We start from the raw sequence: 56,306 nt of genomic DNA on the forward strand, positions 1-56,306 counted from the left end.
GCAGGGCTCTGAGGGTAGAATTAGTCATGGCGTATCACCTCTGTTGATTGAGATTCTTCGCGGGAATCAATCAGCAGGATACGCCACCTCTTCTATCCCTCCGTACACCAGAAATGACCATAACTCCCGCTCGGCGCTGTTCTGCTGTAAGGTGTCCGAGTACAAACGATGGCCCTCGTACACCTCGCGTATGGTTATCACGGGGAGTGTATGTCGTCGGTGAGGTAGCGGTTGCACCTGCGTCGCCATCGTAAAACCGCGAAGCCAGCAATGGCAGGCAGACCACCGGCAACATCTTGTGCGCCACTCCCAGCGTCTTCATCGCGCTCCCTGACGTGGTCAATGATAAGCCCGCGTGTCGATAATAGAATCAGACACCTGTCTCATGGTTGCGGATGAGGGACAAGGGCCGGCTTTTTTGCCATAATGCCGCCTCATTTCACGCCGACCGAGATACCATGACCGACGCTGTTCACACCCTCAAGGGCCGTTTTCGTGGCTTTTACCCCGTCGTCATCGATGTTGAAACCGCCGGGTTCAATGCCAGAACCGACGCCTTGCTGGAAATCGCCGCCTATACCCTCAAGATGGATGAGGATGGCTGGCTTCTGCCCGACCAGATCTTTCATTTTCACGTCGAGCCATTCGAAGGCGCCAACCTGGAGAAGGCGGCGCTGGAGTTCACCGGCATAGATCCTTTCAATCCACTACGCGGTGCCGTCAGCGAGAGAGAAGCGCTGACCGAGATTTTCAAGGGCATTCGCAAGGGGATGAAGGAGCACGACTGTGGCCGCGCCATCATAGTGGCCCACAACGCCACCTTCGATCACGGCTTCGTGATGGCCGCCGCCGAGCGCGCCGGCCTCAAGCGCAATCCGTTCCACCCGTTTGCCACTTTCGATACCGCCGCCCTCTCCGGTCTGGCACTGGGACAAACCGTACTGGCCAAAGCGTGTCAGAGCGCCCGCATCCCATTTGACAATAAAGAGGCGCACTCCGCCCTGTATGACACAGAACGCACCACCGAGCTGTTCTGTCACATCGTCAACCGCTGGAAGAGCCTGGGTGGCTGGCCACCGGCCCATCCGGATGATGCCCCCGCCGACGACGACGCGAGCGAATAACCGGCACGAGCAATAAGCAAGAAGGCTGCCCTGGCAGCCTTCTTCTATTGGGTTGGCGAGATCAATCTGGTTTGACCAGAATAGCGAAATCAGGGCCATACAAAGCCGTTTTTCACCCCCACACCCACCTTGGCCCCCCGGGTCAGCCAGGAATGCTGCCAATAGGCATTTTGCCTGATTTTTTACTCGACATTTGTCACATTTTTCGCAAACTAACGGCCTTTCACATGACAGACAGCTACACAATCCATAAGGAAATCAAATGAATCCTGTTGTTATCGCGGTTGCGCTGATGCTGGTGCTCAGCCTGCTGCGGATCAATGTGGTGGTCTCCCTCTCCATCGGCGCCATCGTCGGCGGCCTGATCGGTGGACTCTCACTGCAGGAGACCCTCAGCACCTTTACCGGTGGTCTGGGTGGCGGCGCCGAAATCGCCCTCTCCTATGCCATGCTGGGGGCCTTTGCGGTCGCCATCTCCCGCTCAGGGATCACCGACCTGCTGGCCCGCAAGGTGATCAGCCAGTTGGGCAAGGATGCCAGCAGCTCTCGCATCCTCTGGGTCAAGAGCCTGCTGCTCACCTCAGTGTTGGCGGTCTCCATCTCCTCCCAGAACCTGATCCCGGTCCACATCGCCTTCATTCCTATTCTGATCCCGCCGCTGCTGCACGTCATGGCCCAGATGCAGATCGACCGCCGTCAGGTGGCCTGCGTCATCACCTTCGGCCTGACTGCGACCTATATGCTGTTGCCGGTCGGTTTTGGCGGCATCTTCCTCAATAACATCCTGGCCAAGAACCTGATCGACAACGGCGTGCCGGTCGAGCACGGCCAGCTGCCACTGGCGATGGCCATTCCGGTACTGGGCATGTTCATCGGTCTCTTGATCGCTGTCTTCATCAGCTACCGCAAGCCACGCCAGTATGACATGGGCAAGATCCTGGCCGCCGAACCCGAATCCGTCGAGCTCAACCTCAACCACATCTGGGTGGCCCTGCTGGCCATCGGCGTGGCCCTGGGGCTGCAGTTGATGACCAACAGCATAGTGCTGGGGGCGCTGGCCGGTTTTGTCATCTTCACCTGCGGAGGGGTCATCAAGTTTCGCGAGAGTCAGGACGCCTTCACCCAAGGCGTGCGCATGATGTCCCTCATCGGCTTCATCATGATTTCGGCCGCCGGCTTCGCCGCCGTGATGAAGGCGACCCACGGGGTGGAGAGCCTGGTGCAGTCCGTCTCCGCGGTGATCGGGGATCAAAAGGGCCTCGCCGCCTTCCTGATGCTGCTGGTTGGCCTCTTGATCACCATAGGAATAGGCTCCTCTTTCTCCACCGTGCCCATCATAGCCACCATCTATGTGCCGCTGTGCATCCACCTCGGCTTCTCGCCCATGGCCATCATAGCCCTGGTCGGTACGGCCGGCGCACTGGGGGATGCGGGCTCCCCCGCCTCCGACTCGACGCTCGGCCCCACCTCCGGCCTCAACGCCGACGGCCAGCACGACCATATCTGGGACAGCGTGGTGCCCACCTTCATCCACTACAACATCCCGCTCATCCTCTTCGGCTGGATTGCCGCCATGGTGCTCTGAGCCACCGGACAAGATAGATGCAGACACGCAAAAGGCGACCTCAGGGTCGCCTTTTTGTTGTCCATCATGTGCGACCCGTCCTCCAGCCTGGGATTGACGCGGGTATCCTGCTGGCAGGCGCTAGCTTGGATCGGGATAATAATCATATGCCCTGGCCTGGGTGTCACAGCCGTCAGCTGCTTGCCCCAACACTGGCGTTACAGACTGGAGGACAGAGGCAGAGGCAGAGGCAGAGGCAGAGGCAGAGGCAGAGGCAATATGCTGGCTCTCCCTGGCGAACACCATCCCGGCCGCTTGAACGGGGCCAGTCCCCCTGGCCAGCCACATGACAGGCAACAAAAAGGCCGCTCGATGAGCGGCCTTTTTATCAAGACTATCAGGACTTAGCTGTCGCGGCGCTTGTTGCCACCGAACTTGCGATCCTTGTTGAAGCCACCTTCACGGCGCTCCCCGCTCTTGTTGAACGGGCGGTCACCGCTGGGGCGACGGTCCTTGTTGAAGGGACGATCGCTACGCGGAGGACGGGGGGCGGTGTTGCTGCCAGCCGGCACTTCGGTATAGCGGGTGATCATCAGCGGACGCTGACAAACACGGGCTTTCTTGATCACTTCCAGTACATCAGCGGTCATGCCTTTCGGCAGATCGACGGTGGAGAAGTCATCGGCGATGTCGATGTTACCGATGAAACGGCTCTCGATGTTCGCTTCGTTGGCGATGGCGCCCACGATCTGGCCCGGCTTGACGCCGTGATGGGCACCCACGTCTACGCGGTAACGCTCCATCTCTACGTCAGGATTGTCTTTCAGCGGACGCGGCTCGAGGGACGGCATGCGACGGGCAGGACGATCGCCACGGTCGGCAAAGTCACGACCACCGTCACGGCGTTCGAAGTCACGGCCACCACGATCGTTGCTCGGGTTGAACTGCGGCTCAGGGATGGAATCATCCAGGAGCAGCGGTTGGTCACCCTGCACCAGCTTGGCCAATGCGGCAGCCAGCTCCAGCGGATCGGCAGAATCTTCTTCGATCAGCTCATTCACCAGGTTGTGGTAGATCTCAAGCTCTTCGCCCATCATGGTTTCCCGGATGCGCTCTTTGAACTTGGTCATGCGGTGCTGGTTGATGTCCTCGGTGCTCGGCATCTTCATCGGCTCGATGGCCTGACGAGTAGCGTGCTCGATGGCGCGCAGCATGCGGCGTTCACGGGGAGCAACAAACAGGATGGCCTCACCCTTGCGACCTGCACGGCCGGTACGACCGATACGGTGTACGTAGGATTCGGTATCGTACGGAATGTCGTAGTTCACCACGTGAGTGATGCGCTCAACGTCCAGACCACGGGCGACAACGTCGGTGGCGATCAGAATGTCCAGCTGGCCTTGACGCAGCTTGTCGACGGTACGCTCACGCAGCTTCTGCGGGATGTCACCGTGCAGCGCTTCACAGGCGTGACCACGGGCAGCCAGTTTGCCAGCCAGCTCTTCGGCAGCGTTCTTGGTGCGCACGAAGACCAGTACGGCTTCGTACGGCTCGACTTCCAGCAGACGGGTCATGGCGTCCAGCTTGTGCAGACCGGTTACCTGCCAGTAGCGCTGGCGGATGGTCGGTGCAGTGGACGTCTTGGTGATGATCTTGATCTCTTTCGGCTGCTTCAGATGCTTCTGGGCAACACGACGGATCTGGTCCGGCATGGTGGCAGAGAAGAGCGCAACCTGACGAGTGCTCGGGCACTGCTCCATGATCCAGTCCACGTCGTCGATGAAGCCCATACGCAGCATTTCATCGGCTTCGTCCAGTACCAGGGCTTTCAGGCCGGAGAGGTCCAGGTTCTTGCGACGGATCAGGTCCATCACACGGCCAGGGGTACCGACGACAACCTGAGCACCACGACGCAGGGCGCGGGTCTGGGTTTCGTAAGAGGAACCACCGTAGATGGGCAGGACATGGAAGTCCGGCATGTGCTTGGCGTAACGTTGGCACGCCTCGGCAACCTGCAGCGCCAGTTCACGGGTCGGTGCCAGCACCAAAACCTGGGTATTGCGGTTACCAGCTTCCAGACGAGACAACAGAGGCAAGGCAAAAGCAGCGGTCTTCCCTGTACCGGTTTGCGCCTGCCCCAGCAGATCGTGTCCCGCCATCAGGTGGGGAATTGCTGCGGCCTGGATCGGTGACGGGCGCTCATAGCCCACGTCCTGCAGCGCTTTCAATACAGGCGCGGCCAGTCCAAGCTCACTAAAAAGGGGCAGTTGTTCGGTATCAGACATAGATTCTTCCAGATTAAGGCAGGCGGCTAAGCACCGCGGAATAGCAAAAAGGCGGCGATTATAGCGCCACTTTGTTCTGCTGTCTTGAAAAATGTGATAAGCCTCTCAAGACGTTGGCAATTATAGAGGGATCTTGCGACTATGGCTTGCTTATTTTGCACGCATGGTGCGTTATTGCAGATCACTCCTCGCTGGAGTCCTTGCCCCGCTTGTGTTTGAGCACTGCCATGGTCAATCGACTGGTACACAATAAACGCCCACGTTCGTCCCGCATTTCAATCTGCCACACCTGGGTCGTTGCCCCCAGATGCAGTGGCGAGCAACGCCCTGTCACCACCCCTTCCCGCTTGGCCCGCAAGTGGTTGGCATTCACCTCCAGTCCCACGCAGTAGCTGTCCGGTCCGACCGCCATATTGGCAGCCAGCGACCCCAACGTCTCCGCCAGCACCACGGACGCGCCGCCATGGAGCATGCCAAGGGGCTGATGAGTGCGGTGATCCACCGGCATGGTGGCCGCCAGCCAGTCGGGGCCAAAGGCCGTGTAGACGATGCCCAAGTGGGCCATCAGGGTGTTGTGGGAGCTGGCATTGAGCCCCTCCAGGCTCATGGGCTTGCGCCAGATAGCGCTGTTTTCTTGACTCATGACGAGCAGACTCCTTATGTGATCAACGGGTTATACACGAGCAATGTCGGCGAAAAAAGTCAGAAAGAAAGATGCCCCGATCAGGGGGCATCTTGCCAAGCCAAGCCCTGATGCCGGACTCTCACCAGGGATAGGTCACGCCGGGCCATTCGGCCCAAGGCAGATCGCGCCCCGGCAGCCAAGGCTCGGACCAGTGCCACACCTTGCCAAGCCATACCCGCAGCTCGGCTTCCAGTTCAGCATCGGTGAGGGATGCCTCGGCCACCTTCCAGAAGAAGAGCTCCACCGCCACCTCCGGCAGGACCGAGGGGTAGAGATAGACCCCGCCCCAAAATTGCGGCTCCCGATCCGGGCTCCAGAGGCCATAGGCAAAGGAGCGCTTGGCCAGAAACTCGGACCGCTGCCACTCCAGATCCCCCTCGTGCTGGCTCAGACTGAACTGGGCAGAAGGCCAGACGTCATCCGGGCGAAACAGCTGATGGAGCTGCTCGCGCTCGCGCAACATAGCCACAAACTCCACCACCGCCTGAGCGGAGGTGGCTGGCAACAGCAAGAAACGCGGGTGCCGAAAAGCTTGCGGCACCCGAAACCGTTTCGGCAACGTCAGCATCAGAGCAGTCCCAGCAGGGCCTGCAGCGGATGCTTCAGTTTCTCCCCCTCCATCCGCTTGACCTGGCTACGGCACGAGTAACCGGTGGCCAGGCAGCGATCTTTGGGCAAACGCGAGAGCGGCTCTGCCCAGCTAAGCCCATAGATCCCCTTGGAATTGTCCACCTGTTTGGCGTCGTGGCCATAGGTGCCGGCCATGCCGCAGCAGCCCACAGAGACAGGCTGCAAGCTGGCCCCAAAACGCTGGAACAAGGTGCCCCAGTCGCCGTGAGTCGACGGCTTGGCGGTCTTCTCTGTGCAGTGGGCAAACAGATACCAGGGCTCGTCTGCCTGACGATCTCCTTGCTCCTTGGTCGCCGTCTTGGGCTCAGGCGCCGGCAGTGAGAGCAGCCACTCCTGAGGCAACAGTACCTGGAAGTCGCCACGGGCCGAGCCAAGGGCCTTGGCGTACTCGTCGCGATAACAGAGCACCAGAGAAGGATCCACTCCCACCATGGGGATACCCAGCGCGGCTATCTTGTTGAGGAACTGGGCGCTGTTGGCCGCGGTGCGGGCAAAGGCGCGCAGGAACCCCTTCACGTGCTGGGGCTTGCCGTTGGGCTTGAATGGCAGCAGATAAGGTTGCAGCCCAAGCTTGCTGGCGAGTTTCACCAGGTCACGCACCACGGGGGCGTCGTAATAACTGGTGAAGGGATCCTGCACTATGAGCACCACGTGGGCACGCTGCTCGGGGCTCATGGCCTCAAGGCCCGGCAGGTCGAAATAGCGCGCCTTGTTATCGTGCAGGGATTCGGCCAGGGTGGGCACGGAGAGCAGGGGCACATCCACCATGCCGATGCTCTTCTCGGTCGCCTTCTGGGCCCACTCTTTCTCCAGGAAGAAGTTGACCAGTTTCGGCGCCCGGGCCAGCAGTGGCGCATAGCTCTCGACGGTGCCGACGAAGTAATCCTTGGGGCCACGCAGATAGCGGCTGTGGTAGAGCTGCATGAAGCGGGCACGGAAGGTGGGCACATCCACCTTGATGGGGCACTGGCTGGTGCAGGCCTTGCACGCCAGGCACCCCTCCATCGCCTCCATCACCTCGTGGGAGAAGTCATACTGGCCGCGGGCGCGGGCCAGGGTGTTGCGAAACTTGTCGACAATGCTCTTGAAGCGCAGACCGCCGCTTTGCAGCGCCACCTCCTCGGCCAGCGGATCGAAGCCCTGCTCTGCCAGCTGACGCAGCCATTCGCGCATCAGGCCCGCCCGCCCCTTGGGGGAGTGGCGGCGATCACGGCTGATCTTGACCGAGGGGCACATGGGGGAGTCGGTCTCGAAGGTGAAGCAGAGGCCATTGCCGTTACAATCCATGGCGCGGGTGTAGCTTTCCCGCACCGCAATCGGGATCTGGCGGTCGAACTTGCCGCGCTTGGGCCCGTCCACTGACACAAGCGGCGCCCCGCTACCATAAGGCATGCAGATCTTGCCCGGGTTAATGCGGTTGTCGGGGTCGAAGGCCCCCTTGACCCGCTGCAACTCTTCCCACAGCTCGCCAAAAAAAGCGGGGCTGTATTCTGAGCGAAAGCCCTTGCCGTGCTCCCCCCACATCAGGCCGCCATATTTGGCGGTGAGCGCCACCACCTGATCCGAGATGCGCCGAAGCAACACCTCCTGCTCCGGGTCGCACAAGTCTAATGCAGGCCGCACGTGCAGCACGCCAGCATCGACGTGACCGAACATACCGTAGTCGAGGCCATGGGCATCCAGCAGGGCGCGAAACTCCATGATGAAATCCGCCAAGGATTCCGGCGGCACGGCGGTGTCTTCGGTGAAGGCCACTGGCTTCTTGCGCCCCTCGGCGTTGCCAAGCAGCCCTACCGACTTCTTGCGCATGGCGTAGATAGTCTCGATGCTCGGCAGGTGACTGCACACCTGATAGCCGATAATGCCCGCCTCCTCTTTCGCCAGCAGCCCATCGATGCGGCGGCACAGCTCGGTCACCTTGGCCTGATGCTCCTGCTCGTCGGTATCGGCAAACTCGACGATATTGAGCCCTTGCAGATCCTTGCCGGGCACGTCCTCAATGAAGGCCTTGACCGAATGCCAGATGATGTCGGCACGGGCCAGCCCCAGCACCCGGGAGTCCACCGTCTCCACCGACAGGGCCTGCGCCTCAACCATAAAGGGGGCGTTGCGCAGAGCCGACGGAAAGCTGTCGTACTTGACGTTGACCAGGGTGCGGTAGCGCGGTATGAGGGTGATGTTGAGTTTGGCTTCGGTGATAAAGCCAAGCGATCCTTCCGAGCCGCACAGCACCCGGCTCACATCCAGGGTGTCGCTGTCGGGCTGATAGAGATGCTTGAGATCGTAACCGGTCAGAAAGCGGTTGAGCTTGGGGAAGGTCGCCTCTATGTCGGCGCGGCGCTCGCGGCCGATGCGATAGAGGGTGCGATAGATCTCCCCCTCGCGACTCTCGAGCGCCAGCTTGTCTTCAAGACGGGAACCATTGACCGGCTCTGTGGCCATGATGTCGCCATTCTCCAGCACGGCTTTCAAGCCCAGCACATGATCCGAGGTCTTGCCGTATACGAGCGACCCCTGCCCGGAGGCATCAGTGTTGACCATGCCCCCAAGAGTGGCGCGATTGGAGGTGGAGAGATCCGGCGAGAAGAAGTAACCGTGGGGTTTGAGATAGGCGTTGAGCTGGTCTTTCACCACACCGGCCTGGGCGCGCACCCAGCCCTCTTCCAGATTAATTTCCATGATCTGGTTCATATGGCGCGAGAGATCGACGATAATGCCGCCGCCCAAGGATTGACCATTGGTGCCGGTTCCGCCGCCACGAGGGAAGAAACTCAAGGCAGCAAACATAGGCTCCCGGGCCAGCTTGAGCATCACCGCAATGTCATCCGCGCTGCGCGGATAGAGCACCGCCTGAGGTACTACCTGATAGACGCTGTTATCCGTCGCCATCGCCAACCGGCTTGCATAAGATTTTTCGATATCACCACGAAATGCTCGGAGCTCTAGCAACTCAAGAAACTGCAGGGTTGCGGGTGACAAACTGTCCTGGTAATCGAGTCTCGGGATCATGAATCCTTGTTCCCATCCTTTGCTTGATGCCGGCACGCCGGCGACAACGACTGGCCAGCCGCCTCTTTGGGGCGCACAGGCCAGTCCGCTCACATGTGAGCGGGCAGTATATCAGCTAGAAAACCGCTTGCACTTGGCTATATTCACCATTTGAAAGGAGGAATTTATATGGCTCATCACAGCTATATGCTCAGTAAAGTCATTAATAAGTTCATTACCACTGAAAAGCAGGCGTTAACCCTGTCCCTATTCTGTAGTATTTTTTTTGCCATTTTCGGTATCGGCTATGGCCTGCTGGTCGGCTCCAATGCCATCATGCTCGACGGCTTTTTTAGCTTATTCAGTATGGGTATGACGGGCCTGGGTCTGGTGACCGCCTACCTCGTTACCCGCCCCGATGATGACCGTTTCCAGTATGGCTACGCCCACTTTGAACCCATCACCAATTTCATTAACGGCACCATTATTCTACTGCTCTGTCTGGCCGCACTCTATAGCGGCATAACGACCCTGTTATCTGGTGGCCGTGAGATTAGCCTTGGTCACGCTTTGATCGCGTCAACCATCGCTACTGTCTTGTGCTCTCTGATGTATTTTATAGAAGTGGAGTTAGCAAAACAGTTCAACTCGGAACTGGTGCGAGTCGATTCCCAAGAGTGGCTGGTTGATACTATTTTAAGTACCACCCTGCTGGTGGGTTTTCTGGTGGCGATGGGATTGAGTGCTATCGGCTACGATCAATTCAACCACTATATCGACCCCGCCCTGGTCTCACTGCTGGCCGTGTGTGCCGCTATCGTTCCCATCAAAGTGCTTGGTCACAGTCTGCGAGAAGTGCTGAAGATCGCCCCCGAGGGGTATATTCCAGAGCTCATCGATCAGGAGATAGAGGCGTTGGGCCAGCGCCACGGCATCCGGTGTTACAGCCATCTGGCCAAAAGCGGCCGCCGTTTCGATCTCGAAATCAACATTCTGGTGCCGATAGGACAGGAGTGGCCTGTGGCGCGTCAGGATGCCCTGCGTCATGAGCTCTGGTCTCGCATCGGCGATGCCTTGGGGGATGCCTGGCTCTCGGTCTGCTTCACCCACGAAGAACGCTGGTTGTAAATAGCCGAACGGGAGGCGCAGCCTGGCCGCCTCCTCGCCATTATCACATCTTCATAACAGCCCCTTGCCAAACTGCCGCCAGCCGTTATTATCAGGGCTCATTCTTAACCCGAGGTTTTATTGCCCATCATGGACAATCCCCGAAGTTACCCTTCGTTTCTCCCTGTCAAAATGTATCTGTTATTGCTCCACCAGCGCCTCTGAAAACACCCACGCCTCGTGCTCCACGGCCATTTTTCGCCGTCACTGACACCCGCTCTGTCTGTTTTTTATTGAGGTCATTACATGGAATTGCTGCTGGATCCCCACATCTGGATTGGTCTGTTTACCCTGATCATTCTGGAAATCGTGCTGGGGATCGACAATCTGGTCTTCATCGCCATCCTGGTGAAAAAACTGCCCCCCGCCCAGCGGGACAAGGCGCGCATCATAGGCCTGTCGCTGGCCCTGCTGATGCGTCTGGGCCTGCTGAGCGTGATGTCATGGCTGGTGACCCTGACCACCCCCCTTCTTCAGCTCGGCGAACTGGTCTTCTCCGGTCGGGATCTCATCCTGATGGGCGGTGGCCTGTTCCTGCTGTTCAAGGCCACCACAGAGCTGCATGAGCGGCTGGAGGCCAACCCGGGGTCCGGTGGCCACAGCGGTGTCTACGCCAGTTTTGGCGTTGTGGTGGCCCAGATCCTGGTGCTGGACGCCGTCTTCTCGCTGGATTCCATCATCACGGCGGTAGGCATGGTGGAACATCTCGGCGTCATGATGGCCGCCGTGACCATCGCCATGCTGGTGATGGTCCTCGCCTCCAAGCCCCTGACCCAGTTCGTCAACGCCCACCCGACCGTGGTGGTGCTCTGCCTGAGCTTCCTGTTGATGATCGGTTTTAGCCTGGTGGCGGAAGGGTTTGGCTTCCACATTCCCAAGGGCTACCTCTACGCGGCCATCGGCTTCTCGGTGCTGATCGAGTTCTTCAACCAGCTTTCCCAGCGCAGCGCCCTGCGCCACGAGGCCAAGCAGCCCCTGCGCGAGCGCACCACGGCAGCCATCTTCAAGCTGATGGGCAGCAAGACGTATCAGAACAGGCCTGACGATGATCTGGATGCCCCTGCCGCCGCCCCGGTGAGCTTTGGCGAGGAGGAGCGCTACATGGTGACCGGTGTCTTGTCGCTGGCCGAGCGATCCATCCGCACCATCATGACTCCCCGCTCCGACATGGCCTGGATCGACGTCAACGACTCGCCTGCGGAAATCCGCGCTGTGTTGCAACGGGAGCCCCACAGCCTGTTCCCGGTCTGTGACGGTGATCTGGACGAGGTCATAGGTGTACTCAAGGCGCGGGATCTGCTGTTTGCCCTCAACGAAGGGCAACCCTTAAGCGAACTGGCCAAGCAGAACGACCCCATCATAGTGCCGCAGAGCATCAACGTGATCCGGCTGCTGGCAGAGCTGCGTCAGGCCAAAGGGAGCCTGATCCTGGTCTCCGACGAGTTTGGCGTCATCCAGGGGCTGGTCACCACCCACGATCTGCTGGAGGCCATCGTCGGCGAACTGCCGGACGAGGACGAGACCCCGGACATGGTGCGTGATGGCGAAGGCTGGCTCATCAATGGCAGCACCAACATCCACCATGTGGAGCAGGTGCTGGAGCACGAGGGGCTGGTGAGCGAGAGCGACGAGTACGTGACCCTGGCGGGCATGCTGCTCTCTCACTTCGGCTCCTTGCCCACCCCTGGCCAGCAGCTGCAACTGCAGCAACTCTGCTTCGAGGTGGTCGAGGTGAGCGAGCGCCGGATCGAGCGGGTACGGGTCATGCTGCTGGGGGCCTGAGCCCGGCCGCGTCAACAAAGAGGGCCGCTTCGGCCCTCTTTGCTTATTCCGTCTCCTTCAGATGCCCGCGGGCAAGCCAGCGAGCGCCATTCTGGCCCTGTGCCGATGGATTGATGCCATCACTGCAATTCTTTTCTGCAATTACCCCTCTTTTTCACAACAAGCTGCAGGGATAGAGTGGCCTCACTCCCACCATGAGGCACTCACGATGAGCCACGATCACCTGTTCTGCCCGCTGCGCCTGGGCCAGTTACACCTTAACAACCGTATCGTCATGCCCCCCATGACCCGCTCCCGCGCCAGCCAGCCCGGTGATGTGGCCAATGCCATGATGGCCACCTACTACGCCCAGCGCGCCGAGGCGGGCCTCATCATCAGCGAAGGCACCCAAATCGACCCCATGGGCAAGGGCTATGCCTGGACCCCGGGGATCCACAGCGCCGAGCAAGTGGCTGGCTGGCAGCTGGTGACCGATGCCGTCCATGCCAAGGGGGGCACCATCTTCGCCCAGCTCTGGCACGTGGGCCGGGTCACTCATCCCGACAACCTGGGCGGCGCCCAGCCCATCTCCTCATCGGCCATCAAGGCCGTGGGCGTCAAGGTGTTCGTCGATAACGGCAGCGATGCACCCGGCTTTGTGGAGACGGTCACCCCGCGTGCCATGACCCAGAGCGATATCGACGAGGTGATCGGCCAGTTCCGTCAGGCGGCCCGCAACGCCATCCGCGCCGGTTTTGACGGCATAGAGCTGCACGCCGCCAACGGTTATCTCATCAACCAGTTTCTCGATTCCGAATCCAATGCCCGCACCGACAACTACGGCGGCTCGCTGGAAAATCGCCTGCGCTTCTTGAAAGAGGTGACAGAGGCGGTCTGCGCCGAGATCGGGGCCGACCGCGTCGGCGTGCGCCTCGCGCCGCTCACCACCCTCAACGGCACCGTCGATGCCAACCCACAGCAGACCTATCTGGCCGCCGCCCGCTTGCTGGGAGAACTGGATGTGACCTACCTGCACATCGCCGAGGCGGACTGGGACGATGCCCCCTTGATGCCGGAGAACTTCAAACAGGGGCTGCGGGACGCCTTCCCCAACACCCTCATCTATGCGGGCAAGTACGATGGCAAGCGGGCACGGGCCGCCCTCCAGGCCGGTTGGGCCGACATGATTGGCTTTGGTCGCCCCTTCGTCGCCAACCCGGACCTGCCGAACCGGCTGCGCCACGGCTATCCGCTGGCGTCTCACGATCCGGCCACCCTGTTCGGTGGTGGCGAGCCGGGACTGATCGACTATCCGATCTATCAAGAGGCCACCGAGCCGCAATCAACCTGAGACCGGTTAGCGGCCCATTCAGGCACCCAGCCCATCAACACACAGCAGGCCCGCCATCACTGGCGGGCCTGCTGTGTTGTGTCGCCGATGCCGCCGACTGCACAAGACTAGTAGAGGGCGACCCCGTGACAGGCAGCGTAGATCCTGATCTCCCGGGTGAGCAGTGCCTTGTCCGCCAGGCTCAGCCAGCTCGCCTCGACGGCATTGAGCGACAAGCGGCAGAGCTGATTCATGCTGGCGCCAAGGTCATGGGCCAGGGCGTGGAAGTTGGCCGCCATGTAACCGCCAAAGTAGGCGGGATCGTCGGAATTGATGGTGACGCAGAGCCCCTGCTCCAGCAGGGTAAGCACGTTGTGATGGGCCATGCGGTCAAACACCTTGAGCCGGGTGTTGGAGAGGGGACAAACGGTGAGCGGCAGCCGGGTATCGGCCAGATAGCGCAGCAGTGCAGGATCGTCTGCCGCACGCACCCCGTGATCGATGCGTCGCACCTGCAGTTCATGGATGGCCTGCCAGATGTAGTCGGCGGGCCCCTCTTCCCCCGCATGGGCCACCACCGGCAGTCCCAGCGCTCTGGCGCGGGCAAAGACCCGGGCAAACTTGGTGGGCGGATTGCCCTTCTCCCCCGAGTCGAGGCCGATGCCATGAATGCGGGCGAGGAAGGGCTCGGCCTCTGCCAGCGTGGCGAACGCCTCCTCCTCGCTCAGATGGCGCAAGAAGCTCATGATGAGACGCCAGCTGATGCCAAACTCCCGCTCCCCGGTCTGCAACGCCCGCTCGATGCCGCACAGCACAGTCGCAAAGGGGATACCGCGGGCGGTGTGGGTCTGCGGGTCGAAGAAGATCTCCACATGCACCACCTTGTCGGCGACGCAGCGCTCAAGATAGGCCCAGGTGAGGTCGAAGAAGTCCTGCTCGGTGATGAGCACGCTGGCACCACGGTAGTAGAGGTCAAGAAAGGATTGCAGGCAGTCAAAGTCGTAGGCGGCGCGCACGCTGGTGACATCGGGCCAGGGCAGGACCACCCCGTTGCGTTTGGCCAGGGCAAACATCAGCTCAGGCTCGAGCGTCCCTTCGATATGCAGGTGCAACTCCAGCTTGGGCAAACCGGCAATAAAGTTATCCATGATGACGGCTCCATCAACGCACAGACCACGGGATCTGCCACTCGCAGAGCGGATCCCTCCCCTCTTCTGTTCATTGTGCACCTATCTCTGTTTGTGGGGGAGACTTGTCATCAAACAGACTTATAATGGCGTCACAAAAACAACATAACTAATTGAAGATATTAAGCGTTGGCAACCGTCATAGCCCCGCTCTTGCGCCCTATACAAGGAGTTCCCATGAAGAAAAGCGTCATCTGTGATATCGACGGTGTCATATTGCACAACAACGACCTCATTCCCGGTGCTGACCGTTTCGTCCAGCGCCTGCTGGAGCAGGGCAGCAAGCTCCTGTTCCTCACCAACTACCCGGCCCAGACCCAGAAAGATCTGCAAAACCGCTTCCGCTCCGCCGGGATCGAGGTGCCGGAGGAGTGCTTCTATACCTCCGCCATGGGCACCGCCGATTTTCTCAAACGCCAGGATGGCAAGAAGGCCTATGTGATTGGCGAGGGGGCACTGACCCACGAGCTCTACAAGGCCGGTTTCACCATCACCGACATAGACCCCGACTTCGTGGTGGTGGGCGAGACCCGCAACTACAACTGGACCATGATGCAGCTGGGTGCCAAGTTCGTGGATCAGGGGGCCCGCTTTATCGCCACCAACCCGGATACCCACGGTCCCATGATGCATCCGGCCTGCGGCGCCCTTTGCGCCCCCATCGAGCGGATGACCGGCAAGAAGCCGTTTTATGTCGGCAAACCGAGCGCCTGGATCATACGGGCGGCGCTCAACCGGATGGAGGCTCACTCCGATGACACCGTCATCATAGGCGACAACCTGCGCACCGATATTCTGGCGGGCTTCCAGGCCGGTCTCGAAACCGTGCTGGTGCTCTCCGGGGTGAGCAAGGTGGCGGATATCGACCGCATGCCATTTCGACCGAACCATATTTTCGACTCCGTGGTCGACATCGATATCGTCTAATCGCTACCCAAGAGTTAAACAGGGCGGGACGCTCCTGCCCTTGCTGGACCTGTTATGGAACCCATTCTGATCGCCGTGGCCTTTGGCTGCGGCATGGTAGTCAATCTGATTGGCTTGCCCCCCCTGCTCGGCTTTCTGGCCGCCGGTTTTATCCTCAACGGCATGGGTTATCACAATACCCCCGCCCTGAGCGAGGTGGCCGATCTCGGCGTCACCCTGCTGCTATTCACCATCGGTCTCAAGCTAAATATCAAGACCCTGATGCGGCGGGATGTGTGGGGTACCACCAGTCTGCATCTGCTGCTCTCCACCCTGCTCTTCACCGTGGTCCTGCTGGTCTGCAAGGGGCTGGGGCTCCACCTCGCCCTGTCGCTGGACTGGAAGCTGGCATTGCTGCTGGGCTTTGCCCTCTCCTTCTCCAGCACCGTCTTTGCGGTCAAGGTGCTGGAGGATCGCAGCGACATGAATGCCCTCTACGCCCGGCTCGCCATCGGGGTGCTGATCATGCAGGATGTGTTCGCGGTGGCCCTTCTGACGCTTTCCAGCGGCAAGTGGCCCAGCATCTGGGCGCTCTGGGTGCTGGGATTGCCACTGCTGCGCCCCCTGCTGTTCAAACTCCTGGAGCGGACCGGTCACGGCGAGTTGCAGGTACTGTTCGGCGTCTTTCTGGCGCTTGTGGTGGGGGCGGCCGGCTTTGAAGTGGTCGGGCTCAAACCGGATCTGGGGGCACTGATCATCGGCATGCTGCTCGCCTCCCATCCGGCGGCAGCGGGGCTTGCCAAGGCGCTCTTTAACCTCAAAGACCTCTTCCTCGTCTGCTTCTTCCTCACCATCGGTCTCAACGGCCTGCCGACCCACGACACCATGTTGCTGGCGCTGGCGCTGGTGCTGGCCCTGCCGCTGAAAAGCGCCCTCTACTATCTGGTCTTCAGCGGCGCCCACCTGCGGGTGCGTACCGCCCTGCTCTCCACCCTAGCGCTCACCAACTTCTCGGAATTTGGTCTGATCGTCGCGGCCATTGTCGCCAAGGCGGGCTGGATCTCCCACGAGTGGCTGGTGGCGGTCTCGCTGGCGCTGGCGGCGAGCTTTATGATCTCGGTGCCGCTCAACAGTCAGAGCGAGCGGATCTACCACAGACTCGGCGGCTGGCTGCGCCGGATCCAGGCCAACACCCTGCACCCGGAGGAGAGGCCCATCGAACTCGGCGATGCCGAGGTGATCATCCTTGGCATGGGGCGCATCGGCCAAGGGGCCTACTTCGAGCTGGAGAACAAATATGGCAACGTCATCCTCGGGGTCGAGAACGACAGCGAGAAGCTGCCCACCCTGCGCGCCCAGGGAATAAACGTCATTGAGGGCGACGCCACCGATACCGACTTCTGGGACAAGGTGCTGCTCTCCCATCAGGTCAACCTGGTGCTGCTGGCGATGCCCCACCACTCGGGCAACCTCTACGCCATCAAGAAGCTGCGCAGCCACGGATTCAACGGCAAGATCGCCGCCATCGTCCGCTTCGAGGATGATATTGCCTCCCTGCAGGAGCAGGGGGTGGATGCGGTGTTCAACGTCTACGACGAGGCAGGCAGCGGCTTCGCCCGCCATGTGATCCACCGCTTGCAGCCGCTCTGACCCTTAGCGTTGCGGCGCTTGGCAAGGGGAGACGCATCGTTTAAGTTATGCTCAACCTCGTTTAATAAAACGAACAAGCGCGGGGCCAGGATGGCCCCGCTTTTATATCCTTGCCAAGGAGGCACCATGAAGACCCTCAACGACTGGATCCTGCTCGACCGCCACGAGGCGGCCCCTGCCCCGCTGATGCCCGCCCCCGAGCGTATTAAAGGGGGCAACCCGGCGCAAACGGTCTGGAATCACTACTCGGATCCGAGCCAGCAGTTTCACGTGGGTTTTTGGGCCTGCGAGCCCGGCCGCTGGGCCATCCACTACACAGAGCACGAGTATTGCCAACTGCTGGAAGGGGATGTGGTGATCCACGACAGTCAGGGCGGCCAGCTTGCCCTGAAACCCGGGGATCAGTTCGTTATTCCGGCAGGCTTTGTCGGGCAGTGGGAGACTCTCACCCCCTGCCGCAAGCTCTATGTGATCTTCGAGCCCGCCACCGCTTGACGTGCACGTCAAGCTTCCCCTCAGCACCCGCTGCTTGATGCCCCGTCGACTTGACGTTGGCGGCATGATTTTCTGCGGTTTTCCCGCTTGCAAAAGGTTTTTGCGCTAGGCATTGTGATTGACGAGGAATGTAAATGGAATTTCGAGCCCGTTCGTGGGGGGCTCCTATAAAAATCAAGAGGATTACCGCCAATGTGTTCTATTTTCGGCATTCTGGACATCAAATCCGATGCAGCAGCCTTGCGCAAATCGGCGCTGGAGATGTCCAAGCGATTGCGTCACCGCGGTCCTGACTGGTCCGGTGTCTACAGCTCCGACAAAGCCATTCTGGTGCACGAGCGCCTGGCCATCGTCGATCCGGGCAATGGCGCCCAACCGCTCTACAACCCGGAGCGCACTCACGTATTGGCCGTCAACGGCGAGATCTACAACCACAAGGAGCTCGAAAAGAACCTCAAGGGCGACTTCCAGTTTCAGACCCACTCCGACTGTGAGGTGCTGCTGGCGCTCTACAAGGAGAAGGGCCCCGCCTTTTTGGACGATCTCAACGGCATCTTCGCCTTTATCCTCTATGACGCCGAACAGGATGCCTACCTGATTGGTCGTGACCACATGGGGATCATCCCCCTCTATACCGGTCGCGATGAACACGGCAACTTCTATGTCGCCTCCGAGATGAAAGCGCTGGTGCCGGTCTGCAAGAGCGTTGAAACCTTCCCGCCGGGACACTACCTCTGGAGCAAGGATGGCGAACTCAAACAGTGGTACAAACGCGACTGGATGGAGTACGGCGCGGTCGAGCACAAGGTCAGCGACAAGGCCGAGCTGAAAGCCGCGCTGGAAGCGGCAGTCAGACGCCAGCTGATGTGTGACGTGCCCTATGGCGTGCTGCTCTCCGGCGGGCTGGATTCGTCCGTCATCTCCGCCATCACCAAGATCTACGCCGCCCGCCGGGTGGAAGACGATGGCAAGAGCGAGGCCTGGTGGCCGCAGCTGCACTCCTTCGCCGTGGGGCTGGAAGGCTCACCGGATCTCGCCGCCGCCCGCAAGGTGGCCGATCATCTGGGCACCATCCACCACCAGATCCACTTCACCGTGCAAGAGGGTCTGGATGCCCTGCGGGATGTCATCTATCACCTCGAGACCTATGACGTCACCACCATCCGCGCCTCCACCCCCATGTACCTGATGGCCCGTTACATCAAGGCGATGGGGATCAAGATGGTGCTCTCGGGCGAGGGCTCCGACGAGCTGTTTGGCGGTTATCTCTACTTCCACAAGGCGCCCAACGCCCGCGAGTTCCACGAAGAGAACGTGCGCAAGCTCGCCTCCCTGCACCTCTATGACTGCCTGCGCGCCAACAAGTCGATGGCCGCCTGGGGCGTGGAAGGCCGCGTGCCCTTCCTCGACAAGGAGTTCATGGATGTGGCGATGCGCTTGCAACCTGCCGACAAGATGTGTGGCAACGGCAAGATCGAGAAGCATATTCTGCGCGAAGCCTTCGAGGAGCTGCTGCCCCATGAAGTGGCATGGCGCCAGAAGGAGCAGTTCTCCGATGGCGTGGGCTATTCGTGGATTGACAGCCTGAAAGCCATGGTCGAGACCGAAGTGACGGATCAGATGTTCGAGGCGGCGGCATTCCGCTTCCCCGTCAACACCCCGCTCACCAAGGAGGCCTATTTTTATCGCGCCATCTTCGACGAGCACTTCCCGCTGGAATCTGCCGCCCGTACCGTGCCCTACGGCAAGTCGGTCGCCTGCTCTACTCCCACCGCCTTGGAGTGGGATGCCAAGTTCAAGGAGATGGCCGACCCGTCCGGTCGCGCCGTGATGGACGTCCACCAGCAGAGCTACTGATCGGCTGACGGATATCCTGGCCAACCAGCCAATAACAAAGCCCCTCACGAGGGGCTTTGCTTTTTGGTTCCCCTGCGCTTCCTCCCCCGGCTTTTCCGCATCCTGTCTATGGAATCCCACTCTTGTGGCTTGGCGGCGGGGCTCGCTCGTGTCACATTGTTGCGGCTTGGAAGCAACGAACAACACAAGGAGAAAAGGATGAAGCGACTGCTATTGCCACTGCTGCTTGGCACGGCCCTGTTCCATGGCGTGGCGTACAGCGCCCACCCTCTCTGGACCAGCACACTGCCCGATTACAGTCAGGGGTATGACGAGCAGCGGGATCCTGCGCAGGATCTGGCCGCCGCCACCGCCAAGGCGCAGGGTGAGGGCAAGAAGGTGTTACTGCTGGTGGGCGGAGAATGGTGCAGCTGGTGCCAAGAGATGAACCACTTCCTGGACCGGGAGCCAACCCTTGCCAGTCAGTTCAACCAGACCTTCGTGGTGGTCAAGGTGAACGTCAGCAAGGCGAACAACAACGCCTCCTTCCTGACACACTACCCCGAGTACCTGGGGGTCCCCCACTTCTACGTGCTGGATGCCAAGGGCAAGCTGCTGGAATCGGTCAATACCGGACTGCTGGAGAAGGGAAAGAGCTACGACGAGGCGAAATTCGGCAAGTTTATCGCCTTCTTCCGGTCACCTTCAGTAGAGGGTTAGGTGGCTCACCTGGCCCATGACACAATCGCCCTGCACGGTTGGAAACACCCGTACGGGGCGATGGGCTTGCAATGTCATTCGTGAGGATGGGTCAAACCGGGCTCAGGGCTGCGCATCCGGCTGGTTGGCAGGGGCCGCCTTGATAAAAGCCTGCAACTGTTCGCAGTTGGCGACGATACGGGCGATGGTGGGGTACTCATCCAGGGTCATGTCGTAGCGGCGGGCGTTGTAGACCTGGGGTACCAGCATGCAGTCCGCCAGGGTCACCTCATTGCCAACGCAATAGACGCCAGCCGTGGTCATCAACAACTGTTCGAGGGCGGTGAAGGTCTCGTCAATCCAGTGACGATACCAGGTATCACGCTGCGCCTTGCCCAGCCCCAGCTCCTGCTCCAGATAGTTGAGCACCCGCAGGTTGTCGAGCGGGTGCGTGTCGCAGGCGATCATGTTGACTATCTGGCGCACCCTGGCTCGCGCCTGGGCGGCCGAGGGCATCAGGGGATAGGCGGGGTAGGTTTCGTCGAGGTACTCCATGATGGCAACCGACTGACCGAACTGCACATCCCCGTCGATGAGAAAGGGCACCAGCCCCTGGGGGTTGATGCGAGAATAGGCTTTCTCGCGCTGCTCGCCCTGCCGCAGGTTGACTGGGTGATGCTCGTAATCGAGCCCCTTGAGCTGCATCACGATCCGCACCCGATAGCTTGCCGATGAACGCCAATATCCAAACAACTGCAACATAATCTGTCCCTGTGTTGGCAGGTGCAAGGGCACCTGCCGTTCACCAGTCGGCCTTGCGCCCACACTGGCTCCTTCACGTCATCTGGTTGACATCCTGTTGCGTGACTTTTTGCAAAATGGTGCCAAACAGACTCATCCCATTGCGATCCTGCATCGCGATGGACACTGTATCACCAAAGCGCATAAAGGGTGTAGTGGCTTGACCTGACTCGATAATTTCCAACATGCGCAGTTCGGCGAGGCAGGAGGATCCGGCACTGCGGTCATAGTTGGAGACGGTCCCCGAGCCTATGATGCAGCCCGCACCGAGTGGCCGGGTTTTGGCGGCGTGGGCGACCAGCTCATAGAAGTTGAATGTCATGTCCACCCCGGCATTGGGCGCACCGAACAGGACACCATTGAGATGGGTTTCCAGCGGCAGATGCACCTTGCCTTCCTGCCAGTCGCTGCCCAGCTCATCGGGGGTGATGGCCACCGGCGAGAAGGCACTGGAGGGTTTGGACTGGAAGAAGCCAAAGCCCTTGGCAAGCTCGCCGGGGATGAGGTTGCGCAGACTCACGTCGTTCACCAGCATCAGCAGCTTGACGTGGGCGGCCGCCGCCTCCGGGCTCGTCCCCATGGGCACATCGTCGGTGATGATGGCCACCTCCGACTCGAAATCGATACCCCAGGCCTCCGAGCCCATGACGATAGGGGCACGGGGGGCCAGGAAGCAATCCGAGCCGCCCTGGTAGATCAGGGGGTCATGCCAGAAGCTCTCGGGCATCTCGGCGCCGCGCGCCTTGCGCACCAGCTCCACATGGTTGACATAGGCGCTGCCGTCGGCCCACTGGTAGGCGCGGGGCAAGGGCGAGAGGCACTCACTCTCATCAAACGGGAAGGCATCGGCACAGGTGCCATCGTTGAGGGTCTGATAGACGGCGGCAAGGCGGGGGGCGGTTTGCGCCCACTCATCCAGCGCCCCTTGCAGGGTGGTGGCGATGGACGCCACTCGCACCGCACGGGTCAAGTCACGGCTGACGACGACCAGGGCGCCATCGCGCTTGCCATTGTTCAAGGTTGCAAGTTTCATAAAAATCCTTATTTGCCGGTGGCAGTCATGAGGTCCGGACGACGCCAACTGCTGACGTAACGCGGGTTTTCTATCCCCTCGCACAGGCTGCCAACATTGAGCGCATCGCGGGTATCCAGCATCACCGCCACCTCGTCGGTGAATTTCTTGGCATAGGCCTGCCCCGCCGCAAACGCCTTGGGATGGGGGCCGTGGGTAAAGCCGGCAGGATGGAAGGTGACCATGCCACGCTCGATATTGTCCCGGCTGAAGAAATCCCCGGCGTGGTAGAAGAGCACCTCGTCGTAGTCGTCATTGCTGTGATAGAAGGGCACCTTGAGGGCGCCGGGATCGCTCTCTATGGGGCGCGGCACGAAGGTGCAGATCACAAACCGGCTCGCCACAAAGGTGGAGTGGGCCGAGGGTGGCAAGTGGTAGCGGTGGCTCATCAGCGGACGAATGTCGCGCCAGTTGAGGCGGACCACGCACAAGTCCCCGTGCCAGCCCAGCGCATCCAGCGGATTGAAGGGCCAGGTGATAACCGACACCTTATCGTGGCGCTTGACCTGCAGTGACCAGGGATTTTCATCCTGCTGGGCTAAAAAGGCCTCATTGATGGCGGGCACATCCAGCGCCGCCGGATCGAAGATGGCGTGATTGCCCACCAGCCCCTTGTCCGGCAGCTGATAACTGTCGTTGGTCGCCTCTATCATCAGGATGAACATGGGCGAGCTGGGTTCGATGCGCCACATGGTGCCACGGGGGATCACCACATAGTCGCCATCCCGCAGGGTCAGGTGGCCGTAATCGCAGAAGAAGTCACCGCCCCCCTCGTGGATAAACAGCAGCTCGTCGCCGTCGGCGTTGCGCACCAGAAACGGCATCTTTTGTGCCAGCCGCCACATCCGATAGCGGCAGTGAGGATTGCTGAGGATATCCGGCATCACCCAGGGGGAGAGAGAATTGACCTCCTCGTCAAGGGCATTAAGGTCGAACAGCCGTGGCCGCAGCGGCCCCTCCCAGTTGCTCCAGTCGGTGGGGGCGTGCTTGTGGTGCATGTGGGTGGCGGGGCCGAAGAAACCGGCCCGCCCCAGTTCACGCTCGTAGATGGCCTGCTCGGGCAGATCGGCATGAGCCTGCCGGGAGTGGGTCCCCTCCCGATGGGGAAAGCTTATCCAGTTACGCATCGCCAAGTACCTCGCATGAATGTGGCTGGGCTCGATGAAGCCGGGTCCCGTTACGCATCATTGAGTACCCCGCGGCGGATCTGATCCAGTTCAATGGATTCGAACAGTGCCTGGAAGTTGCCCTCGCCAAACCCTTCATTGCCCTTGCGCTGGATGATTTCGAAGAACACGGGGCCGATGACGGTGTCGGTGAAGATCTGCAACAGGATGCCATCTTTCGTCGGTGAACCGTCGATCAGGATCCGCAGCGCTTTCAGCGCCTCCAGATCTTCCTGATGGCCCTCGACCCGGCTGTTGACCTTCTCGTAGTAGGTATCCGGCGTCGGCATAAAACCGGTACCACGGCCACGCAGGGTGCGTATGGTCTGGTAGATGTCGCTGGAGGCCAGGGCTATGTGCTGGATCCCCTCCCCCTTGTACTGGCGCAGGTACTCCTCGATCTGGGACTTGTCATCGGAGGATTCGTTGATGGGGATGCGAATTTTGCCGCAGGGGGCCGTCATTGCACGAGAATGCAGGCCAGTCAGCTTGCCTTCGATGTCGAAATAGCGAATTTCCCGGAAGTTGCCGATCCGCTCATAGAAGTTGGACCAGACATCCATGTTGCCGCGCTGGACGTTGTGGGTCAGGTGATCGATCTCGTAAAGCCCTGCGTCCACCTCGGCCATGCGCGCCTGCCAATCGGGGTAGAAGACAAAATCCACGTCATAGATGGAACCCTTGTCACCGTAGCGATCAACAAACGAGAGTGTGCTCTCGCCGATGCCGTAGATGGCAGGGATATTGAGCTCCATGGGCCCTATCTTGCCGACGAAGGGCTTGGAACCCTTGGCGATGGCGAACTGCTGGGCCTTGCCCGCATCCGCCACCCGAAATGCCATGCCGCAGACGCTCGGCCCGTGCAGGTTGGCGAACTGCTCCGCCTGGGAGTGGGGCTCGGCGTTGATCACGAAGTTGATGTCACCCTGACGGTAGAGCCAGCACTGCTTGTGCTTGTGCTCTGCCACCTCGGCGAACCCCAGCGAGACAAACAACGTCTTGAGGGCGGCAATGCCTTTGGCATCCGGTGCCGTGTATTCGACGAATTCGAAACCATCGGTGCCGAGGGGATTGATGGTGTGGGAACGGGAAGAGGAAATGGTCGTCATGAGGCGCTCCTTGCTGTTGGCTGATGACTGAAAGTGGTTAAAACGGGTTAACGCAGCGACGCACGGCCAGGCCGGCCACTCCGTCAATCGATCCATTGTTAACAACTTGTTTCATTAGAAGCAGGTGCGTAGCAGAAGAGAAGAGGCGGGTTCCAGATAGTTTCCCCGACTCCATCGCCAAAAAATGTAAATAGATTGTGACATTGATGCCGCAGCCTTGCGGATCGCCTCACGGCGACCCGACGGGCTGTCAGCTTTCCCTTACAGCCGCCACTGTTTGGGCACTATGTGGGGCAAGTGAGCCCGTGCTGTTTGCAGGCGCCCCGGGGTGGGATTGATGAGCCAGGCCTGTGCGCCCTGCGCTAGTAGCGGCAGATCGTGCAGGCTGTCGCTCAAGGCCAGCGTCACAGTGAGGGCGCGGATCTCGGGCAGTATCTTGTGCCGACCGTGGCAGTAAAAACGCGGTATCAGACCGCCGTAGCGGTAGTGCATCCGGGAGCCCAAGGTACGATGGGGCAGCTTGCCGGGCAGTTGCTGATAGAGCTGGCCTCGTACCAGGGCACGAGGGCTGGCGGAGATCACCCAGCAGCGCTCGTGCACGTCCGCCAGCAAGGTGCGCGCCTCGCGAAACAGGCCTGGCCGGATACGGCAATAGGCCCGCACCAGCTTGCGCCAGCCAAGGGGCGAAAGCCCCAGGGTGATGGCCCACCAGATAAGCGAAATCCCCCGCCTGCGCTGGCTGGGTACAAGGTACACCAGGCCGCCCAGCGTGATCACCGGCAGCAACAACAACGGCCAGAGGCGGCGACTCAGTATGTAACGCAGCAGGCCGGCGTGGCTGTCGCCCGGGGCCAGGGTGTCGTCAAAATCCGCCAGGATCCAGCCGCTGGCAGGCACCCGGCTCTCCGGCACCGCCTGAGCACCGCTCATTCGCTCAAGCGCGCGATGGCGGCATTGAGCTCGGGCAGGAGAAACAGCTCCCCCTCATCAGGGGGGCAGATAAAATCAAACGCCTCATCTGCCAGGGTGAAACTCAAGCGCCAGGCGTGCAGGTAGCCGCGTTCGGCCGCCGTGCCGCCATAGCGCTCATCCCCCAGAATGGGCGCCCCTATGCTTTTAAGGGCAACCCGGATCTGATGGGTCTTGCCGGTCTGGGGCTTGATGCGGTAGAGCCGCAACCCCTCGCGCACCGGCACTGAGTCAAACCAGCTGATGGCGGGGTTGTCCAGGCTGCGCGCCAGCATCCAGCTGCCACCACGCCCTTTTTGCATATCCCCCTTGACCCAGCCCTGCTTCTTCTTGGGCTTGCGATCGGAGAGGGCCAGATACTGCTTGCTCACCTGCCGATCCGCAAACGCCATGCTGAGCGCCCGGTTCGCCGCCGTGGTGCGCGCCAGCAACACCAGCCCTGAGGTCATTTTGTCGAGCCGATGGACGGGATAGAGGACAAACCCGGTGTCGGCCTTGACCCGGCTGACCAGACCCGGATTGACCAGGCCGGACTCATCGGTCTCGTCATGCATGCCAAGGCCGGGCCCCTTGTTGATCACCATGAACTCGTTGTGCTGCGCTAGTATCCGGTACATCAAAAAACCCTTTAGAATGTGCTTCATTACAAGAATATGACCCTCTCAAGGGGTCGCCCCCCATGGAACACTCAGAACAAGACTCGCATGGATGAAGAGATGCGTGCTTTGGTTGCTCCTGATGGGCATCAGTTACGCCATTCCCCTACGGGCCAGCAGAGCCCCGCCGGAACCTGTGCTGCTCCAGCTGCGCTGACCCCAGTTTGTGGGCTATCACATGGCCAGCTATGCCACAGCCGGACTGGACGCGGAGATAAGGCCGGTGGCAAGGATAAGCCTGGTGGAGGAGCGGCAAAGCGGTCGTACCGACGTTGACGTGGGCAACACAGTGCTGTTGACCTCCTCTGCCCAGGCATACCCTGACTGGCGATCGCCTGCCTCTTTCAACACTCCCCGTCCCTCTTCCTGGCCGCCGTGCCAGCGGCATTCTCACCATTGATGCCATGCGTGGCAAACGGATCATGATGTTTTCCACCCATCAGGATGCCACGTTGCGGGCAACCCTTTACTACTAACCCCAATCGAGCCCCATTCCACCCTGCTCCAGACCTTGGTCAATATCGAGGATCTCAGCAAGGGCCGGGCCGATATCTTCAACGCCTATCTCAGCAACCAGCCCTGTACACAGACAAGGGGAGCGAGCTGGCCCCCGCTAATGCCGGCCAAGGGTCCATCCCTGACTGAGGGCATCAGACGCGCTCTCACGCCACAAGGCCACCCCGCGGGGTGGCCTTGTGGCTGTCTGCATCAATGGAACAGTCAGGATCAGCCAAAGGTCTGCCCCAGCGACTGGAGTTGTCTGGCCTTGGTCAGCAGGATCTCGCTCGACTCGTCCACATCCTGCATCTTGTTGCTGTTAGCATGGGAGTGCTGGGAGATAAGGTTGACGTTCTGGCTGATGTCCTCGACCACCGCCCGTTGCTGCTCCGCCGCCGCCGAGATCTGGGCCGAGAAGTCCATCACCAGCTCGATTTCGGCCAGCACCTGATGCAGGCTACCGGAGCCCTGCCGGGTCATCTCCACGCAGGCCTGGGTCTGTTGCAGGTTGTTCTGCATCATCCCCTTCCAGCCATTCAGGGTACGCTGGATCTGGCTGATGCTGCTCTGGATCTGCTCGGTCGCCTTGTGGGTACGAGTCGACAGGGTGCGCACCTCGTCCGCCACCACCGCAAAGCCCCGCCCCTGCTCGCCCGCCCTGGCCGCTTCGATGGCGGCGTTGAGCGCCAACAGGTTGGTCTGATCCGCTATGCCCTGGATCTCCCCCATCAAGACCCCGATGCGATGCGATTCACTGGCCAGCGCCACCGCCGAGACAAAGGCGTGTTCCGCCTCCGTTGCCAGCTCGGTGATCTTGCGCTCCGTGTCGATGAGCTGCCGATCCGTGTGCTGGCAATGGGTCTTGGCCTGGGCGATCTGGTTGTTAGTGTCCTGGATGTTGCGGGCTATCTCCTGCGCCGTGCTCGCCATCTGCGTGATGGCCGCCGCCATCTGCTGGGTCTGGGCATCCTGCTCGGCAATGTCAGAACTGGCCTCGCTGGAGGCGCTTTTCAGGTGCACCGCCAGATCTTGCAGGGCGTGGGTGGCATCATCCACCCGCCCCAGCACGGTCCGGATGCGAGCCTGCAGCAGCTTGATGTGAAAATCGGCGATGGCACTCGGTTCCTGCCCCGAATAGATGAGCCGGGTCAGGCTGTCATACTCCTTGGCCAGCTGCTGCAGGTAGCGCGGGGTGGTGATGAGCTCGTGTCGATAGAGCAGGCCCAGCAGCACCAGCGGCAGCGCCATATAGAGTGGCGCCGAGGCACCAAGCTGCACGGCTCCCAGCCAGGCCAGCGCCAGCAGCCCGGCCCCGGCGACCCCGTGGCGCAGCCATGACAGGGAGAGATGGGGCTGGCGACCCCCTTGTTCGGCAGCGCGCAGACGGGCATAGGTGCGGGCGGCAAGGTGCTTCATCTGCGGATCGGCGCGGCAGCGCACCGACTGGTAACCATTGACCTTGCCCTGCTCGAAGAGGGGGGTGACATAGGCATCCACCCAGTAGTAGCGGCCATCCTGGCAGCGGTTCTTCACCATGCCGCGCCACGGCTTGCCCTGCTTGAGCTTGCCCCACAGATCGGCAAACGCGGCCTTGGGCATGTCGGGGTGGCGCACCATGTTGTGGTGCTGGCCCACCAGTTCGGTGCGGCTGTAGCCGGCCACCCGGCAGAAATGATCGTTGGCGTAGGTGATCACACCCTGCAGATCCGTGGTGGAGACCAGCTGTGTATCGGCAGGGAAATCGACTTCCTGATCAACAAGATGGGCCTTTTGTTCACGCATGTTGCACTCCATTCTGAGTCATTGCTCAACAAAGTGTCGGGAAGTGGTCAGACCCTGTAAAGGGCGGCATGAGCAGAGTGTGACAAGGGATACCTAAACAACATTTAGCAGGAAGCCTGGCCGAATGTGAGCTACCTCAGGCTGAGGTAGTCGGGTTCGACACTGCCACAGCAGCTCCTCGATAAATTCGGGCTGGCCGATGGGATCCCCCATCACGATCCCGCCATTCCCAAAAATTGGTTGACTCACCGAGTATATTTCCCTATCTGCTGCGACGAGCCACCAGGGTGAACTTGTAGTCATCACTCTTGAAGAAGTTGCGACTGAACTCGAACACTGTGCCATCTTGCAAGAAGCCACGGGAGACCTTCTCGATAATGGGCTTGGCGGGATCGATACCGAGCGCCTCCACCACCTGCGCCGAGGGGAGCACGGGAATGATCTCCTGCTCGCTGCGGTCGATCACCAGCTGCTTCACCTCTTCGATGTAGTGGTACTTGGAGCCCTGCATCACCGCATAGCTGAGGTCGGGGAAGAGGGTGAGCGGCATCCAGGTCTCCTCCAGCGTCACCGCAATCTGGCGAATAAAGCGCACCCGCTTGACGTAGTAGACCAGCGCCCCTTCCACCAGATTGAGCCGCTCGGCCAGCTCGCGGTTCGCCTTGATCACCTCGAAGGCGAGAATGTCGCTGTGGGTCTCAGCCGCCGGATCGGTCACCTTCTCATAGAGGCTGGTGAGCTGATAGATGTCGTAGTTCACCTTCTCCTGCCGCACATAGCTGCCGCTGCCCTGAATGCTCTCGATGACGTTGAGTTCGGTCAGCTGCTTGAGGGCCTGACGCACCGTCACCCGGCTCACCCCGAACTGCTCGCGCAGCTCGGCTTCGGTGGGCAGGGCATCACCGGGAGCCAGCTCACCTTGCGCAATCCACTGCTGGATGGTGTCAGCTATCTGGCGATACATGGGTTTTTTCGACACGAAAGGCCACCTCGTCGGCTCTGCGCCATGATAAATAGAAGAGGCGCCATTCTACCCCAGTTGCCCGGCAGACAAAACGGCTTGGCCTTATTTGACCTAACAAGTCACCTCGATCAAATAATACAAAAACAATACAAATAATGGATTGTATGATACCAATCACAAAAATCAGTCGACCGGTTTGTTAGCATCGCTGTCACTTTCACCCTGACGGCTTGCTGGCAAGCCAACCTGACAGAGGATCATCATGAATCTGACCAGTCTTACCGGCCCCCATCTCATCACGTTGCAAACCCGGTTTGCCGATCGGGATGCGGCCATTCATGCCCTGGCTGAGCGGCTCGATCAGGCCGGCAAGCTGCACGACAAAGCCGCCTTTCTGGCCGCCGTCATGGCCCGCGAGGCGCAGGGCCCCACCGCCCTTGGCGAAGGGCTGGCGGTGCCCCACGGCAAGTGCGATGCGGTGCGCGAAGCAGCCTTTGCCGTCGCGACCTTAAGCGAGGAGCTGAGCTGGGAGGGGATCGACGGCCCCGAGCCGGTCAACCTGATCTTCATGCTGGCGATCCCGACCGATCAGGCAGGCTCCACCCATATGCAGTTGCTCACCACCCTCACCACCGCCCTGGTGGATGACGATACCCGCGAGGCGGTGCTGGCAGCACAGAGTGCCGAGCAGCTGATGGCGCTGCTCGGTGGTGAAGGGGATAGCGGCAAGCAACCAGAAAAAGAAGACATATTAGATACAAATAAACCCACTGTGGTCTGTGTCACCGCCTGTCCGGCGGGGATCGCCCACACCTATATGGCCGCCGAGTATCTGGAAAAAGCGGGGCGCAAGCTGGGCATTCGGGTAGTGGTCGAGAAACAGGGCGCCAACGGCATTGAGGATCGCCTGCCGCGAGCGGCGCTCGATACCGCCGTGGCCTGCATCTTCGCCGCCGAGGTGGCAGTCAAGGAGCAGGAGCGTTTCGCCGGCATCCCCCGGATCGAGACGCCGGTGGCCGAGCCCATTCGCCATGCCGAGCGGATCCTGAATGACGCGCTGGAGGCCGCCAAGACCGGGCGCACCGCCCCGACGCCCAACACCAGCCAGAGCGATGCCCCAAGCGGCAAGAAGGTGGGCCTCAAGACCGAGCTCAAGCAGGCACTGCTGAGCGGCATCTCCTTTGCCGTGCCACTGATCGTGGCGGGCGGTACCGTGCTCGCCGTCTCTGTGCTGCTGGCCCAGATCTTCGGCCTGCAACATCTGTTTGATACCGAGAACTCCTGGCTCTGGATGTACCGAAAACTCGGCGGTGGCATGCTGGGCACCCTGATGGTGCCGGTGCTGGCGGCCTATACCGCCTATTCGCTGGCCGACAAACCGGCGCTGGGCCCGGGCTTTGCGGCGGGACTGGCCGCCAACATGATTGGCTCCGGTTTTCTCGGCGGGGTGGTCGGCGGCCTTATCGCCGGTTACCTGATGCGCTGGGTCAAGCAGCATGTGCGCCTCGGCCCCAACTTCAACGGCTTTCTCACCTTTTACCTCTATCCGGTGATCGGCACCCTGGTGGCAGGCAGCCTGATGCTGTTTGTCATCGGCCAACCGGTGGCCTGGCTCAACAACAGCCTCACCGAGTGGCTCAACGGCCTCTCCGGCACCAATGCGCTGGTACTGGGCGCCCTGCTCGGCTTTATGTGCTCGTTTGACTTGGGTGGCCCGGTCAACAAGGCGGCCTACGCCTTCTGCCTCGGCGCCATGGCCAACGGGGTCTACGGCCCCTACGCCATCTTCGGCGCGGTCAAGATGGTTTCGGCCTTTACCGTCACCGCCTCCACCCTGCTGGCGCCGCGACTGTTCCAGACCTTCGAGATCGAGACCGGCAAGTCGACCTGGCTGCTGGGGCTGGCGGGGATCACCGAGGGTGCCATTCCGATGGCCATCGAAGACCCGATCCGGGTGATCGGCTCTTTCCTCGCGGGCTCGGTCGTCACCGGCGCCATGGTGGGTGCCATGGGGATTGGTCTCTCCACCCCGGGGGCTGGCATCTTCTCCCTGTTCCTGCTCCACGATGGCGGCCAAGGCGCCCTGATGGCTGCCGCCGTCTGGCTCGGTGCGGCGCTGGTGGGCACCCTTATCTCCACTCTGGTGCTGATCGGCTGGCGCCGGCACGCCATGCAGCGCGGCACCTATCAGGTGGTCGCCGCAGAGTAAGGCTCATCTTCACAACCGCTTTTTCAACAGACTATTTTTCCGCACGGCAGGCAAGGGCCGCCGTGCGTCAGCAAAGGATCATTGTCATGACAGTTTCACGAGTTCACATCACGCCGCACATGCACTGGGATCGGGAGTGGTACTTCACCACCGAGGAGTCCCGCATCCTGCTGATCAACAACATGGCGGAGATCCTGGCGCGTCTTGAATCCGACCCTGACTACAAGTTCTATGTGCTCGACGGCCAGACCGCCGTGCTGGAGGATTACTTCGCCATCCAGCCCGAGAACAAAGCCCGGGTGAAGGCGCTGGTGGAAGCGGGCAAGCTCATCATCGGCCCCTGGTACACCCAGACCGACACCATGCAGGTGAGCGGCGAGTCCATCCTGCGCAACCTGCTCTACGGGATGCGCGACTGCCTTAGCCTTGGCGAGCCGATGAAGATCGGTTACCTGCCCGACTCGTTCGGCATGTCCTCCCAACTGCCCCACATCTTCAACGGCTTCGGGATTGACCGTGCCATGTTCTGGCGCGGCTGCTCCGAGCGTCACGGCACCGACAAGACCGAGTTCCTCTGGCAGAGCAACGATGGCAGCGAGGTGACCGCCCAGGTGCTGCCGCTCGGCTACGCCATCGGCAAGTACCTGCCGGAAGATGAAGCGGGGCTACGCAAGCGGCTCGAATCCTACTTCAAGGTGCTGGAGAAGGCCTCGGTCACCCAGGATATCCTGCTGCCCAACGGCCACGACCAGATGCCACTGCAGCAGAACATCTTCGCCATCATCGACAAGCTGCGGGAGATCTACCCCCAGCGTGAATTCCACATGAGCCGCTTCGAGCAGGTCTTCGAGCGCATCGAGGCGTGCCGCGATCAGCTGGCCACCCTCAAGGGGGAGTTCAACGACGGCAAATACATGCGGGTACACCGCACCATCTCCTCCACCCGGATGGACATCAAGCTGGCCCACGCCGCCATCGAGAACAAGATCGTCAACATCCTCGAACCGCTGGCGAGCATCGCCTGGGCGCTCGGCTTCGAGTACCACCACGGGCTTTTGGAGAAGATGTGGAAGGAGATCATGAAGAACCACGCCCATGACAGCATCGGCTGCTGCTGCAGCGACAAGGTGCATCAGGAGGTGATGACCCGCTTCATTCTGGCCGACGACATGGCCGAAAACCTGATCCGCTTCTACATGCGCAAGATTGTCGACAACATGCCGGTGGCGCTGTGCGACGACGGGGTGCAGGTAGCCGACAAACTCTGCCTGTTCAACCTGATGCCTTTCCCCCGTCAGGAGGTGATCAACACCAGCATCCGCATTCGCGCCCAATCCTTTGCCCTGCGCGATGAAGCGGGCCAGCCGGTCCCCTACTTCATCCGTGCCAGACGGGAGATTGACCCGGGTCTGGTGGACAGACAGATCGTTCACTACGGCAACTACGACCCCTTTATGGAGTACGACATCCAGCTCTGCCATCCGCTGCCGTCCATGGGCTACTGCACTCTGCATATCGAAGGCAACCAGCCGGGCTTAGAGCAGCCGGTGACTGCCAGCGGCGAGCTGCTGGAGAACGATTTTTACCGCATCGCCCTCAATGACAACGGCACTTTGCAGATCCTGGACAAGCTGCGCGGCACCACCTTTGATCAGGTGCTCACGCTGGAAGAGGGCTCCGATGATGGCGACGAGTATGACTACTCGCCATCGCGGGAGGAGTGGCTGCGCTACTCCACCGAGTTTGCCGTGACCCACGAGGTCACCCATCAGGCGTGGCAGAGCATCGCGACCCTCAAATTGCGCATGGCCTTGCCGGCCAACCTCACCGAGCGTGCGGATCGCCAGTGCAGCGGGCACCTTGATGTCACCTGCCACATCACCCTGGCGCACCAGAGTCCGCGCATCGACATAGAACTGGAGCTCGACAATCAGGCCGATGATCACCGGGTGCGGGTGCTGATCCCCACCCCCTTCCCGAGCGACACAGTGGTCTCTGACAATCAGTTTGGCTGCATCACCCGCCCCACTCGCGACAGCGCCATGGCCGACTGGGAGGTCGAGGGGTGGAAAGAGGCTCCCATTCCGGTCTGGCAGCTGATGAATTTCGTCGCCCTGCAAGATGGCAAGCAGGGGCTGGCGGTGTTGAGCGATGGTCTGCGCGAGTTTGAAGTGATTGGCGAGCAGTGTGACACCCTGGCACTCACCCTGCTGCGCGGGGTCGGCGTACTCGGCAAGGAGGATCTGCTGCTGCGCCCGGGTCGCCCCTCCGGCATCAAGCTGCCCACCCCGGACTCCCAGGTGCGCGGCAAGCTTGGCTGTCGTTTCAGCCTGCTGGCGTTTGCTGGCAATCACATCAGCGCCAACGTGATGCAGGCGGCGCGCAGCTACCTCACCCCGGTGCGCTGCTACAACAAGATCCCGTTCGATGCCATGAAGCTCAACAAGGCGAGCTTCACCACCCCGCTGCACTTCAGTCTGCTCACCATGGATCCGTCCGGCCCGGTGCTGAGCGCCCTGAAAAAGGCCGAAGATGAAGAAGCGCTGGTGATCCGGGTCTACAACCCGAGCGAACAGGCGGTACTGGAGGGGGGTAAGGTCATCAGCGAGCACACCTTGAGCGACTGGCAAGCGGTGCGGATGGACGAGCAGCCCCTGCCCCTTGAGCTGGCCACTGGCGAGTTTGGCGAGCTGGCGCCGTGCCACTCCCGCAGCATGCGCTTCATAGTGAACAAAAAATAAGAAAACCTATCGCTACCGAGATATATATCAAACAGATGAAGAGAAGAAAGGGCACATTGGCCCTTTCTTCTCCACGTTCACCATCTCACTCCAATATCTACTATTGGCGAAACCTATGAGGTCGATCCCATAAGGGACCTGATCCCCCTCTGTGCGACATGCCACCACATATCCAGTGGATAAACTACGAGCTGCCATAGTGTCGCAATTTGCCCCTATGCAGGGATACCAGTGTTAGAACCAATTGCACATGTGTTAACTAGCCTCCCCTTAAAGGTGAAGCCTCCTATGACACCCAGCATGGGCTTCGTCCAATCATGTTCAAGAATCGATATCGACCACGGCTTGTGGTGAGAAGGTTCTGCGGTACAAAGAGGTGACTGTTGTAATCTGTCCAAAACAGTTCAGCGAGATAGCATGCCAGCCAACATTCAATGGCGCACCGAGTGGTATACAAAAATCACAGATACAAAAAAGCCCAACCAAATCAATCAGTTGGGCTATATAGATGGCGGAGGAGGTGGGATTTGAACCCACGGATGGTCGCCCATCGCCGGTTTTCAAGACCGGTGCATTCAGCCGCTCTGCCACCCCTCCGAACGGCGAGCATACTACGTCAAGCCCTTGTTCATATGCAATACATATTTGTTCTGGGATAGTGGGGGACAACGGGCTGGGATAGCGCTTGAAATCAGCGCTCGTCATCCCCACCTTCAGTGCATACAATACTATAATGAAGCGGAATCTGCCGCCTCAACCGGAAATCAAGAGGACACCCAAGATGGATACCCGTTCTATCCTTACTGGCACCCAGAGTGCCGCTCGCGATACCAACAAGGTACTGCGCAACACCTATATGCTGCTCTCCCTCACTCTTGGCTTCTCTGCCGTTGTGGCCGGGGTTGCCACCATGATGAACATGCCGCCCCTGCACTGGGCCGTGTTCCTTATCGGTGTGTACGGTCTGATGTTCCTGACCCAAAAGAACCGCGAAAACGGCATGGGGCTGGTGTTCACCTTCGCCCTGACCGGCCTGCTCGGCTACAGCTTGGGCCCCATCATCAACATGTACATGAACAATGGTGGTGGTGAGATAGTGATGACGGCTCTGGGCGGCACAGCGCTGACCTTCTTTGGTCTGTCTGCCTACGCCCTGACCACCAAACGTGACCTCTCCTTCATCGGCGGCATGCTGTTCGTCGGTTTCTGGGTGCTGCTGGTGGCCATGGTCGCCAACATCTTCCTGCAGATGAGCGCCCTGAGCCTGGCCCTGTCCGCCATGTTCATGCTGTTCTCCTCCGGTGCCATACTGCTGACCACCCAGCAGATCATCCGGGGCGGTGAGACCAACTACATCTCTGCCACCGTGACCCTGTATGTTTCCATCTACAACATCTTCCTGAGCCTGTTGAGCCTGCTTGGCGGCAACCGCAACTGATAAACAACCCCGCTTCGGCGGGGTTTTTATTGATGCCTATTTCTGTCAGAATAAGTTGTAAATCAAGGATATGAAGCGAAGCGGCCCTGATCCAAATCAGGGCCGCTTCGCGCTTGGCGGGTTAGTATCCCGTTCTCGTTTCGTTCAAGGGTTGCTCTTGTCTCATGCCGATGGATTTTTCTGGCCTGCTGCGCCGACTACTGACTGACAGTCACATCGATTTTGCTTCGCTCAAGGGTGGTGCCTAGCATGCCCATGGACTTTTCCGGTTTGTTACGCCGACTGCTGACTGACAGTCACATCTATTTCGCCCTCAAGGTGTTGCTGGCCATGGTGGGGCTGCTTGCCTTCACCCTGGCAACAGGCGACATCCAGCTCACAGTGCTGCTCTCCCTCGGGGTGGTGGCCGGCGCCATTGCCGAAACCGACGACAGCCTGTGGGGCCGGGTCAAGAACCTCGGTATGACGCTGATCTGCTTCCTGTTTGCCTCCTTCTGCGTGCAGTACCTCTTCCCGACACCCTGGCTGTTTACCCTTGGGCTGGCCGGGTCGACCTTCATCTTTGTGATGGTGGGGGCCCTCGGTCAGCGGTACGCCACCATCAGCTTCGGCTCCCTGCTCATCGCCATCTACACCATGCTGGGGGCCGCCAAGGCGCCTGATCTCTTCTACCAGCCGCTGGCGCTCGGCGCGGGCGCACTCTGGTACGGCCTGGTCTCCCTCATCTGGCTCTGGCTGCTGCCCTATAAGACGTTGCACGAGCAGCTTGCCCAGAGCTACTTTGCCCTCGGTCGCTATTTACTGGAGAAATCCCGCTTCTTTCCGGCGGACGAACACGGCGCCCAGGCCATTCGCCACAATCTGGCCCAGCTCAACATCAATCTGGTCAATGCGCTGACCCTCACCAAGTCGGCACTCAACGCCCGCCTGAGCACCCGTCATCAGGCGGCGCCCGAGCTTGCCAGCCTGCTGCGCCTCTACCTGCTGGCGCTGGAGATCCACGAGCGGGCCACCTCCAGCCACTACCCCTACAGCAAGCTGGAAGCCGAACTAAAGCAAGGAATCGTCCTCGATGGATTTCAGGAGGTGTTCCTGCAACTATCGGAGGCGTGCCAGCGGCTCGGTTACGCCATCCTGGTGCACAAGCCCTACGCCCACAACAAGCGCATCCACTGGACTTTGGAGGCCCTCGGCGATCAGCTGGAGTTCACCCACCTCAAGCAGCACTATCCCAAGACACTGTTGACGCCGATGAAGTTCCTGCGCCGTAACCTGGCCAGCATCAACCAGCTGCTGGCCAGTGCCGAGGAGCTACAAAACCCGACCCTGGCACAGGCTAGCCTGCCAGCCCTGGCGCGCCCGCCCCGCCTGCCGCTGCTGACCCAACTCAAGCAGCATCTGACCCCGAACTCCATGGTGTTTCGCCACGCCCTGCGCCTGTCGCTCGGATTGGTGGTGGGCTACGGCATACTGCAAGCATTCAATCTGGACAAGGGTTACTGGATCCTGCTGACGGTACTGTTCGTCTGCCAGCCGAGCTACAGTGCCACCCGTCGCCGGCTGGTGCAGCGCATGCTCGGCACCTTCGCCGGCCTGCTGGTGGGGATCCCCGTGCTCTGGCTGTTCCCCGAACTGCACGTCCAGCTGGTGGTAATGGGGCTGGCCGCCTTCCTGTTTTTCACCCAGGTGCGCAGCAACTACAGCGCCGCCGTCTGCTTCATCACCCTCTATGTGCTGATGGCATTCAACCTGCTGGATGGTATTGGTTTTGCCATCCTGGGGCCGCGCATGCTCGACACCTTCCTTGGCTGCCTGCTCTCCTATGCCCTGGTGGCCTGGCTGTGGCCGGACTGGCAGTACAAGCGGCTGCCGATGCTCATTGCCAACTCCCTGTCAGCCAACGCCCGCTATCTGGCGGCCGTGCTCGCCAGTCTGCAACAGCAACGGGATGAATCCATCGACTACCGGGTGGCCCGCAAGAGCGCCCATCTGGCCGACAGCGAGCTGGCCATGGCCTGGCAGAGCATGCTGGTGGAGCCGCAGAAGCGTCGCCGCTTCCTCGATCTCTGCTTCACCCTTACTTGGCGCAACCACGCCCTGCTCTCCTACATCTCGGCGCTGGGCGCCCATCGCGACAAGCTGGAAGCCATAGGCGAGCTCGACGAGATCAGCCGCCACCTGAGCCATACCCTGGAGCGCGCCGCCGGTCACCTGGCAGGGGAGATGCCGGCGCAGATCGAGGGCCAGTGCCCTGTCATCACCCCGGACAGCAGCGAGGAGCAGCTGATGCTGACCCAGCAGCTCGCCCTCATCAGCCAGCTGGCAGACGAATTGCTTACCCTGGCCAACGAGAGCCGGTTGCTCAGCGGGGAGCAAGGCGCTACCATGCCCGCCCAATCCTGATAGCCCCCTTTGCGAGGAGCCCCTTATGTCTGAAAAACATCAGCTGGCATTCAACGGCCGCAGCATCGAAACAGATGCCAAGGGCTACCTGCTCAACAGCAGCGATTGGTGCGAGGAGCTGGCGCAGGTGCTGGCCGAGCAGGAAGGCATAGTGCTTGAGGAGCCCCACTGGGAAGTGGTGCGTTTCGTGCGCGCCTTCTATCTGGAGTTCAACACCTCCCCCGCCATTCGCGCCCTGGTCAAGGCGATGGAGAAACAGTATGGCCCCGAGAAGGGCAATAGCCGCTATCTCTACAAGCTGTTTCCGGAAGGACCCGCCAAGCAAGCCACCAAGATAGGTGGCCTGCCAAAACCGGTGAAATGCATCTAAAAAAATACCGCGCCCATCTGTAAAATGAAGCGCGGTATTTTTTATCTGCTTGAACCCTCAGGGGTTGTAGGCAACCACTGAACCACTGAGCCCCGTCATCTGGCCGATGCGACCCTGCATGCCCTGAAGTTTGGCCTTGGAGACATCCGGTCCGATGAAGACGCGGTTGAGCTGCCCCTGCACCGGCGTTCTCGGTGAGGTGTGGGCCGAGTAGCCCGCCGCCCGCAACTTGCCCACCAGCGCGTTGACGCTGTCGACGTTCTTGAAGGCACCGAGCTGCAGGATCCAGCTGCCCTGAGCCGGGGCGGCAGCGGGTGCCGGCGTGGTCGGCTGCGCCATCTTGCTGGCGATGAGGTCATCCATCGACTTGATCTGGCCCGCCTGCGGCTTGGTCTCCACCGGTTTTTTCACTTCCACCGGCTTGGGCGGTACCGGCTTTGGCTTGGGCGGCTCGACCGGCGTCTTGACGATCAGCTCGGGCTTGGGCTTGACGACCTGCTGAGTCACCGCCTTGGTGGCGGGTGGCGGTGTCTGCGTCGCCGGAGTCTTGTTGGCCGCGAGCGTGACCGGATCCGAGACCTCCTCGACCTGCCACTGCTCGGCGGCAGCAGCCTGCTGCTGGCTGGCCAGATGTTCCGCCGGCAAGGCGCTGGCGGCAGAGACCTGCAACGCCGGTTTGGCGGGTTCAAGCTCGGGGCGCAGCGGGATCTTGGCAAACGCCTCTTCCTTTTGCTCCAGCTTGTGGCCGTCCATCAGATCCGGCAGAAAAATGACAACCAGGGCCACCAGGATGACGGTCCCTACCAATCTGTTCTGAAACTTCGAAGCCAAGTTAATTCCTACCCATGTTGCTTAGCCGATGACGTGCAGAAGAGGCTTGGCCCGGGAAAACAGGCCCGAAGCCGTGCCGTTCAACCCGCCAGTGCCGATCAGGACGCAGTGCCCGCCAGGATGTCGGCGACAGTGTAAAACGAACCAAACACAATGACCATATCATCAGGACTCGATGCGGCCAACGCTGCCTGATAGGCGGTGCTGACGTCATCACAGCGCAGGGCAGGCCCCTTGCCCTCTCCCAGCTCGGCAGCAAGCTGCTCGGCACTGGCAGCGCGCGGGCCGGTGAGGCTGGCCAGATACCATTCACTGATGAGGCCGTCGAGCTCGGCCAGCGACCCCGCCATGTCCTTGTCTTTCAGCATGCCGACCACGGCACGGCGCACGCCCGTGCAGGGAATTTGACGCAGCTGGCTGGCGAGGTAGGCCGCCGAATGGGGATTGTGGGCCACATCGACGATAACCAGCGGCTCACTTTGCAGCCGCTGCATCCGGCCAGCCAGCCGGGCATTGGCCAGCCCGTCACGGATGGCAGACTCCGGCAACGGCAAGCCCAGCGACTCCAGCGCAGCCAGCACAGTCACCGCGTTCATCAGCGGCAGCATCGGCTTGGGCAGATCCCGCCACTGGTTGAGGCCGTGGTAATCCCAACTGGTCTCATGCTCTTTACCAGAGAAGTCGACCCCCACCTGACGCAGACAGGCACCGAGGCGCTGCGCCTCGGTGGCGATAGTAGCAGGCGGGTTGGGCTCGCCGCTGATAGCAGGTTTGCCCGCGCGGTAAACACCGGCCTTCTCCACTGCCACCGCTTCCCGGGTATCCCCCAGCCAGTCGCAGTGATCCAGTGCGATGGAGGTGATCATGGCGACGTCGGACTCCACCACATTGGTGGCATCGAGCCGACCGCCCAGCCCCACTTCCAGCAGCAGCACATCGGGCGCTGCGCGGCAGAAGAGCCACACACCCGCCAGGGTGGCGAACTCGAAGAAGGTGAGCGCTATCTCGCCACGGGCCGCCTCCACCTCGGCAAACGCCGTGCAGTGATCACCGTCAGCCAGCTCGGCGCCGTCGATGCGCACCCGCTCGGTAAAGCGCAGCAGATGGGGAGAGGAGTAGACGCCGACCTTGTAGCCCGCGGCCATCAGAATGCTGGCCGCCATGGCACAGCTGGAGCCCTTGCCGTTGGTGCCCGCCACCGTGATCACCTTGAACGGCAATTGGGTGAGGCCCATCCGACGGGCGACTGCACCGACCCGATCCAGCCCCATGTCGATGTTGACCGGGTGGATCTGCTCCAAATAAGAAAGCCAGTCGACCAGCGACCGGCTTTGGGATTGTTGCATGTTTGAACTCATCTTCACTCTTCGATGACGTGAGTATTCAGCATTTTGGCGAGCAGGCTGGCCAAACGGTTACGCATCTCGCGGCGATCGATGATGAGATCGATGGCTCCCTTCTCCAGCAAGAACTCTGAACGCTGGAAGCCTTCCGGCAATTTCTCGCGCACCGTCTGCTCGATGACACGCGGACCGGCGAAGCCTATCAACGCCTTGGGCTCGCCCACGTTGATGTCACCCAGCATGGCCAGACTGGCGGAGACGCCCCCCATGGTGGGGTCGGTCAGCACGGAGATATAGGGCAGGCCAGCCTTGGTGAGCCTGTCCAGCGCCGCACTGGTTTTGGCCATCTGCATCAGGGAGAAGAGCGCTTCCTGCATGCGGGCACCACCAGAGGCGGAGAAGCAGACCAGACCGCGGCCTTCCTTGATGCTCTCCTCGACGGCGCGCACGAAACGGGCACCGACCACGGAGGACATGGATCCCCCGATAAAGGAGAACTCAAATGAACAGGCGACGACCGGCACCCCCTTGAGGGTCCCCTTCATCACCACCAGCGCATCTTTCTCTCCCGTCGCTTTCTGAGCGGCGGACAAACGATCCTTGTAGCGCTTGGAATCCTTGAATTTCAAGATATCCTGCGGCTCCAGCTCGGCACCGATCTCGGTGCGGCCCTGCTCATCGAGAAAACTCTCGAGACGGGCACGGGCGCTGATGCGCATATGATGATCACACTTGGGGCACACTTCGAGGTTGCGCTCCAACTCTGCCCGGTAGAGCACCTGTTCACAAGCACTGCACTTGGTCCACACCCCTTCCGGAATGTTGTGACGACGAGGTGTAGTGATCTTGCTCTTGGGAAGGATCTTCTCAAGCCAGCTCATGGAATTCCTTAAATGCTTTTGTGCCTGACAAAACGCATCGAGCCTAGATTGTTCAATGACTTACTAGCTCGATGGCAATAAATGACGGATCATTAAACCACAAATTTTCGGGGCCAGTTACTAAAAACTGGTCGTACCCGGTGCTGAGTCCGGCAGCCACAGCGGGCCGAGCGGCAACCGTGGCAGCGCCAGTTCAGCCGGGTAATCCACGTCAACCAGATAGAGTCCACCCGCCTTGGCGGTGGGCCCGGCCAGGTTGCGATCCCTGGCGGCCAGCAGTTCGGCAATCCACTCCACCGGTTTGAGCCCCTGCCCCACCAGCAACAGGGAGCCGGTAATGTTGCGTACCATGTGGTGCAAGAAGGCGTTGGCACGGATATCCAGCACGATATAAGGCCCCTGACGGCTGACGCACAGGTGCGTCACATTGCGCCACGGCGTCTTGGACTGGCATCCAATGGCCCGAAACGAGGTGAAGTCCTGTTCCCCCAGCAGGGACTGGCCCGCCTGGTGCATCAGCTCGGCATCGATGGTCTCGTGATAGTGGCTGACGCCACTGCCCAGGATCGCCGGGCGGTAGTTGTGGTTGTAGATGACATAGCGATAGCGACGAGCGGTGGCGCTGAAGCGGGCGTGGAATGTCTCGTCCACGGCCAGCACCCAGCGCACGGCGATATCCGGCGGCAGGTTGGAGTTCAGGCCCAGGGTCCAGGCGGACTCGCTGCGGATGGCGTGGGTATCGAAGTGGATCACCTGACCTGTGGCATGCACGCCGGCATCGGTACGACCGGCGCACTGGATGGAAACCGGGTGGTTGGCTATCCGGCTGAGGGCCTTCTCCAGCTCAGCCTGCACGCTGATCACTTCTCGCTGACGCTGCCAGCCGAAATACCGGCTACCGTCATATTCAATACCTAGGGCAATTCGCATGGATAACACTTGTCTTATGGTGAAAGGAGAGCGGTAAAAGAAACGGGTCGGATTATACGCGCTCAGGGTGAAAAGTCCCAAAAACCGCATCCCTCTCGACAAAGGGCACCAATAGAGAAGGGCAGCCTGCTGGCTGCCCTTCGTTATTTGGTCACACCATTCAAAGGTTACCCCAGCCGCTTGAGCAACTTCTCGGCCTCGGTACGCTGGTGATCCGTGCCTTGCTCCGCCGCCTCTTGCAGCAGTTCGCGGGCACTCTCCTTGTCATCGATCTCGAGGTAGGCACGGGCCAAATCCAGCTTGGCCCCCACGCCACCATCGTCGGCATCCACATCAAACCCGGTGGATTCCGGCAGCACTTCGGGGAAACCATCCAGCCCCACATCCAGCGAGAAGCCCTGATAAGGCTCCGGCTCTGTGGTGCTGGCATCGGCATCGGCCAGCAGCTTGTCGATCTCGACATAGCCGCTCTCCTGCGCCTGCTCCCGTGGTGTCACGTCACCCTGATGGGATTCCACCTCGGCGAAAGCATCTTCAAAATCGGAGAGTGCCAGCTCGCTGGGATCCCACTCGAGATCCGGCTCGACCGCCTTGCCCTTGGCTGACGCCAACCCCAGCTCTGCCAGCATCTCGTCTGCGCTGGTATCGGCAGCGCTCTGCTGTGCACCGCCCTTGCCAGAGGCGGGCTCGGTAAAGGCGCTCAGGTCAAGCTCCTCGTCGCTGACCACAGGCTCGGCATCCGGCTGGCCGTCATCGTTAGCATCCAGTTCCAGATCGGCGGCAAGGTCGTCGTCCAGCTCGGCAAACAGCGCTGCCTGCAGCTCCTCTTCGCTCATGATCTCATGACCGCCCTTGGGCGGGTTGAACTCGTTGGCGAGATCGAGATCCGGTCCGGCATCAAGCTCAATGGCCTCGTCATGGCCTAGATCCAACTCGGGCACCAGATCCGGGTCTCGGATGGCCATCTTGGGCGCAGGTTCCGGCTCGAAGCTGGCCAGATCCGTCTCGCCATCATCGCTGAACACCAGATCGGCCGGTGCCTCTGGCTCTGCAACTGCCATATAACCCTCAGGCGTGTTGAGATCCGGTCTCGGTCGCATCGGCTCCTCGTCCGTGATGCCGACCGTCATCAGCTCGTCAAATTCGCCGCTCTCCTGATCCATGACCATGGAGGTGGATTCAGACAGGCTTTTCTCCTGCTCCTCCAGCTCGCGGCGGGCACGGGAACGCAGCCAGAGCGTGACCAGCGCCAGCACCAGCAGCACGGGCAGCAATATGATCATCGCAAGGTTGAGCGGTGAGGCGAGCAGGTCCATCAGCCAGTTTTGCTTGGGCTCGGGGGCCGCCACCGGCGGAACCGGTTTGGCTTTGAGCTCGGCAATCTCTTTTTGCAGCGCAGTCTGATCCAGCAGCTGGGCCTTGAGGATCTCCACCTCTTCGGTCAGGGATTGCAGGCGCAGCTTGAGCCTGTGGTTCATCTCAGTGACCTGGCCAAGCTGGGCATTGGCATCTTCCAGCGCCAGCGCCATCTCGGTGGAGGGCTTGCCGACCGGTTTACCCACATCGGCCGACAGCGGAGCCGGTGCGCTCGCACTGGCGGCGCTGGTTGCAGCTGCCTGGCTTGGCACGGGTTCGGCCGCCTTGGCAATCTCTTTGACTTCGGTGGTCGGTTGCGGCGTGGTCACCTTGAGCACGGGGGCCGGAATGGGTGCGGCCTTGGGCGCAGTCGCCTTGGCAGGCGCGGCGGCAACCTTGGTTTCAGCCGGCTTGGCCGGTTGGGCATGTTTGTTGGCCAGGTATTTCGGGCTCAACCCTTTCCAGCTGGCGTTGTCGCTGTTGAAACGCTGGCGAGCCTGCGCATCCGTGATGACGCTGGCCTCGGCGGCGGTTGGCAGCTGAATGCGGGATCCCACCAGTATGTGATTGATGTTGCCATCGGCAAAGCTGCGGGGATTCTTCTCGTAGATCGCCACCATGGTCTGGTAGACGCTCACCTTGTTGGAGGGGCGATGCCTGCTCGCCAGGCTCCAGAGGGTATCGTTGGGACGGATCGGGCCATAACTGCCGGCATTGCTGGTCGCAACCTGCCGCACTATGGGCTGGACCCTGGCTTGGCTGGGTTGGGACGTGGCGCGGGGAGCGGTGACGGGTTGTGCCAACGGCTGGGCATTGACGGCAGGCCGAGCCGGTTCGTCCGGACCCTTGATCTCAACAAAAAAAGGCTCCCGCGCCGAGTCTTCAGCCTGAGCGGTGCCCAGCAGACCCAATGCGAGTAGCGTTGCCAATGTTATGCGGGAATGTCCCATATTCGTTCCTTCGTATGACGGCCCTATCGCATTGAAAAATCTGGATAGTTACCCCAAAACAGTCGGTTCAATATAAATCAGGCTCAGGGTGCAAGCCAGCAATCCGACACATTTAGCACCCAATGTGTTTGTGAGTGTAGGAAAAAACTTAATCAGTTGATATCACGAAAAATTCTCGGGGCCATAGAGTGCGGCCCCGGTCACATCCACGCCCCATGGGGGTGGCAGGTTTCACGCCAGATGGGACTCCTTCCCCATCTGGTCAGTCGATCAGAGGTAATCGCGCACCAGCAGTTCGGCAATCTGTACGCTGTTGGTCGCAGCGCCCTTACGAACGTTATCGGCCACGATCCACATATTGATACCACTCGGGTGAGAAATATCCTGACGGACCCGGCCGACCAGCACCTCATCCTTGCCGGTGGCGTCGCGCACCGGGGTCGGATAATCCGCGTCGTCATCAAACAGGGTAACGCCCGGAGCATTGCGCAGCAGCTCCTTGACCTGATCCGCATCCAGCGGCTGGTGCAACTCGACGTGGACCGCCTCGGCGTGACCGTAGAACACAGGCACCCGTACGCAGGTGGGGTTCACCGCTATGCTGGCATCGCCCAGGATCTTCTGGGTTTCCCACACCATCTTCATCTCTTCACGGGTGTAGCCGTTGTCGGTGAAGCTGTCGATCTGCGGAATGAGGTTGAAAGCTATCTGTTGCGGGTAGAGGGTCGGCTCCACCGGACGACCGTTGAGCAGCTGCGCGGTCTGGCCGGCCAGCTCGCTCACCCCCTCCTTGCCGGAGCCGGAGACGGACTGGTAGGTCGCCACGTTGATACGGGCTATGCCTACTTCGTCGTGCAGTGGCTTGAGCGCAACCAGCATCTGGATGGTGGAGCAGTTCGGGTTAGCGATGATGTTGCGGTTACGAAAATCCGCCAACGCGTCTGGGTTCACTTCCGGGATCACCAGCGGGATGTCTGCGTCGTAACGGAAGCAGGAGGTATTGTCGATGACGATGCAGCCGTGCTCGGCAGCAATCGGCGCCCACTTGGCAGAGACCTCGCCCCCGGCGGAGAAAAGCGCTATCTGCACCTGGCTCCAGTCAAACTCTTCCACGTCCTTGATCTCGAGGTTCTTGCCACCAAAGCGCACCGTATCACCGGCACTGCGGCTGGAGGCCAGCGGATAGAGGGTGCCTACCGGGAAGGCGCGCTCCTCCAGAATTTCGATCATGGCCTGACCCACGGCGCCGCTGGCGCCCAATACCGCTACGTTGAATTGCTGACTCACTAATATTCTCTCCTGTGGAATTACCCATGGATAGCGCCGGTTAACAGCCGCTATCCATGGTGTCGCTGACGCACGCTGGCATCACAGTTGGCAGGCTGACCTGCCCGATAGGGGATTTGGCATCATGCCAAACCGGACAAGGGCGGCACCGAGTCCGCCCATTTTCTGGTGTTGAACTAGGGATTGAGTCGGCTCACTCGGCCTGAATGCCAAAGCCGAGCCGGGCCAGAGTATCGCCAGCAAACGGGCCGCAGACCTGCAACGAGGATAGCTCGCGCCGCTCTGGGTAGTGTTTGCGCTGCTCATCGAAACTGCCGGGCACCTCAATCCGGTTACGAAAACGGGCATCGTCGCGACGCACGTCATAAATAAGTTGCACCAGCTGCTTAATCAACGCCTGATCCGCCGGTTGACCCGGTGTCAGAGCGCGCACCTCGGGGACTGGCAACAAGGATTGCAGATCCTGGCGCGGCGTGCGCCCCAGCTGCTGGCACAGCGCCTGATAGAGCATCCAGGTACCGCGCGCCTTGCCCTCCAGGCTGTAGCCTGCGATGTGAGGAGTCGCTATCTCGGTATGGGGCACCAGGGCCCGCAGTGGCTCGGGCTCCCCTTCCCACACATCCATCACCAGTCGCAGGGGCTGCGGCCCCTGCTGGCGAGCGAGCAGCGCCTGGTTGTCCCACACCTCGCCACGGGAGGCATTGATCAGGATCTGTCCGGCAGGTCGCGCGGCGATCACCTGCTCATCCAGCAGGTGGAAAGTGGCATCCGGCCCCTCGCGGGTGATGGGGACGTGAAAGCTGACGATATCGGCACCCAGGGCACTCTGGTAGTCAACAAACGCCCCAGCCTCCCCCGCCTGCGCGGCGGCCCGAGCGCGCGGCGGATCGCAGCGCAGCACCCGCATGCCGAGGGCCTCGGCCTTGCCCGCCACACAGTCCCCCGTGTTGCCGGCGCCGATGACGGCGAGGCTCATCTCGCGCAAGGTAAGCTCGTGGCGCTCGGCCAGCACCAGCAAGGCACTCAATACATAGTCGCCGACCGAATACTTGTTGCAGCCGGGCGCGCTGAAGAAGGGGATGTCCCGCTCGGCCAGCAGCGCCTTGTCCACGTGATCCGTGCCTATGGTGGCGGTGCCAACGAAGCCGAGCCGCGGGCTGGTGGCGAGGAGTTCGGCATCGACCCGGGTCACGGAGCGCACCAGCAGCACGTCGGCATCTTGCAGATCCGCCGCCTGCATATGCCGTCCTGACAGGGGGATCACCTCGCCAAATTCGGCAAATAACTCAAGGGCATGGGGCATATTTTCATCAACGACGATCTTCATCGGGCTCTCTCACTTCGCAACCGGCCACAGGCGCGCCATTCTAGCCCAAACCAACCGAATTTTCAGATGCATATTCGCCTATGCCCTTTCACCACAGTCGCACCGCCAGGTCGGCCCGGGCTACGCTCATTTGTAACCCCATGTTACAGTCCGGCCGGTGCGACTTGACCAACAAGCCGAGGCTGGCACAATGGCGCCTCTTTTTTATCTGCCTCTGTTACACGCACCCGTTACGAGCCCTGTTATGCCAACTCATACCTCTTCGTTGCCGCGCCGCCAGGCGCTTGGTTTCAGCGCGGCCCTGATCCTGCCGCTGCTGCTGCTGACCTGCCTGCCCTGGCAACCCTTTATGAGCAACTCCCTGCAATCGGGCTGGTTGTGGTGGCCCTACGCCCTTACCCGCATGGTGGATCTGCCCGGCCTCGCCGTCAGCATCGCCGCCCTCTTGCTGCTGACCCGACACAAGCTGGCACTGGGCCTGCCCGCCACGCTGGCCCTCGGTGGCGCCCTGTTTGCCGTGCTGGCGGGCGACTGGGCCATCAAGAGCCTGGTCAAACACCTGACCCAGGAGCCGCGCCCCTATCTGCTCTGGCTGGAGAGCCAGAACCTGATCCCTGCCATCCAGCAGTTCTACGCCAGCAAGGTGGAAGTACGCAGCGAGCAGGTGCATGCGGCCAGCCTCTTGCTAGCCCTGCCCGAGTGGCTCGGCAACCACTGGCAGGCAGAGGTGAACTACGCCTTCCCCTCCGGCCACAGTATCGCCGCCATGAGCCTGGCCCAGTTTTTCGGCCTGATCTGGCTGACCCGCGCCCCCACCGGGGTCTGGTTGCTGCCACTATGGGCGCTGGGCATAGGTCTGTCGCGCATGCTGATCGGCATGCACTGGCCGCAGGATGTGCTGGCGAGCGCCCTGCTCGGCAGCCTGACCGCCCTGTTGGGCGCGCGCTGGTGGCTACGTCGCTACTGACACCTGTGACCACGCCGACAAAAACGGGCACCTTCTGGTGCCCGTTTTTGTTTATGCGATAACGTCACATACCGATAGCCATGCTCAGTTGCTGGCGCTCTGCCCCTGCCAGCCCTCGGGATACTTGTAACCCACGAAACGCTTGGCGGCATAGGCCTTGAATTCGGCGGAGTTGTAGGCCGCCGCCACGTCCTTGGCAAACGGCTGATCTGCATCGGCGCTTTTCACCACCACCCAGTTGATGAAGTTGTAGCTGCGCTCAAGGAACAACCCCTCGCTGAACGCAATGCCGCTGGAGGCGGCGAAGTTACCGTTGATGACGGAGAAATCCACATCCTCCCGCGAACGTGGCAGTTGCGCAGCTTCCAGCTGGATCAGCTTGATATTGTGCGGATTTTTCGCCACATCAAACTCACTCGCCTTGAGCGGATTGATCCCCTCCTTGAGGGTGAGCCAGCCCAGGTCCTGCAGCATCAGCAGGGCCCGCGCCTGATTGGTCGGGTCGTTGGGGATGGCAACCGTGCTCCCCTCTTTCAGTGCCTTCAGCTCGCCCAACTTGCCAGCGTAGAGCCCCATGGGACCGGTCGGCACCTGGGTGATGGGAGCCAGCGACAGGCCCCTGTCTTTTGAAAAACTCTCCAGATAGGGTTTGTGCTGGAAGCAATTTACATCGAGCGAGCCATCCGCCAGCGCGATATTGGGGGTCACGTAGTCAGTGAACTCCACCAGTTTGACCTTGTAACCCTTGGCCTCCAGCTGCGGCTTGATGGAGTCTGTCACCATGTCGGCAAAATCCCCGACTGTCGTGCCAATCACTATCTCCTTCTTGGCCGGCTCGGCGGCAAGAACGGAAAACGGCAGGCTGCTGGCCAACAGTGCCAGCGCGGAGAGGGTGAAGAAGGAACGACGCTGCATATGAAACTCCCTGTCAATATGATCAAAACGGTGGCCTATGATGGCCCTTGCCACCCAGGGTGGCTTCGCTGCAACCATCTAGCCATCCAAACGGCTGATGAATGCCACCATAACAGAGCCCCTCCCCGTCGCCAAGCAACAAAACAGGGCAAGCTTAACCGAGCGGCAGCTAAGCCCGACGTTCAACCCTGTTGGCTGCCGCTGCCGGGGGGATGGCCGCCATCCGGCGTTTCGCCCGATCCTGGCTTTGATCACAACGCGGCGGGTCGCTGTCGGCATGGCAGGCAAGCCTGCCATGCCGACAGCGTGGGGATGAGCCACATCCGCTCCCTCCCAAAGCCACAGCAAGGGTTAAGACATGTTGACCGCTAAAGAAAACATCAACGGCTATCCACTGACAAAGCTCTCAAAAGTGCACATAAAGTGAATCGCTGGAACCCCCATATGGTTTGAAACGGGTTTGTGATGGGATTTTTTTGAGCCTTATCTCAGATCAGAAATGAGCGCTTTTTGGCTCTGTTTTTCCCGTGTATAGATGCCAGCCGTACCCAGGATGGTGCGGTATAAAATGGAGTTTATTAATGAGAAAAACATCGTTAGCGTTGGCAATTTCGGCCCTGCTCTCGGCCATGCCTATCGCTTCAGTTCAGGCTAATGAGAGTTGTACCCCGCTCACCGGCAAAGAGGCTGGACTCGATACCGGTCGCAGCAGCGCAGACCGTTGTCTGCCCGGCATCAATCCCCTGCAGGACCAGCAGTGGCACCTGCTCAACAGCGGCCAGGATGCCTTCAGCAAACGCGGCGGCGTGGCGGGCAATGACCTCAACCTCTGGTGGGCACACCGCACCGAGGTATTGGGTCAGGGCATCAATGTGGCCGTGGTGGACGATGGCATCGCCATAGCGCACCCGGATCTGGCCGACAATGTGCGCCCCGGTTCCAAAAATGTGGTGACCGGCAGCAGCGATCCGACCCCGACCGATCCGGACAGTGCCCACGGCACTTCGATATCCGGCATCATAGCCGCGGTAGACAACACCATAGGTACCCTGGGGGTGGCCCCCCGCGCCCAATTGCAGGGCTTTAACCTGCTCGATGACAACAGCCAGCAGTTGCAGAAGGACTGGCTCTATGCCCTCGGCGGCAACGCCGTCACCGCAGACAACCGGGTCTTCAACCAGAGCTACGGCACGAGTCTGGTCGATCCAGAAGGGGCCAACGAGCTGGATCAGGTGCAGCTCGATCGCCTGTTCGAGCAACTGACCCTTCAGGCGCAAGGTGCGGCCTATATCAAGGCGGCTGGTAACGGCTTCAACCGGATTGCCTCCGGCAGCTATGTGCTCAACCGCACCGGCGACATGCCAAAGCTGCCATTTGAGAACAGCAACATCGATCCCTCCAACAGCAACTTCTGGAACCTGGTGGTGAGCGCCATCAACGCGGACGGGGTGCGATCCTCCTACTCCAGCATCGGCAGCAATGTGTTTCTGAGCGCCCCCGGCGGGGAACAGGGCACGGATACACCCGCCATGGTGACCACGGATCTGCCCGGATGTGACATGGGTTACAACCGGGTAGACGATCCCAGCACCAACCGGCTGCACAACAACCCGCAACTCGATGCCAGCTGCGGCTACAACGGTGTGATGAACGGCACCTCTTCGGCCACCCCGAACACCACTGGTGCCATGGCGCTGCTGATGTCCGCCTATCCGGACCTGTCGGTGCGCGACTTGCGCGACCTGCTGGCCCGCAACGCCACCCGACTCGACGCCAATCAGGAGCCCGTGCAGATAAGCTACACGGCCGCCGACGGCCAGCGCCGCCAGGTGACGGCGCTGGAAGGCTGGGAGCGCAACGCGGCCGGCCTCTGGTTCAGCCCGACCTATGGTTTCGGCCTGGTGGATGTGAACAAGACCCTGGCCCAGGCCGCCAGCCACGATCCGCTGCCGCCACTGGTGCAGTTGCCGTGGCAGAAGGTGACGGTTGAGGATAGCGTCGCCGGCGCCATCCCGGATGTGGGCAGCAGCCCGACCCGCTCCAGCACCGTGATCGACCAGCCATTGACGGTCGAGGCCGTGCAGGTGATGGTGAGCCTGGATCACCAGCGGCTGCCCGATCTGCTGATCGAACTGGTCTCGCCATCCGGCACCCGCAGCGTGCTGCTCAACCCCAATAACAGCCTGGTGGGACAATCCCTCGACCGGCAGCGGCTGGGGTATGTGCGCACCAAGGGGTTGCGTGATATGCGCATGCTCTCCCACAAGTTCTACGGCGAGCCGGCTCAGGGCAAGTGGCACCTGGAGGTGACTGACGTGGCCAATGGCACCCGCCAAGTCTCGCTGCTCAATCTCAGAACCAACACCCGCAGCACCCTGACCGAGCGCAACAACAGCCAACCGGGTCAACTGCTCGACTGGTCCCTGCGGGTACTCGGTCACGATGCAGCCCGTTCCTGATCACAGAGGAGTCTTAACATGAAACACAGCTTACTCAGCCTTACCCTGGCAAGCCTGCTGGCCTCGGTCTGTCTGTACGCAACAGCCGACGAGTCGGTGGTGATCGATGGCAAGCAGTACAACACCATAGAGGTGAATGGTCAGACCTACCTGACGCTGGATAACGGCAGCAAGAAACGGGTCGCCCGCAGCCTGGATGGCAAGGTGCCACAGCAGCCCCTGCGCAGCGGCGACGTCCTGTTACAAGGGGTCGCCAGCCCTGAGCTGACCGTCAGCGGCACCCTGCTGGTGGAGGCCGATGACGATCGGGCCAAGGCGCTGGCGAGCCACCACGGCCTGCAGTTCAAACAGAGCAGCGGCGGCATCGCCCTGCTGGAGGCCAAGCCCGGTAAGGATCTGAACGCCATCGCAACCCAGCTCAGACAGCAAGGAGTCAGGGTACAGATCGAACTGGCTGGCGCACTGAAGCGGCCAAAGTGAGCCAGCCCTTGCGCTGACAGACCCGAGATATCTTGCAAACACAGAGGGGGCCGCTGGCCTCATGCCAGTCAGTCAAGCACTTTTATGACTTAATATTCGAAATTTTGAATAACAGGAGCTGTGCTATGCGGCGTCAACTGGGCTGAAACCTCTGCCCTGACTGGCATCCAATAAAAAGAGGGAGGCATCATGCCTCCCTCACTCTTTAGCCCTTATACCTAGCAGGTTGGGACTCAAACTCTCTTAACTGACTTGCATTAGCCATATGGGGCGCCATTTTTATTCTTTTCAGGCTGGCACCGACGAGGTTCAGCCAGCCTTGTGCTGCTCAGCCAGATAGAGCCAGGTATCGACTACTGTATCCGGGTTGAGGGACACAGAGTCTATGCCTTGCTCGACCAGCCAGGCGGCGAAATCCGGGTGATCGGATGGGCCCTGGCCACAAATGCCGACATACTTGCCCGCCTTGCGCGCAGCCTGGATAGCCATCGACAGCAACGCCTTGACCGCCTCGTCGCGCTCGTCAAACAGGTGGGCAATCAGCCCGGAATCCCTGTCCAGCCCAAGGGTGAGCTGGGTCATGTCATTGGAACCGATAGAGAAGCCGTCCACATGCTCGAGGAACTTGTCCGCCAGCAGGGCGTTGCTCGGGATCTCGCACATCATGATCACCTTGAGCCCCCGCTCGCCACGGCGCAGACCGTTCTCGGCCAGGATGTCGATCACCTGCTCCACCTCGCCCACGGTGCGCACAAAGGGGATCATCACCTCGACGTTGGTCAGCCCCATCACATCGCGCACCCGCTTGATTGCCTCGCACTCGAGGGCAAAGCAGGGACGGAAGCTGTCGGCTATGTAGCGTGACGCGCCACGAAAACCGATCATCGGGTTCTCCTCGTGGGGCTCGTAGCCACGACCGCCCACCAGATTAGCGTACTCGTTGGACTTGAAGTCCGACATCCGCACTATGACCCGCTCCGGCCAGAAGGCGGCGCCCAGGGTGGCGATCCCCTCGGTCAGCTTTGCGACGTAGAACTCCCGCGGGCTGTCGTAACCGGCGATCATCTTAGCGATGGTGGCCTGCAGTTCAGGGCTCTGCTGGTCGAACTCCAGCAAGGCCTTGGGGTGCACGCCAATCATGCGGTTGATGATGAATTCGAGCCGCGCCAGGCCCACACCGGCATTGGGCAACTGGGCAAAATCAAACGCCCGGTCCGGATTACCGACGTTCATCATTATCTTGATGGGCAGACGTGGCATGTTGCCCACCTCGGTCACAGCCACATCGAAATCGAGTTCGCCATCATAGATGAAGCCGGTATCCCCTTCCGCACAGGAGACGGTAATGAGCTGACCCGGGGCAATATGATCGGTGGCGTTGCCGCAACCCACCACCGCCGGAATACCCAGCTCGCGGGCGATGATGGCGGCGTGACAGGTGCGCCCGCCACGGTTGGTGACGATGGCTGAGGCCCGCTTCATGATGGGCTCCCAATCAGGATCCGTCATGTCGGTGACCAGTACATCGCCGGGCTGAACCTCGTCCATCTGGCGGATGGAGGAGATGACCCGCGCCGGGCCTGCGCCAATCTTGTGGCCAATGGCACGCCCCTCGATCAGCACCTTGCCCGCCTGTTTGAGTGCAAAACGTTCGAGGGTGTTGGCCTCCTGGCGGCTGCGCACCGTCTCGGGACGCGCCTGCACTATGTAGAGCTGGCCATCCTGTCCATCTTTGGCCCACTCGATATCCATGGGGCGACCGTAGTGCTGCTCTATGATGAGCGCCTGTTTCGCCAGCGCCATCACCTCCTCATCCGTGATGCAAAAGCGGCTGCGCTCGGCCTCGGTCGTGTCGACTATCTTCACCTGACGGCCGTGACCGGCATCGTCCGAGTAGGTCATCTTGATAAGTTTCGAGCCGAGCGTCTTGCGCACCACGGCAGGACGCCCGCCCCTGAGGGTTGGTTTGTGCACATAAAACTCATCCGGGTTGACGGCCCCCTGCACCACCATCTCGCCCAGCCCCTGGGCCCCTGTGATGAAGACCACATCGTTGAAACCCGATTCGGTATCCAGAGTGAACATGACGCCGGAGGCAGCCAGATCCGAGCGCACCATGCGCTGCACCCCGGCCGAGAGCGCCACGCCCTTGTGGTCATACCCCTGATGCACCCGATAAGAGATAGCGCGATCGTTGAACAGTGAAGCAAACACATGCTTGACGGCAATCATGACGGCATCGATGCCGCGTACGTTGAGGAAGGTCTCCTGCTGACCGGCAAAGGAAGCGTCCGGCATATCCTCGGCGGTGGCGGAGGAGCGCACCGCGAAAGAGGCATCCACACCCGCACTCAGCTTGTCGTAGGCCGCGCAGATCGCCTGCTCCAGCGCGCTCTGGAACGGCGCTTCGATCACCCAGTCACGGATCTGCTGACCTGCCCGGTTGAGGGCGGCGATGTCGTCCACATCCAGGGTATCGAGCAGATCATGGATCTTGCCGTTAAGGCCGCTTAACTCCAGAAACTCGTTAAACGCAAAGGCCGTGGTCGCAAAGCCACCCGGCACGGATACACCGGCACCTGAAAGGTTGCTGATCATCTCGCCAAGGGATGCGTTCTTGCCGCCAACTCGTTCTACATCTTGCATTCCGAGTTGTTCGTACCAGAGTACGTACTGTTGCACTTGCATGTCTCCAGGTTGGTGGGCTCGGGTGCCATGGCACCTTCTGCGCCAAATTATGTGCGTGAGTTATATGCGTTATTGTCTGTTTCTACTGTTGCCAACGAATATGAAAACGTTTTCTATTTGTTGTCAAAAAAATCCCCGAGCAAGATTTGGGGATAGCCGAATGACACAGACATTCTACAATGCCAACACAAAAAGGTAACGACTCAGGTTTGCAAGCCACTTCACAACTTGGGCACAGTAGATAGGTTGACAATATCGGTATAGTTTCGAGAGATACTGACTGCTCGCAACCTCGCCAACCCGTATCACAGGAGCGCATCGTGCACACCGTATTCTATGTATCCGACGGCACCGCCATCACGGCCGAGGTGTTCGGCCACGCCGTATTGAGCCAGTTTCCGCTGGTGTTTGAGCAAATCACCATCCCCTTCGTGGAGACGCAGGACAAAGCCAGGCAGGTGCGGGCGCGTATCGACGAGCAATTCCGTCAGACCGGGATACGCCCCATCCTGTTTCACACCATAGTCGACCCCCTGGTACGTGAAGAGGTGCTTAAGGCCCAGGCCAGCAGCCACGACTTTCTCAACACCTTCGTCAGCCCGCTGGAGTATGAGCTGGGGGTCAAAGCCGAACCCAGGCTGCATCGCACTCACGGCATGGAGAATCGCAAGCTCTATGACGATCGCATCGAGGCGGTGAACTTCGCGCTGGCCAACGACGACGGCATTACCACCAAGGAGTATGAGGAGGCGGACATCATTCTCATCGGGGTCTCCCGCTGCGGCAAGACCCCGACCAGCCTCTATCTGGCGCTGCAATTTGGCATCCGGGCCGCCAACTACCCCTTCATCGAGCAGGACATGGGCTCGCTGGACTTGCCCAGCGCCCTCAAGGCCAACCGCCACAAGCTGTTCGGCCTCACCATAGCGCCGCTGCGGCTACACGAGATCCGCAACCAGCGCCGCGCCAACAGCCGCTACTCATCGCTGGAGCAGTGCGAGCAGGAGCTGGCGAGTGTGGAGCGGCTGTTCCGCCAGGAGGCGATCCGCTTTCTCGACACCAGCTCTCATTCGGTGGAGGAGATAAGCGCGAAAATTCTGGAGGCAACCGGCATGCGCCGTCAGCTCTATTGAACCGGGCAGGGGTTAGAAACTGAGCCCGACATGGTCCATGGATGACGGCGAGCAGGAGTGACAGGCAGACATAAAAACCGAGCCAGATGCGGCTGCATCTGGCTCGGTTTTTATGATTAGCGGGAACGGGAGGCGGTGCTGTTCAACGAGTTATGGTGATTTCTGGTGTATGGGGGAGATAGAGAAGGTGGCGTATCCTGCTGATTGATTCCCGCGAAGAATCTCAATTAACAGAGGTGATACGCCATGACCAATTCTACCCTCAGAGTCCTGC

41 protein-coding genes, 1 tRNA gene and 1 pseudogene are annotated in these 56,306 nt (G+C 60.6%); 20 read left to right on the forward strand and 23 right to left on the reverse strand.

Translation table 11 applies throughout. The features are described 5' to 3' along the window. Positions 1–458 precede the first annotated feature (458 nt). Both rnt and GWQ22_RS09505 read left to right on the forward strand, forming a co-directional pair. The gene (rnt, locus tag GWQ22_RS09500) at positions 459–1,124 is read left to right on the forward strand and encodes a ribonuclease T (RefSeq protein ID WP_181364611.1); all 666 of its coding nucleotides are present in this window, start codon (positions 459–461) and stop codon (positions 1,122–1,124) included. 262 nt (positions 1,125–1,386) lie between these two features. Next, the gene (locus GWQ22_RS09505) at positions 1,387–2,709 is read left to right on the forward strand and encodes a Na+/H+ antiporter family protein (protein WP_042036704.1); all 1,323 of its coding nucleotides are present in this window, start codon (positions 1,387–1,389) and stop codon (positions 2,707–2,709) included. Between the two features lie 383 nt (positions 2,710–3,092). Here the strand turns inward: GWQ22_RS09505 and GWQ22_RS09510 are convergent, their stop codons facing one another. The 4 genes from GWQ22_RS09510 to GWQ22_RS09525 all read right to left on the reverse strand — a co-directional run bounded on the left by GWQ22_RS09510 (position 3,093) and on the right by GWQ22_RS09525 (position 9,297). Further along, positions 3,093–4,973: a DEAD/DEAH box helicase gene (locus GWQ22_RS09510; RefSeq protein WP_108535614.1), complete on the reverse strand. Its 1,881-nt coding sequence runs from the start codon at positions 4,971–4,973 to the stop codon at positions 3,093–3,095. Between the two features lie 181 nt (positions 4,974–5,154). After that, entirely contained in the window at positions 5,155–5,616 is a 462-nt protein-coding gene (locus GWQ22_RS09515) for a hotdog fold thioesterase (protein WP_275930139.1), read from the reverse strand. A 121-nt stretch (positions 5,617–5,737) separates the two neighbouring features. Beyond that, positions 5,738–6,226 (reverse strand): hypothetical protein, encoded by a 489-nt coding sequence (locus GWQ22_RS09520; protein ID WP_275930140.1) that lies wholly within the window; start codon positions 6,224–6,226, stop codon positions 5,738–5,740. Continuing rightward, positions 6,226–9,297: an FAD-binding and (Fe-S)-binding domain-containing protein gene (locus GWQ22_RS09525; RefSeq protein ID WP_275930141.1), complete on the reverse strand. Its 3,072-nt coding sequence runs from the start codon at positions 9,295–9,297 to the stop codon at positions 6,226–6,228. The genes GWQ22_RS09520 and GWQ22_RS09525 overlap by 1 nt, the downstream gene beginning before the upstream one ends. 168 nt (positions 9,298–9,465) lie before the next feature. Here GWQ22_RS09525 and GWQ22_RS09530 point away from each other — a divergent pair, with 168 nt between their 5' ends. From GWQ22_RS09530 to GWQ22_RS09540, 3 genes are all read left to right on the forward strand, one after another. Continuing rightward, a complete protein-coding gene (locus GWQ22_RS09530) occupies positions 9,466–10,404 on the forward strand; it encodes a cation diffusion facilitator family transporter (protein ID WP_042036695.1) in 939 nt (312 codons plus the stop codon). A 285-nt stretch (positions 10,405–10,689) separates the two neighbouring features. Beyond that, positions 10,690–12,225, forward strand: a complete 1,536-nt coding sequence (locus tag GWQ22_RS09535; protein WP_275930142.1) for a TerC family protein — start codon at positions 10,690–10,692, stop codon at positions 12,223–12,225. Between the two features lie 208 nt (positions 12,226–12,433). Further along, positions 12,434–13,555: an alkene reductase gene (locus GWQ22_RS09540; protein WP_275930143.1), complete on the forward strand. Its 1,122-nt coding sequence runs from the start codon at positions 12,434–12,436 to the stop codon at positions 13,553–13,555. 107 nt (positions 13,556–13,662) lie between these two features. Here the strand turns inward: GWQ22_RS09540 and GWQ22_RS09545 are convergent, their stop codons facing one another. Further along, a complete protein-coding gene (locus GWQ22_RS09545) occupies positions 13,663–14,682 on the reverse strand; it encodes an adenosine deaminase (protein WP_275930144.1) in 1,020 nt (339 codons plus the stop codon). 216 nt (positions 14,683–14,898) lie between these two features. Between GWQ22_RS09545 and GWQ22_RS09550 the strand changes: the two genes are divergently transcribed. From GWQ22_RS09550 to GWQ22_RS09570, 5 genes are all read left to right on the forward strand, one after another. Next, positions 14,899–15,648, forward strand: coding sequence for an HAD-IIA family hydrolase (locus GWQ22_RS09550; RefSeq protein ID WP_042036688.1), 750 nt, complete (start codon positions 14,899–14,901; stop codon positions 15,646–15,648). 54 nt (positions 15,649–15,702) lie between these two features. After that, positions 15,703–17,277, forward strand: coding sequence for a cation:proton antiporter family protein (locus GWQ22_RS09555; protein WP_275930145.1), 1,575 nt, complete (start codon positions 15,703–15,705; stop codon positions 17,275–17,277). A gap of 126 nt (positions 17,278–17,403) precedes the next feature. Continuing rightward, on the forward strand, positions 17,404–17,772 hold the full coding sequence (locus GWQ22_RS09560; RefSeq protein WP_042036686.1) for a cupin domain-containing protein: 369 nt from the start codon (positions 17,404–17,406) through the stop codon (positions 17,770–17,772). A 192-nt stretch (positions 17,773–17,964) separates the two neighbouring features. Continuing rightward, positions 17,965–19,629, forward strand: a complete 1,665-nt coding sequence (gene asnB, locus GWQ22_RS09565) for an asparagine synthase B (protein ID WP_275930146.1) — start codon at positions 17,965–17,967, stop codon at positions 19,627–19,629. 198 nt (positions 19,630–19,827) lie between these two features. After that, on the forward strand, positions 19,828–20,328 hold the full coding sequence (locus GWQ22_RS09570) for a thioredoxin family protein (RefSeq protein WP_275930147.1): 501 nt from the start codon (positions 19,828–19,830) through the stop codon (positions 20,326–20,328). Positions 20,329–20,430: 102 nt separating this feature from the next. On the opposite strand, the gene maiA is transcribed toward GWQ22_RS09570, so the two are convergent. The 6 genes from maiA to GWQ22_RS09600 form a co-directional block, all read right to left on the reverse strand. Then, the gene (maiA, locus tag GWQ22_RS09575; RefSeq protein WP_275930148.1) at positions 20,431–21,069 is read right to left on the reverse strand and encodes a maleylacetoacetate isomerase; all 639 of its coding nucleotides are present in this window, start codon (positions 21,067–21,069) and stop codon (positions 20,431–20,433) included. A gap of 73 nt (positions 21,070–21,142) precedes the next feature. Then, positions 21,143–22,141 (reverse strand): fumarylacetoacetate hydrolase family protein, encoded by a 999-nt coding sequence (locus tag GWQ22_RS09580; RefSeq protein ID WP_275930149.1) that lies wholly within the window; start codon positions 22,139–22,141, stop codon positions 21,143–21,145. An 8-nt stretch (positions 22,142–22,149) separates the two neighbouring features. After that, complete coding sequence (locus GWQ22_RS09585) at positions 22,150–23,307, reverse strand: homogentisate 1,2-dioxygenase (RefSeq protein WP_275930150.1); 1,158 nt, start codon at positions 23,305–23,307, stop codon at positions 22,150–22,152. Between the two features lie 50 nt (positions 23,308–23,357). Further along, positions 23,358–24,455: a 4-hydroxyphenylpyruvate dioxygenase gene (hppD, locus tag GWQ22_RS09590; RefSeq protein ID WP_042036679.1), complete on the reverse strand. Its 1,098-nt coding sequence runs from the start codon at positions 24,453–24,455 to the stop codon at positions 23,358–23,360. A 261-nt stretch (positions 24,456–24,716) separates the two neighbouring features. Then, the gene (locus GWQ22_RS09595) at positions 24,717–25,385 is read right to left on the reverse strand and encodes an HAD family hydrolase (protein ID WP_275930151.1); all 669 of its coding nucleotides are present in this window, start codon (positions 25,383–25,385) and stop codon (positions 24,717–24,719) included. After that, positions 25,382–26,041, reverse strand: coding sequence for a TIGR01621 family pseudouridine synthase (locus GWQ22_RS09600; RefSeq protein ID WP_275930152.1), 660 nt, complete (start codon positions 26,039–26,041; stop codon positions 25,382–25,384). Before GWQ22_RS09600 ends, GWQ22_RS09595 begins: the two co-directional genes overlap by 4 nt. Before the next feature lie 217 nt (positions 26,042–26,258). Here GWQ22_RS09600 and GWQ22_RS09605 point away from each other — a divergent pair. Continuing rightward, positions 26,259–26,660 (forward strand): annotated as a pseudogene (locus tag GWQ22_RS09605) (ABC transporter substrate-binding protein); the annotation flags it as partial. A gap of 146 nt (positions 26,661–26,806) precedes the next feature. On the opposite strand, the gene GWQ22_RS09610 reads toward GWQ22_RS09605, so the two are convergent. Beyond that, positions 26,807–28,360, reverse strand: a complete 1,554-nt coding sequence (locus GWQ22_RS09610) for a PAS domain-containing methyl-accepting chemotaxis protein (RefSeq protein ID WP_275930153.1) — start codon at positions 28,358–28,360, stop codon at positions 26,807–26,809. Between the two features lie 262 nt (positions 28,361–28,622). Beyond that, positions 28,623–29,339: a GntR family transcriptional regulator gene (locus GWQ22_RS09615; protein ID WP_275930154.1), complete on the reverse strand. Its 717-nt coding sequence runs from the start codon at positions 29,337–29,339 to the stop codon at positions 28,623–28,625. Between the two features lie 247 nt (positions 29,340–29,586). Here GWQ22_RS09615 and mngA point away from each other — a divergent pair, with 247 nt between their 5' ends. Continuing rightward, entirely contained in the window at positions 29,587–31,533 is a 1,947-nt protein-coding gene (mngA, locus tag GWQ22_RS09620) for a PTS 2-O-a-mannosyl-D-glycerate transporter subunit IIABC (protein WP_275930155.1), read from the forward strand. 86 nt (positions 31,534–31,619) lie between these two features. Further along, the gene (gene mngB, locus GWQ22_RS09625) at positions 31,620–34,274 is read left to right on the forward strand and encodes a mannosylglycerate hydrolase (protein WP_275930156.1); all 2,655 of its coding nucleotides are present in this window, start codon (positions 31,620–31,622) and stop codon (positions 34,272–34,274) included. A 509-nt stretch (positions 34,275–34,783) separates the two neighbouring features. Here the strand turns inward: mngB and GWQ22_RS09630 are convergent. Then, positions 34,784–34,871 (reverse strand) — tRNA-Ser (locus GWQ22_RS09630). Positions 34,872–35,055: 184 nt separating this feature from the next. Here GWQ22_RS09630 and GWQ22_RS09635 point away from each other — a divergent pair. From GWQ22_RS09635 to GWQ22_RS09645, 3 genes are all read left to right on the forward strand, one after another. Then, positions 35,056–35,712: a Bax inhibitor-1/YccA family protein gene (locus GWQ22_RS09635; protein ID WP_042037891.1), complete on the forward strand. Its 657-nt coding sequence runs from the start codon at positions 35,056–35,058 to the stop codon at positions 35,710–35,712. A 249-nt stretch (positions 35,713–35,961) separates the two neighbouring features. Continuing rightward, the gene (gene yccS, locus GWQ22_RS09640) at positions 35,962–38,115 is read left to right on the forward strand and encodes a YccS family putative transporter (protein WP_275930157.1); all 2,154 of its coding nucleotides are present in this window, start codon (positions 35,962–35,964) and stop codon (positions 38,113–38,115) included. A 25-nt stretch (positions 38,116–38,140) separates the two neighbouring features. Then, the gene (locus tag GWQ22_RS09645; RefSeq protein ID WP_042037888.1) at positions 38,141–38,485 is read left to right on the forward strand and encodes a TusE/DsrC/DsvC family sulfur relay protein; all 345 of its coding nucleotides are present in this window, start codon (positions 38,141–38,143) and stop codon (positions 38,483–38,485) included. A 57-nt stretch (positions 38,486–38,542) separates the two neighbouring features. Here GWQ22_RS09645 and dedD read toward each other — a convergent pair whose 3' ends face one another. From dedD to GWQ22_RS09680, 7 genes are all read right to left on the reverse strand, one after another. Next, the gene (gene dedD / locus GWQ22_RS09650) at positions 38,543–39,316 is read right to left on the reverse strand and encodes a cell division protein DedD (RefSeq protein ID WP_042037886.1); all 774 of its coding nucleotides are present in this window, start codon (positions 39,314–39,316) and stop codon (positions 38,543–38,545) included. A 98-nt stretch (positions 39,317–39,414) separates the two neighbouring features. Beyond that, on the reverse strand, positions 39,415–40,674 hold the full coding sequence (gene folC / locus GWQ22_RS09655) for a bifunctional tetrahydrofolate synthase/dihydrofolate synthase (protein WP_275930158.1): 1,260 nt from the start codon (positions 40,672–40,674) through the stop codon (positions 39,415–39,417). 2 nt (positions 40,675–40,676) lie between these two features. Further along, positions 40,677–41,540 carry an acetyl-CoA carboxylase, carboxyltransferase subunit beta gene (accD, locus tag GWQ22_RS09660; RefSeq protein ID WP_042037884.1) on the reverse strand — a complete coding sequence of 288 codons (864 nt, stop codon included), beginning with the start codon at positions 41,538–41,540 and terminating at the stop codon, positions 40,677–40,679. A gap of 120 nt (positions 41,541–41,660) precedes the next feature. Beyond that, entirely contained in the window at positions 41,661–42,470 is an 810-nt protein-coding gene (gene truA / locus GWQ22_RS09665) for a tRNA pseudouridine(38-40) synthase TruA (protein WP_108537559.1), read from the reverse strand. A 167-nt stretch (positions 42,471–42,637) separates the two neighbouring features. Continuing rightward, entirely contained in the window at positions 42,638–44,776 is a 2,139-nt protein-coding gene (locus GWQ22_RS09670) for a FimV/HubP family polar landmark protein (RefSeq protein ID WP_275930159.1), read from the reverse strand. Positions 44,777–45,046: 270 nt separating this feature from the next. Beyond that, entirely contained in the window at positions 45,047–46,063 is a 1,017-nt protein-coding gene (locus tag GWQ22_RS09675; RefSeq protein ID WP_042037878.1) for an aspartate-semialdehyde dehydrogenase, read from the reverse strand. A 193-nt stretch (positions 46,064–46,256) separates the two neighbouring features. Continuing rightward, positions 46,257–47,390: a 4-phosphoerythronate dehydrogenase gene (locus GWQ22_RS09680; protein WP_275930160.1), complete on the reverse strand. Its 1,134-nt coding sequence runs from the start codon at positions 47,388–47,390 to the stop codon at positions 46,257–46,259. Between the two features lie 244 nt (positions 47,391–47,634). On the opposite strand from GWQ22_RS09680, the gene GWQ22_RS09685 reads away from it, so the two are divergent. Then, positions 47,635–48,357 (forward strand): phosphatase PAP2 family protein, encoded by a 723-nt coding sequence (locus tag GWQ22_RS09685; RefSeq protein WP_275930161.1) that lies wholly within the window; start codon positions 47,635–47,637, stop codon positions 48,355–48,357. 84 nt (positions 48,358–48,441) lie between these two features. On the opposite strand, the gene GWQ22_RS09690 is transcribed toward GWQ22_RS09685, so the two are convergent. Further along, positions 48,442–49,272, reverse strand: coding sequence for a MetQ/NlpA family ABC transporter substrate-binding protein (locus GWQ22_RS09690; protein WP_108537398.1), 831 nt, complete (start codon positions 49,270–49,272; stop codon positions 48,442–48,444). 581 nt (positions 49,273–49,853) lie between these two features. Here GWQ22_RS09690 and GWQ22_RS09695 point away from each other — a divergent pair. Both GWQ22_RS09695 and GWQ22_RS09700 read left to right on the forward strand, forming a co-directional pair. Beyond that, positions 49,854–51,731: a S8 family serine peptidase gene (locus GWQ22_RS09695; protein WP_275930162.1), complete on the forward strand. Its 1,878-nt coding sequence runs from the start codon at positions 49,854–49,856 to the stop codon at positions 51,729–51,731. An 18-nt stretch (positions 51,732–51,749) separates the two neighbouring features. Beyond that, the gene (locus GWQ22_RS09700; RefSeq protein WP_275930163.1) at positions 51,750–52,211 is read left to right on the forward strand and encodes a hypothetical protein; all 462 of its coding nucleotides are present in this window, start codon (positions 51,750–51,752) and stop codon (positions 52,209–52,211) included. Positions 52,212–52,520: 309 nt separating this feature from the next. Here the strand turns inward: GWQ22_RS09700 and ppsA are convergent, their stop codons facing one another. Further along, entirely contained in the window at positions 52,521–54,899 is a 2,379-nt protein-coding gene (ppsA, locus tag GWQ22_RS09705; RefSeq protein WP_212514515.1) for a phosphoenolpyruvate synthase, read from the reverse strand. Between the two features lie 320 nt (positions 54,900–55,219). On the opposite strand from ppsA, the gene GWQ22_RS09710 reads away from it, so the two are divergent. Continuing rightward, positions 55,220–56,032, forward strand: coding sequence for a pyruvate, water dikinase regulatory protein (locus tag GWQ22_RS09710; RefSeq protein ID WP_275930164.1), 813 nt, complete (start codon positions 55,220–55,222; stop codon positions 56,030–56,032). The last annotated feature ends 274 nt before the right edge of the window (positions 56,033–56,306 follow it).

Source organism: Aeromonas sp. 1HA1 (assembly GCF_029237385.1).
Taxonomy (GTDB): domain Bacteria; phylum Pseudomonadota; class Gammaproteobacteria; order Enterobacterales; family Aeromonadaceae; genus Aeromonas; species Aeromonas popoffii.

Bases quoted from the DNA above. Each gene is read 5' to 3' on its own strand.
- GWQ22_RS09505 (WP_042036704.1), top strand. From the start codon at position 1,387: ATGAATCCTGTTGTTATCGCGGTTGCGCTGATGCTGGTGCTCAGCCTG.
- folC (WP_275930158.1), bottom strand. From the start codon at position 40,674: ATGAGTTCAAACATGCAACAATCCCAAAGCCGGTCGCTGGTCGACTGG.
- GWQ22_RS09515 (WP_275930139.1), bottom strand. From the start codon at position 5,616: ATGAGTCAAGAAAACAGCGCTATCTGGCGCAAGCCCATGAGCCTGGAG.
- GWQ22_RS09550 (WP_042036688.1), top strand. From the start codon at position 14,899: ATGAAGAAAAGCGTCATCTGTGATATCGACGGTGTCATATTGCACAAC.
- GWQ22_RS09600 (WP_275930152.1), bottom strand. From the start codon at position 26,041: ATGTACCGGATACTAGCGCAGCACAACGAGTTCATGGTGATCAACAAG.
- GWQ22_RS09635 (WP_042037891.1), top strand. From the start codon at position 35,056: ATGGATACCCGTTCTATCCTTACTGGCACCCAGAGTGCCGCTCGCGAT.
- yccS (WP_275930157.1), top strand. From the start codon at position 35,962: ATGCCCATGGACTTTTCCGGTTTGTTACGCCGACTGCTGACTGACAGT.
- GWQ22_RS09540 (WP_275930143.1), top strand. From the start codon at position 12,434: ATGAGCCACGATCACCTGTTCTGCCCGCTGCGCCTGGGCCAGTTACAC.
- GWQ22_RS09680 (WP_275930160.1), bottom strand. From the start codon at position 47,390: ATGAAGATCGTCGTTGATGAAAATATGCCCCATGCCCTTGAGTTATTT.
- GWQ22_RS09525 (WP_275930141.1), bottom strand. From the start codon at position 9,297: ATGATCCCGAGACTCGATTACCAGGACAGTTTGTCACCCGCAACCCTG.
- ppsA (WP_212514515.1), bottom strand. From the start codon at position 54,899: ATGCAAGTGCAACAGTACGTACTCTGGTACGAACAACTCGGAATGCAA.
- GWQ22_RS09645 (WP_042037888.1), top strand. From the start codon at position 38,141: ATGTCTGAAAAACATCAGCTGGCATTCAACGGCCGCAGCATCGAAACA.
- truA (WP_108537559.1), bottom strand. From the start codon at position 42,470: ATGCGAATTGCCCTAGGTATTGAATATGACGGTAGCCGGTATTTCGGC.
- GWQ22_RS09695 (WP_275930162.1), top strand. From the start codon at position 49,854: ATGAGAAAAACATCGTTAGCGTTGGCAATTTCGGCCCTGCTCTCGGCC.
- mngA (WP_275930155.1), top strand. From the start codon at position 29,587: ATGAATCTGACCAGTCTTACCGGCCCCCATCTCATCACGTTGCAAACC.
- GWQ22_RS09545 (WP_275930144.1), bottom strand. From the start codon at position 14,682: ATGGATAACTTTATTGCCGGTTTGCCCAAGCTGGAGTTGCACCTGCAT.
- asnB (WP_275930146.1), top strand. From the start codon at position 17,965: ATGTGTTCTATTTTCGGCATTCTGGACATCAAATCCGATGCAGCAGCC.
- GWQ22_RS09580 (WP_275930149.1), bottom strand. From the start codon at position 22,141: ATGAAACTTGCAACCTTGAACAATGGCAAGCGCGATGGCGCCCTGGTC.
- GWQ22_RS09570 (WP_275930147.1), top strand. From the start codon at position 19,828: ATGAAGCGACTGCTATTGCCACTGCTGCTTGGCACGGCCCTGTTCCAT.
- GWQ22_RS09510 (WP_108535614.1), bottom strand. From the start codon at position 4,973: ATGTCTGATACCGAACAACTGCCCCTTTTTAGTGAGCTTGGACTGGCC.
- GWQ22_RS09595 (WP_275930151.1), bottom strand. From the start codon at position 25,385: ATGAGCGGTGCTCAGGCGGTGCCGGAGAGCCGGGTGCCTGCCAGCGGC.
- GWQ22_RS09610 (WP_275930153.1), bottom strand. From the start codon at position 28,360: ATGCGTGAACAAAAGGCCCATCTTGTTGATCAGGAAGTCGATTTCCCT.
- GWQ22_RS09690 (WP_108537398.1), bottom strand. From the start codon at position 49,272: ATGCAGCGTCGTTCCTTCTTCACCCTCTCCGCGCTGGCACTGTTGGCC.
- GWQ22_RS09520 (WP_275930140.1), bottom strand. From the start codon at position 6,226: ATGCTGACGTTGCCGAAACGGTTTCGGGTGCCGCAAGCTTTTCGGCAC.
- GWQ22_RS09560 (WP_042036686.1), top strand. From the start codon at position 17,404: ATGAAGACCCTCAACGACTGGATCCTGCTCGACCGCCACGAGGCGGCC.
- GWQ22_RS09685 (WP_275930161.1), top strand. From the start codon at position 47,635: ATGCCAACTCATACCTCTTCGTTGCCGCGCCGCCAGGCGCTTGGTTTC.
- GWQ22_RS09670 (WP_275930159.1), bottom strand. From the start codon at position 44,776: ATGGGACATTCCCGCATAACATTGGCAACGCTACTCGCATTGGGTCTG.
- GWQ22_RS09555 (WP_275930145.1), top strand. From the start codon at position 15,703: ATGGAACCCATTCTGATCGCCGTGGCCTTTGGCTGCGGCATGGTAGTC.
- accD (WP_042037884.1), bottom strand. From the start codon at position 41,540: ATGAGCTGGCTTGAGAAGATCCTTCCCAAGAGCAAGATCACTACACCT.
- GWQ22_RS09535 (WP_275930142.1), top strand. From the start codon at position 10,690: ATGGAATTGCTGCTGGATCCCCACATCTGGATTGGTCTGTTTACCCTG.
- maiA (WP_275930148.1), bottom strand. From the start codon at position 21,069: ATGTTGCAGTTGTTTGGATATTGGCGTTCATCGGCAAGCTATCGGGTG.
- mngB (WP_275930156.1), top strand. From the start codon at position 31,620: ATGACAGTTTCACGAGTTCACATCACGCCGCACATGCACTGGGATCGG.
- rnt (WP_181364611.1), top strand. From the start codon at position 459: ATGACCGACGCTGTTCACACCCTCAAGGGCCGTTTTCGTGGCTTTTAC.
- GWQ22_RS09700 (WP_275930163.1), top strand. From the start codon at position 51,750: ATGAAACACAGCTTACTCAGCCTTACCCTGGCAAGCCTGCTGGCCTCG.
- hppD (WP_042036679.1), bottom strand. From the start codon at position 24,455: ATGACGACCATTTCCTCTTCCCGTTCCCACACCATCAATCCCCTCGGC.
- GWQ22_RS09585 (WP_275930150.1), bottom strand. From the start codon at position 23,307: ATGCGTAACTGGATAAGCTTTCCCCATCGGGAGGGGACCCACTCCCGG.
- GWQ22_RS09530 (WP_042036695.1), top strand. From the start codon at position 9,466: ATGGCTCATCACAGCTATATGCTCAGTAAAGTCATTAATAAGTTCATT.